The sequence below is a fragment of the Acinetobacter sp. AOR43_HL genome (assembly GCF_027854635.1).
Taxonomy (GTDB): domain Bacteria; phylum Pseudomonadota; class Gammaproteobacteria; order Pseudomonadales; family Moraxellaceae; genus Acinetobacter; species Acinetobacter pittii.
Genome location: NZ_JAKTHX010000029.1, coordinates 403,701 through 461,371, shown reverse-complemented (window position 1 = coordinate 461,371; position 57,671 = coordinate 403,701). Strand labels below are relative to the sequence as shown.

The 57,671-nt window shown below is 36.1% G+C and carries 58 protein-coding genes (2 of these 58 cut by a window edge); 32 read left to right on the top strand and 26 right to left on the bottom strand.

Annotation, left to right across the window (positions count from 1 at the left end):
• The 5 genes from MKL33_RS14065 to MKL33_RS14045 all read left to right on the top strand — a co-directional run.
• On the top strand, positions 1-1,362 hold the 3' portion of the coding sequence (locus tag MKL33_RS14065; protein ID WP_270907179.1) for an APC family permease. Its footprint begins 6 nt before the window's first position; only the last 1,362 of its 1,368 coding nucleotides appear in the window; its start codon lies off the left edge, out of view; its stop codon occupies positions 1,360-1,362.
• Positions 1,363-1,374: 12 nt separating this feature from the next.
• Complete coding sequence (locus MKL33_RS14060; RefSeq protein ID WP_270907178.1) at positions 1,375-2,676, top strand: NAD(P)/FAD-dependent oxidoreductase; 1,302 nt, start codon at positions 1,375-1,377, stop codon at positions 2,674-2,676.
• Positions 2,677-2,679: 3 nt separating this feature from the next.
• Entirely contained in the window at positions 2,680-3,057 is a 378-nt protein-coding gene (locus tag MKL33_RS14055; protein WP_270907177.1) for a hypothetical protein, read from the top strand.
• A 63-nt stretch (positions 3,058-3,120) separates the two neighbouring features.
• Positions 3,121-3,441, top strand: coding sequence for a DMT family transporter (locus MKL33_RS14050; RefSeq protein WP_394899610.1), 321 nt, complete (start codon positions 3,121-3,123; stop codon positions 3,439-3,441).
• Between the two features lie 268 nt (positions 3,442-3,709).
• Entirely contained in the window at positions 3,710-4,405 is a 696-nt protein-coding gene (locus MKL33_RS14045) for a helix-turn-helix domain-containing protein (protein ID WP_270907176.1), read from the top strand.
• A gap of 43 nt (positions 4,406-4,448) precedes the next feature.
• Here the strand turns inward: MKL33_RS14045 and MKL33_RS14040 are convergent, their stop codons facing one another.
• Complete coding sequence (locus MKL33_RS14040) at positions 4,449-5,750, bottom strand: NAD(P)/FAD-dependent oxidoreductase (protein WP_270907175.1); 1,302 nt, start codon at positions 5,748-5,750, stop codon at positions 4,449-4,451.
• A 289-nt stretch (positions 5,751-6,039) separates the two neighbouring features.
• Here MKL33_RS14040 and MKL33_RS14035 point away from each other — a divergent pair, with 289 nt between their 5' ends.
• Positions 6,040-6,849 (top strand): helix-turn-helix domain-containing protein, encoded by an 810-nt coding sequence (locus MKL33_RS14035; RefSeq protein ID WP_270907174.1) that lies wholly within the window; start codon positions 6,040-6,042, stop codon positions 6,847-6,849.
• Positions 6,850-6,938: 89 nt separating this feature from the next.
• Here MKL33_RS14035 and MKL33_RS14030 read toward each other — a convergent pair whose 3' ends face one another.
• Genes MKL33_RS14030 through MKL33_RS14020 form a run of 3 tightly spaced genes read right to left on the bottom strand, consistent with a single transcriptional unit; the run spans position 6,939 to position 10,451 of the window.
• Positions 6,939-8,267, bottom strand: coding sequence for an MFS transporter (locus MKL33_RS14030; RefSeq protein ID WP_270907173.1), 1,329 nt, complete (start codon positions 8,265-8,267; stop codon positions 6,939-6,941).
• 50 nt (positions 8,268-8,317) lie between these two features.
• Positions 8,318-9,511: a CaiB/BaiF CoA transferase family protein gene (locus tag MKL33_RS14025; protein WP_270907172.1), complete on the bottom strand. Its 1,194-nt coding sequence runs from the start codon at positions 9,509-9,511 to the stop codon at positions 8,318-8,320.
• Between the two features lies 1 nt (position 9,512).
• Positions 9,513-10,451, bottom strand: a complete 939-nt coding sequence (locus tag MKL33_RS14020; RefSeq protein WP_270907171.1) for a hydroxymethylglutaryl-CoA lyase — start codon at positions 10,449-10,451, stop codon at positions 9,513-9,515.
• Between the two features lie 218 nt (positions 10,452-10,669).
• On the opposite strand from MKL33_RS14020, the gene MKL33_RS14015 reads away from it, so the two are divergent.
• From MKL33_RS14015 to MKL33_RS14000, 4 genes are all read left to right on the top strand, one after another.
• A complete protein-coding gene (locus MKL33_RS14015; RefSeq protein WP_270907170.1) occupies positions 10,670-11,593 on the top strand; it encodes an SMP-30/gluconolactonase/LRE family protein in 924 nt (307 codons plus the stop codon).
• 44 nt (positions 11,594-11,637) lie between these two features.
• Entirely contained in the window at positions 11,638-12,909 is a 1,272-nt protein-coding gene (locus MKL33_RS14010; RefSeq protein ID WP_270907169.1) for a CitMHS family transporter, read from the top strand.
• Positions 12,910-13,074: 165 nt separating this feature from the next.
• Positions 13,075-13,845, top strand: a complete 771-nt coding sequence (locus MKL33_RS14005) for an IclR family transcriptional regulator (protein ID WP_005110673.1) — start codon at positions 13,075-13,077, stop codon at positions 13,843-13,845.
• Positions 13,846-14,728: 883 nt separating this feature from the next.
• Positions 14,729-14,980, top strand: coding sequence for a hypothetical protein (locus tag MKL33_RS14000; protein ID WP_270907168.1), 252 nt, complete (start codon positions 14,729-14,731; stop codon positions 14,978-14,980).
• A gap of 107 nt (positions 14,981-15,087) precedes the next feature.
• On the opposite strand, the gene MKL33_RS13995 is transcribed toward MKL33_RS14000, so the two are convergent.
• On the bottom strand, positions 15,088-15,579 hold the full coding sequence (locus MKL33_RS13995; protein WP_270907167.1) for a hypothetical protein: 492 nt from the start codon (positions 15,577-15,579) through the stop codon (positions 15,088-15,090).
• A gap of 121 nt (positions 15,580-15,700) precedes the next feature.
• A complete protein-coding gene (locus MKL33_RS13990; protein WP_270907166.1) occupies positions 15,701-16,420 on the bottom strand; it encodes a hypothetical protein in 720 nt (239 codons plus the stop codon).
• A 96-nt stretch (positions 16,421-16,516) separates the two neighbouring features.
• Between MKL33_RS13990 and MKL33_RS13985 the strand changes: the two genes are divergently transcribed.
• Positions 16,517-16,729, top strand: a complete 213-nt coding sequence (locus tag MKL33_RS13985) for a helix-turn-helix domain-containing protein (protein ID WP_270907165.1) — start codon at positions 16,517-16,519, stop codon at positions 16,727-16,729.
• Positions 16,730-16,763: 34 nt separating this feature from the next.
• On the opposite strand, the gene MKL33_RS13980 is transcribed toward MKL33_RS13985, so the two are convergent.
• Positions 16,764-17,021: a helix-turn-helix domain-containing protein gene (locus MKL33_RS13980; RefSeq protein ID WP_270907164.1), complete on the bottom strand. Its 258-nt coding sequence runs from the start codon at positions 17,019-17,021 to the stop codon at positions 16,764-16,766.
• Between the two features lie 195 nt (positions 17,022-17,216).
• On the opposite strand from MKL33_RS13980, the gene MKL33_RS13975 reads away from it, so the two are divergent.
• Complete coding sequence (locus MKL33_RS13975) at positions 17,217-17,891, top strand: metallophosphoesterase (RefSeq protein WP_270907163.1); 675 nt, start codon at positions 17,217-17,219, stop codon at positions 17,889-17,891.
• A gap of 290 nt (positions 17,892-18,181) precedes the next feature.
• Here MKL33_RS13975 and MKL33_RS13970 read toward each other — a convergent pair whose 3' ends face one another.
• Both MKL33_RS13970 and MKL33_RS13965 read right to left on the bottom strand, forming a co-directional pair.
• Positions 18,182-18,772, bottom strand: coding sequence for a YidB family protein (locus MKL33_RS13970; RefSeq protein WP_005069392.1), 591 nt, complete (start codon positions 18,770-18,772; stop codon positions 18,182-18,184).
• Positions 18,773-18,871: 99 nt separating this feature from the next.
• Positions 18,872-19,333 (bottom strand): DUF6231 family protein, encoded by a 462-nt coding sequence (locus MKL33_RS13965; RefSeq protein WP_005069394.1) that lies wholly within the window; start codon positions 19,331-19,333, stop codon positions 18,872-18,874.
• Positions 19,334-19,372: 39 nt separating this feature from the next.
• Between MKL33_RS13965 and MKL33_RS13960 the strand changes: the two genes are divergently transcribed.
• Entirely contained in the window at positions 19,373-20,242 is an 870-nt protein-coding gene (locus MKL33_RS13960; RefSeq protein WP_004708933.1) for a DUF2797 domain-containing protein, read from the top strand.
• 33 nt (positions 20,243-20,275) lie between these two features.
• On the opposite strand, the gene lpxB is transcribed toward MKL33_RS13960, so the two are convergent.
• Positions 20,276-21,451 (bottom strand): lipid-A-disaccharide synthase, encoded by a 1,176-nt coding sequence (gene lpxB, locus MKL33_RS13955; protein WP_270907162.1) that lies wholly within the window; start codon positions 21,449-21,451, stop codon positions 20,276-20,278.
• Positions 21,452-21,671: 220 nt separating this feature from the next.
• Between lpxB and MKL33_RS13950 the strand changes: the two genes are divergently transcribed.
• From MKL33_RS13950 to MKL33_RS13935, 4 genes are all read left to right on the top strand, one after another.
• Entirely contained in the window at positions 21,672-23,807 is a 2,136-nt protein-coding gene (locus MKL33_RS13950; protein ID WP_270907161.1) for a TonB-dependent siderophore receptor, read from the top strand.
• Positions 23,808-23,873: 66 nt separating this feature from the next.
• Positions 23,874-24,173, top strand: a complete 300-nt coding sequence (locus tag MKL33_RS13945; protein ID WP_039761356.1) for a hypothetical protein — start codon at positions 23,874-23,876, stop codon at positions 24,171-24,173.
• A complete protein-coding gene (locus tag MKL33_RS13940) occupies positions 24,166-25,722 on the top strand; it encodes a PepSY-associated TM helix domain-containing protein (RefSeq protein WP_270907160.1) in 1,557 nt (518 codons plus the stop codon). Before MKL33_RS13945 ends, MKL33_RS13940 begins: the two co-directional genes overlap by 8 nt.
• On the top strand, positions 25,719-26,000 hold the full coding sequence (locus tag MKL33_RS13935) for a DUF1634 domain-containing protein (RefSeq protein ID WP_069035696.1): 282 nt from the start codon (positions 25,719-25,721) through the stop codon (positions 25,998-26,000). Before MKL33_RS13940 ends, MKL33_RS13935 begins: the two co-directional genes overlap by 4 nt.
• Here MKL33_RS13935 and MKL33_RS13930 read toward each other — a convergent pair.
• Positions 25,975-26,091, bottom strand: a complete 117-nt coding sequence (locus tag MKL33_RS13930) for a hypothetical protein (RefSeq protein WP_002122212.1) — start codon at positions 26,089-26,091, stop codon at positions 25,975-25,977. The two genes, MKL33_RS13935 and MKL33_RS13930, sit on opposite strands and share 26 nt — an antisense overlap.
• A gap of 61 nt (positions 26,092-26,152) precedes the next feature.
• Between MKL33_RS13930 and MKL33_RS13925 the strand changes: the two genes are divergently transcribed.
• Positions 26,153-27,040 carry a sulfite exporter TauE/SafE family protein gene (locus MKL33_RS13925; protein WP_032052162.1) on the top strand — a complete coding sequence of 296 codons (888 nt, stop codon included), beginning with the start codon at positions 26,153-26,155 and terminating at the stop codon, positions 27,038-27,040.
• A 96-nt stretch (positions 27,041-27,136) separates the two neighbouring features.
• Positions 27,137-28,246: a 3-deoxy-7-phosphoheptulonate synthase gene (locus MKL33_RS13920; protein WP_078220773.1), complete on the top strand. Its 1,110-nt coding sequence runs from the start codon at positions 27,137-27,139 to the stop codon at positions 28,244-28,246.
• Positions 28,247-28,317: 71 nt separating this feature from the next.
• Here MKL33_RS13920 and MKL33_RS13915 read toward each other — a convergent pair whose 3' ends face one another.
• The 9 genes from MKL33_RS13915 to ybaK all read right to left on the bottom strand — a co-directional run bounded on the left by MKL33_RS13915 (position 28,318) and on the right by ybaK (position 39,311).
• Entirely contained in the window at positions 28,318-29,061 is a 744-nt protein-coding gene (locus MKL33_RS13915; RefSeq protein WP_060465704.1) for an adenosylcobinamide-GDP ribazoletransferase, read from the bottom strand.
• Between the two features lie 106 nt (positions 29,062-29,167).
• Positions 29,168-30,736, bottom strand: a complete 1,569-nt coding sequence (locus MKL33_RS13910) for a histidine-type phosphatase (protein ID WP_060465705.1) — start codon at positions 30,734-30,736, stop codon at positions 29,168-29,170.
• Between the two features lie 124 nt (positions 30,737-30,860).
• Complete coding sequence (locus tag MKL33_RS13905; RefSeq protein WP_060465706.1) at positions 30,861-31,460, bottom strand: histidine phosphatase family protein; 600 nt, start codon at positions 31,458-31,460, stop codon at positions 30,861-30,863.
• Positions 31,453-32,508 carry a nicotinate-nucleotide--dimethylbenzimidazole phosphoribosyltransferase gene (cobT, locus tag MKL33_RS13900; protein WP_270907159.1) on the bottom strand — a complete coding sequence of 352 codons (1,056 nt, stop codon included), beginning with the start codon at positions 32,506-32,508 and terminating at the stop codon, positions 31,453-31,455. The genes MKL33_RS13905 and cobT overlap by 8 nt, the downstream gene beginning before the upstream one ends.
• A 1-nt stretch (position 32,509) precedes the next feature.
• A complete protein-coding gene (gene cobU / locus MKL33_RS13895; protein WP_060465708.1) occupies positions 32,510-33,028 on the bottom strand; it encodes a bifunctional adenosylcobinamide kinase/adenosylcobinamide-phosphate guanylyltransferase in 519 nt (172 codons plus the stop codon).
• Positions 33,016-33,642, bottom strand: a complete 627-nt coding sequence (locus MKL33_RS13890; protein WP_060465709.1) for a 2'-5' RNA ligase family protein — start codon at positions 33,640-33,642, stop codon at positions 33,016-33,018. Before MKL33_RS13890 ends, cobU begins: the two co-directional genes overlap by 13 nt.
• 100 nt (positions 33,643-33,742) lie before the next feature.
• A complete protein-coding gene (gene mtlD, locus MKL33_RS13885) occupies positions 33,743-35,890 on the bottom strand; it encodes a bifunctional mannitol-1-phosphate dehydrogenase/phosphatase (protein ID WP_060465796.1) in 2,148 nt (715 codons plus the stop codon).
• 563 nt (positions 35,891-36,453) lie between these two features.
• Positions 36,454-38,685 (bottom strand): TonB-dependent receptor, encoded by a 2,232-nt coding sequence (locus MKL33_RS13880; RefSeq protein ID WP_270907158.1) that lies wholly within the window; start codon positions 38,683-38,685, stop codon positions 36,454-36,456.
• A 158-nt stretch (positions 38,686-38,843) separates the two neighbouring features.
• The gene (gene ybaK / locus MKL33_RS13875) at positions 38,844-39,311 is read right to left on the bottom strand and encodes a Cys-tRNA(Pro) deacylase (protein WP_270907285.1); all 468 of its coding nucleotides are present in this window, start codon (positions 39,309-39,311) and stop codon (positions 38,844-38,846) included.
• A gap of 189 nt (positions 39,312-39,500) precedes the next feature.
• On the opposite strand from ybaK, the gene MKL33_RS13870 reads away from it, so the two are divergent.
• The 4 genes from MKL33_RS13870 (at position 39,501) to MKL33_RS13855 (ending at position 44,152) form a co-directional block, all read left to right on the top strand.
• The gene (locus MKL33_RS13870; RefSeq protein ID WP_060465712.1) at positions 39,501-39,803 is read left to right on the top strand and encodes a hypothetical protein; all 303 of its coding nucleotides are present in this window, start codon (positions 39,501-39,503) and stop codon (positions 39,801-39,803) included.
• 234 nt (positions 39,804-40,037) lie between these two features.
• Positions 40,038-41,411: an ABC1 kinase family protein gene (locus MKL33_RS13865; RefSeq protein WP_199984319.1), complete on the top strand. Its 1,374-nt coding sequence runs from the start codon at positions 40,038-40,040 to the stop codon at positions 41,409-41,411.
• A 228-nt stretch (positions 41,412-41,639) separates the two neighbouring features.
• The gene (locus MKL33_RS13860; RefSeq protein ID WP_171254249.1) at positions 41,640-42,923 is read left to right on the top strand and encodes an acyl-CoA dehydrogenase family protein; all 1,284 of its coding nucleotides are present in this window, start codon (positions 41,640-41,642) and stop codon (positions 42,921-42,923) included.
• Positions 42,924-42,946: 23 nt separating this feature from the next.
• Positions 42,947-44,152: an acyl-CoA dehydrogenase family protein gene (locus tag MKL33_RS13855; RefSeq protein WP_014206631.1), complete on the top strand. Its 1,206-nt coding sequence runs from the start codon at positions 42,947-42,949 to the stop codon at positions 44,150-44,152.
• 122 nt (positions 44,153-44,274) lie between these two features.
• Here MKL33_RS13855 and MKL33_RS13850 read toward each other — a convergent pair whose 3' ends face one another.
• A complete protein-coding gene (locus MKL33_RS13850; protein ID WP_069119302.1) occupies positions 44,275-45,486 on the bottom strand; it encodes an alkane 1-monooxygenase in 1,212 nt (403 codons plus the stop codon).
• Between the two features lie 189 nt (positions 45,487-45,675).
• Here MKL33_RS13850 and MKL33_RS13845 point away from each other — a divergent pair, with 189 nt between their 5' ends.
• Positions 45,676-46,620, top strand: a complete 945-nt coding sequence (locus tag MKL33_RS13845) for an AraC family transcriptional regulator (protein ID WP_016803370.1) — start codon at positions 45,676-45,678, stop codon at positions 46,618-46,620.
• A gap of 48 nt (positions 46,621-46,668) precedes the next feature.
• On the opposite strand, the gene MKL33_RS13840 is transcribed toward MKL33_RS13845, so the two are convergent.
• The 3 genes from MKL33_RS13840 to MKL33_RS13830 form a co-directional block, all read right to left on the bottom strand.
• A complete protein-coding gene (locus MKL33_RS13840) occupies positions 46,669-48,534 on the bottom strand; it encodes a SurA N-terminal domain-containing protein (protein ID WP_270907157.1) in 1,866 nt (621 codons plus the stop codon).
• Positions 48,535-48,665: 131 nt separating this feature from the next.
• Complete coding sequence (locus MKL33_RS13835) at positions 48,666-48,938, bottom strand: HU family DNA-binding protein (RefSeq protein ID WP_001043034.1); 273 nt, start codon at positions 48,936-48,938, stop codon at positions 48,666-48,668.
• Positions 48,939-49,107: 169 nt separating this feature from the next.
• Positions 49,108-49,563, bottom strand: coding sequence for a phasin family protein (locus MKL33_RS13830; RefSeq protein WP_005069443.1), 456 nt, complete (start codon positions 49,561-49,563; stop codon positions 49,108-49,110).
• A 208-nt stretch (positions 49,564-49,771) separates the two neighbouring features.
• Between MKL33_RS13830 and MKL33_RS13825 the strand changes: the two genes are divergently transcribed.
• The 8 genes from MKL33_RS13825 (at position 49,772) to fdx (ending at position 55,887) form a co-directional block, all read left to right on the top strand.
• A complete protein-coding gene (locus MKL33_RS13825) occupies positions 49,772-50,419 on the top strand; it encodes a hypothetical protein (RefSeq protein WP_270907156.1) in 648 nt (215 codons plus the stop codon).
• Between the two features lie 109 nt (positions 50,420-50,528).
• Positions 50,529-51,002: an Rrf2 family transcriptional regulator gene (locus MKL33_RS13820; RefSeq protein WP_002117915.1), complete on the top strand. Its 474-nt coding sequence runs from the start codon at positions 50,529-50,531 to the stop codon at positions 51,000-51,002.
• 1 nt (position 51,003) lies between these two features.
• Complete coding sequence (locus MKL33_RS13815) at positions 51,004-52,221, top strand: IscS subfamily cysteine desulfurase (protein WP_002117998.1); 1,218 nt, start codon at positions 51,004-51,006, stop codon at positions 52,219-52,221.
• Between the two features lie 66 nt (positions 52,222-52,287).
• A complete protein-coding gene (iscU, locus tag MKL33_RS13810; RefSeq protein WP_002117907.1) occupies positions 52,288-52,674 on the top strand; it encodes a Fe-S cluster assembly scaffold IscU in 387 nt (128 codons plus the stop codon).
• Between the two features lie 30 nt (positions 52,675-52,704).
• Positions 52,705-53,025 carry an iron-sulfur cluster assembly protein IscA gene (gene iscA, locus MKL33_RS13805; protein WP_002117986.1) on the top strand — a complete coding sequence of 107 codons (321 nt, stop codon included), beginning with the start codon at positions 52,705-52,707 and terminating at the stop codon, positions 53,023-53,025.
• 90 nt (positions 53,026-53,115) lie between these two features.
• Positions 53,116-53,634 carry a Fe-S protein assembly co-chaperone HscB gene (hscB, locus tag MKL33_RS13800; RefSeq protein ID WP_005076214.1) on the top strand — a complete coding sequence of 173 codons (519 nt, stop codon included), beginning with the start codon at positions 53,116-53,118 and terminating at the stop codon, positions 53,632-53,634.
• A gap of 37 nt (positions 53,635-53,671) precedes the next feature.
• Entirely contained in the window at positions 53,672-55,531 is a 1,860-nt protein-coding gene (gene hscA / locus MKL33_RS13795; RefSeq protein WP_270907155.1) for a Fe-S protein assembly chaperone HscA, read from the top strand.
• A 17-nt stretch (positions 55,532-55,548) separates the two neighbouring features.
• Entirely contained in the window at positions 55,549-55,887 is a 339-nt protein-coding gene (gene fdx / locus MKL33_RS13790; RefSeq protein WP_009387062.1) for an ISC system 2Fe-2S type ferredoxin, read from the top strand.
• A 55-nt stretch (positions 55,888-55,942) separates the two neighbouring features.
• Here fdx and MKL33_RS13785 read toward each other — a convergent pair whose 3' ends face one another.
• Positions 55,943-57,409 (bottom strand): adenylate/guanylate cyclase domain-containing protein, encoded by a 1,467-nt coding sequence (locus tag MKL33_RS13785; RefSeq protein WP_005069459.1) that lies wholly within the window; start codon positions 57,407-57,409, stop codon positions 55,943-55,945.
• A 56-nt stretch (positions 57,410-57,465) separates the two neighbouring features.
• Positions 57,466-57,671, bottom strand: the end of a protein-coding gene (locus tag MKL33_RS13780; RefSeq protein ID WP_002117900.1) for an HIT domain-containing protein. 229 nt of this gene lie beyond the right edge of the window; the window shows 206 of its 435 coding nt (coding positions 230-435); the start codon falls outside the window, past its right edge; its stop codon occupies positions 57,466-57,468.

Here is a 57,671-nt window from a genome sequence, read left to right as displayed (position 1 = left end):
TTAGATAAAACTTTAAAGTGGACAGATGCTTTTGCCCTATCGATGAGTGTCTCTGGAGCAATTTTTGCATCTTTCGGCTTTGCTCTAGGATATTTAGGCGCATTTTCGGCAATCTTTGTATGGGTTTTTGCAGCTCTAATTGGTAGTTTGCAAAATTGGTTTTTCTTAGAAGCCGCCACAATTTTTCCCGATAAATCCGGAGGCATTGCACTTATTGCTACTGAAGGTTGGAAAGATAAATTTTCATTAGCTGGTCCAATTGCATCATTTGGTTATTGGATGGGATGGTCTGCTGTTCTATCGATTGTCGGTGTAAGTTCTGGTTCAATTATCAAAGAACAATGGTTCCCTAATAGCCATTTTGTTTTGCAATTAGGCTTTTCTAGTCTGGAATTACCACAAATATTTGCAATTGTAATCATCATTCTATTCTGGTTGTTGAACCGCCGAGGCATTGATCTTGCAGCTAAAGTCTCAAAGATTATGGGGCTTTTCCTTTTAATCCCAGTTTCTATACTAGCTTTAGCCCCTTTTAGTAATGATTGGCACTTTGCGCGGTTATGGCAAAACTTTCATTTGGAGCACTTCACAACACTTAGTGGATTTAAAATCTTAGCAATATGGTTATTTTTAGTCTGTTGGAGTTCATACGGTACAGAGATGTGTGCAAGTTTTGCACCTGAATATAGAACAACACGTGATATGAAACTGTCACTCATTAGCTCGGGTTTTTACACAGTGCTAGTCTTTCTATTCGTTGGAATCGGTATATCAGGACTAGTTGATGCCAAAACAGCATTAGCAAATCCGAATGGTTTTTATATTGATATGTTTGTACAACTAACAGGTGAACGTTGGGCACCTCTGTTTACTATTACGCTCTTATTTGCCTTATTTATGGGTGTTAATGCTGGTATAGCAGATGGATCACGTGCTTTGTATGGTATGGCCCAAGAAGGCTTAACGCTAAAACAATTTAGTAAATTGAATAAACATAACATTCCTGAAAGATGCATTATTGTTGCGGTCTTCATCAATGTTCTCATGATTATTTTTCTTAAATCACCACTCGCAATTTTAGTTGCCGCAAACCTTGGTTATGTACTCTCTATCTTCTTTGCTTTAACGGGTTATTGCTTCCTTAAAACTAAATATGCACATCAAGAGCGTGAAATTAAACTTAGCCAGAAGTGGGTTCCATCGGCTTATTTTCTTTCATTTTATACACTCATTATCTTGTTTGTTGGTCTGCTATTCACTGAAGAGGCCGGCTATGGCTCTGTTAAAGAATTGCTGATAGGCGTTCTAATTCTACTCACATCTTTCATCTTTTACTGGTTTAGAAAAACCTTTCAGAAATAAGGATATTTATTCATGTTATCAGTTGAAATGCCAACAACATATTACACCACCACAAAAAAATATGACTTACATTTCCCCAATTTGGAGAACGATATTGATGTCGATGTTGTCATCATTGGCGGTGGATTTTCTGGCGTAAATACAGGCCTTGAATTAATTGAAAGAGGTGTAAAAAGTATAGCCATTCTTGAAACTAATTACATTGGATTTGGTGGTTCGGGCCGTAATGGCGGGCATATTATGGCCGGTATTGGTCATGATTTAGATCGTATTAAAAAATTTGTTGGTGAAGATGGTTTAAACACAATTTTTGAAATCAGTGATTCTGGCTCTCGCATTATTAAGGAGCGTATCCAAAAATATAACATTGATGCAGATGTGGTTTGGGGATATGGCTACCTCGGATTTAATAATCGTCAAGCGAAACTATTAAGACAATGGGAAAAAGAATATAGAAGTATTAACAATGATGTTGAAATTGAGTTTTTAGAAGGAGAAGCTGTAAAGAAAATAGTAGGTTCCGATGTCTACACCTGCGCTTTAAAACATATGGGTAACGGACATTTCCACTCATTGAATATGTTGTTAGGTTCAGCGAAGGCTTTTACCGAACAAGGTGGAAAAATTTTTGAATATTCTCCTGCTGTTGAAGTCACTTATGGTGAAACAATTAAGGTTAGAACACCGAAAGGTTCAGTTAAGGCAAAAAAATTATTGTGGTCCTGTGGAGCTTTTTTAAATCGATTAGAACCTTATCTTGATAAAAAAACTATTAATACTTATGCGTTTCAGCTAATGACCGAACCTTTAAGTGATGAACTTATTCATCGTATTAGCCCCATCCGTGGTGCTTTTAGTGATGTTCGCCCAGTAATTGATTATTACCGTGTCACTAATGAGAATCGCTTGCTGTTCGGTTCAGCAACAGCACTTACTGAATACATTCCATCTGACTTAAAGAAATGGAATCGAGACTTAATGCTGAAAGTATTTCCTTATTTAAAAGATGCTCATATCGATTTAGCGTGGGGTGGCCCTATGGAATGTTCAGCGACTCTCTTTCCACAAATTGGAAACCATCCTGACCATAAAAATGTTTTCTTTGTACAAGGATATTCTGGTTTTGGTGTAACACCGAGTCATGTCATCAGCCAGGTAGTTGCCGATGGAATGATGGAAGGCTCTAAATACTGGGATGTTATTAGCATGATCCCTAAAGCAAGTGTTTGGGGTAAGGAACATTTCAAATCACTATTACTTACAACTGCTAAATTCATTCACCAACTGGAAGGCTATGCCAACGGGAGACGTTAATTCATGTCTAAAATAATTTTGAATACAAAATTGGAGACTCTGCAAACGCTTTGGAAGCAAAAAGATGTACAAGGGATCTTTGACCATCTTTATGTAGATAAAACCGAGATTAGTGGGCAAGGTACGACTGATTTATATACAGGTAAAAATAAACTAATCGCTCTACTTGGAGATCTTGTAGAGGGTTCTTGTGAGGTTAATCTTCGTATTTTTAAAAGTACTGAATTAAGCAAGCAATTAATACTCACATGGGTAAATTGGACAGTTTATACCAATGATAGAAATGATCATTTTACAATGAAAAGCCTCTTTTTATGGCAAGAAATTGATCAAGACTGGAAGATTATCGCTGATATGTATGCTGATGAAGCAATAAATTAATGAATCACAAACAATCTCTCGTATTAGAGAGATTGTTAAATTTATGATTATCTGGATAATTTTATGATGCTTAAATTCCTATTATGTGTAGCTATAATTACCGAAACAACTGCAACAATTTCTTTAAAGCTTTCCGATGGCTTTACCAAACCTCTATTTAGCTTCATTACTATCCTTGGATATATAGTTTCATTTTATTTGCTCTCTATTATCGTAAAAGAGTTACCAATTGGAATTGTTTACGCAATTTGGTCTGGAATGGGTATCATCTTGGTAAGTATCATTGGCTATTTTTTGTTTGAGCAAAGTCTAAATATTACAAGTCTAATTGGTATAATCTTTATCATTATAGGGGTAGTTTTGGTTAATTTTTATTCAGCATAATTTTAAATAAAATCATATAGATAAAATAAAAAATTAAAATTAAACTTAAATAAGTTCAAACGAATATAGACAAAATTAGTTAACATGTTAATATTTATTTATTGCTAAAGGACTTAGCAAGTGGATGGATATAGGGACATACCAGTATTTCTTTAAGCAATTAATTCTTGCGTTTGGAAAAATTCCAATTTTAATAAGAAGTTAATTCAAGAGATATAATAATGGCTCTGAATTCATCAAGTAATTTAATATTACAGGATGACTGATTATGTTGAGTCGCTCAAACTATATGAAAGTTTTTAATGAGCTTGATGAGATTTATAGTTCTAAATCTTATGAGCATCTTAATCTTTTATCTTTTTTAAAAGAAAATGTATATGAATCCCCGATGATTTATTGGGATATCAGTGAAAAAAATGAAATTACTTTTGACTGTTCACTCGGTATTGATAATAATTTTATAGAGCAATATGATTTATATTATAAAGATTTAGATAACTTACATCCTAAACGGATAGGAAATTACTTTTTAAATCATAGCAATATAATATGCGAATTTGACTATATAAGTAAATCTGATTATGAGAAATCGTCTTTTTATAATGATTTTTTAAAAAAACAAGATGCTTACAATATTATACAATTACACTTAACTCATAAAAACAAAGCCTTTGGGATAATTAATTTTCTAACAAATAAAAATAAAAATAATGACTACCTAGCTCTAAGTTTTTTAACTAAAATTATCTCCAATCATGAGTTTTACAAGAACAAAGCTAAAATAATTAATCATTATGATCTTACAAAAAGAGAATATGATGTTTTTAAACTTTTAAAAGATGGTAAATCTTATAATGATATATCATCAGAACTTTTTATTAGTTTAAACACAACAAAAACGCATACGAAAAATATTTTTTCTAAACTTAATATCCAGTCCCGTTATGATTTAAAAGACTTTTAAAAGGAATATCACATGATATTCCTTTCTTAATATTTAATTTCTTCTATCTGCGGCCTTGCCCATAGCCTTTAATTTGATGCAAAACTTTACCTAGCGTACACATTGTTGCTCTCATTGAGTCTTTAAAAGGTATTTCTGGTTTAGAGACTGAACTAAGTAACTTAAAGTGCTCACTTCCCCCCAATATTCCTTGAGCAAGAATTTTGCAAATAATCTGACTTGGAGTGACACCAAAACCACAGTAACCTTGAACAAAAAAAACATTATCGTGGTCTTTTAAAGTTCCAATTTGTGGAAATAAATTTTTAGTTGATGCCATTGGACCACCCCAAGCAAGATCAATTTTTACATGCTCTAGATAAGGGAATACTTTGAGCATTAATTGGCGGTTCCACTCTTTCAAATCCTGAGGAATGTAATCTACTAGCGGTGTTGCAGCACCAAACAACAACCTGTTTTCTTTAGTTACACGGTAATAATCAATTACTGGGCGAATATCGCTATATGCCCCACGAATTGGACTTATTTTATTTATTAATTCATCACTTAAAGGCTCAGTCATTAGCTGAAATGCATATGTATTAATGGTTGTTTTATGTAATTCTGGTTCTAACTTATTTAAAAAACTATCACAAGCCCAAACCATTTTATTTGCAGTTATACAACCTTTAGCTGTTCTAACAGTAACTTTCTTACCATATTTAATTTCAACCGCAGGAGTATGTTCAAAGATTTTTACTCCATAAATTTCACTACATGCTTTAGCTTCACCTAAAAGTAAATTTAATGAATGAACATGTCCTCCACCCATATGAACGAGCGCACTACCATAAACTTCAGATCCAATTACCTTTTGAACATCTTTCCCTTCAAGATAGTAAATCTCGTCCCGATTGTTCATGGTCTTAAATTGCTTCTCCCAGCTTTTTAAAGTTCTAGCTTGACGAGAGTTAAAGCCTAAATATGTGTAGCCATTAGTAAAGTCAGCATCAATATTATATTTTTGAATGCGCTCTCGCATAATTTGTGGACCAAGCTCGCTAAGTTCAAATATTGTTTTTAGCCCTTCTTCACCTACTTCATGTTTAATATTATCGAGATCATGTCCAATACCAGCCATAACCTGCCCGCCATTACGACCCGAGCCACCAAATCCTAAATATCGTGCTTCAAGAACTACGATATTTTTAACGCCTTGCTCAGCTAGCTCTAAAGCTGTATGGATACCAGAAAATCCTCCACCGATGATAACAACATCGGCGTCTATGTCTTGCTCAAGCTGTGGGAAATTTAGGAAATACTTTTTTGTAGCCGTATAATAAGTTGCAGTTTCATCGACATGCATAGCTCTTCATCCATAAACACTCTATTTGTTTTCATTATTAGTAAAATATTTTCTTTAAGATTGTAAAAAAGCGACATAAGTTAGTTTTTGATTTCATTGAAAATAAAATAACTAACCAATTTTTTTGCACCATTTGTTATTAATATTGATCTAATTTAAAACAAGAATTGGATAACTGGTATTGTAAATTACTCAGATATAGTTAACATATTAACTAATACAAGGATTTTAACTTTATTGGCACATTACTTGCTCTATAAAGTTTAATATAGTGTTTAAGAGGACTTCAATGGATATGAATGCTTGCGTTCGAGGAAGAGATCAACTCGCTCAATTTTACTGTGATCAACCCTTTTTCAAAAAGAGAATACATAGTTATCAACGTTGTGATGCTTTTTCCAATATTATTTCCGAATTCTATAGACTGGATATACCACAGATTGAATCACCAGTTTTAGCTATTCCTGACGGCTGTATAGATATTTTATTTGAATGTAGCCCCCTACAACCTCAAGCACGTATTTGCGGTTCTACTTTAGATTCCCAAATAGTACCGCTCAAAGAAAATACACCTTACTTTGGAATAAGATTTCTACCTGGGATTATTCCTAATTTTATTGAAGCTTCAGGAGAAGAAATATTAAATCAATGTGTTAGCTTCAATGATCTAGTAACAAATAAATCATGGATTATTGAAAAGATTTCTTCTGAAAAATCTATTAATCAGCAAATTGATCTATTTTTAAATGTTTTTTCTGATGGGCTCAGTAGAAAGTTTTCGATAATGACCCAAGAAATTATACATCTGATAATTAATCAAAATAATGAAGTCAGAATTAAAGATCTTGAGAGATTGACAGGCTACTGTAGTCGACATATTCAAAGAGTTTTTAAACATGACGTTGGAATGAGTATAAAAACATTTGCCTGTATTATCCGTTTTCAATCAGCAATACAAGCTTTAAATAACTCAAAAGGATTGAAACTATCGGACTTAACTTATGATTTAGGCTATAACGATCAAGCACATTTTCATAAAGAATTTAAAAAGTTTAGTCAAATGTCACCAACAGACTTTATAAAATATTTGAAGAACTAAATTTATTTATATTTTAAATAGGTTAAGTTAATTGCCTATTGTATTCGGTAGTCTTTAAATTGAATCAAAGACTACCTTTCACTAGTTGATTAAACAGTTTTGGCGGTGGCTTCTTTATTCCTCATTGTCATATAAAGAAGTATTGTCATAAACGCTGCTAAAAAGAGAATACAACCCATAATCATAAATCCACTTGTGAAGGAACCGGTCGCTGTTTTCAAATAACCCATTAGATAAGGTCCAACAAAACCTCCAAAAGCGCCAATTGAATTGATTAAAGCAATCCCACCTGCTGCTGCCTCTCCAGATAAAAATTTACCGGGTAATGTATAGAAGATTGTTTTCGCTGAAATTGTACCAACTAAAGCGAAAGTAATTCCAATCAATGCGGGAATTAAACCCGACAAGTTCAAAGCAATAATCAGTGCGATCCCAGCTAACACTAGTGCAACCACAAGATTACGAATAGGTTTACCTGTTCGATCTACATGTTTAGCCCAGATTAATAAACCAACTGTTGAGAAGAAATACGGAATAGCGGCAATCCAACCAATTAAGTTTAATTCAACACCTTGGGCTTTTAACATCTGAGGTAGCCAAATACCAATTCCATAAGTGCCTAGCGTAAAACTAAAAGTAATAGATCCTAATATCCACACTCTAATATCTTTCAGTGCATCTTTAAAATGATGATTACCTGCTGCTTTTTGCTTTTCATTTGCTAACACGCTTGTTAAAGCGTTACGCTCATCATTGGTTAACCAATGTGCATCTTTAGGGCTATTCTTTAGTACTTTATAAGTGATAACACCTAAAATACATGCAGGTAATCCTTCAATTAAGAACATCCATTGCCAACCGTCTAGGCCCATATGGCCATGCAAACCTAATAGCCATATAGATAAAGGCCCACCTACTAAGAATGAAATAGGAGTAGCAATCGTAAATAAAGCCAGAATATGGGTTCTATATTGAGCTGGAAACCAGATAGTTAAAAAGAAAATAACACCAGGGAAAAATCCGGCTTCTGCTATACCTAATAAGAAGCGAATAAAATAAAAACTATATGGTCCAACCACAAATGCTGTAGCAGCAGCTGCGATTCCCCATGTAATCATGATTCGAGCCATCCAGACTCGTGCACCGAATTTATACATTGCCAAGTTACTTGGAACTTCACATAAACAATAACCTACAAACATGATCCCTGCTCCTAACCCGAATTGAGCTGCAGTTAAACCAAGGGAATCTGTCATTTGTAATGCCGCATATCCCACACTTGTGCGATCTAAATAATTAAAGAAATATGCAAGGGCTAGCAGTGGAATAAAACGCCAAGTTGCCTTTTTGATTGCGCTATCACATGCCACTTGTTGCAAATTGATAGTATCATTTGAAAAGTTGTTTGAAGAGTTCATATATGCAGTCCTTGCATAAAACACGAATTAAAGAACTAATGCTCAAAGCATTAGTTCGATTTAATAATTTGCGAATCAGTTAGTTCTTTGATTTTCGCTTGGTCATAGCCTAAAGATGTAAGCACTTCAACGGTATCTTCACCTACTTCTGGCACATTCTCACGGACACCGAAGCGTTGACCATTCATCGTAAATGGCAATAAAGGAACCTTTACTTGCTTACCATTTTCTAGAACCACTTTCCCCATCCCTCCTGACTGATTTAAGTGAATATCTTCAAATAAATCTTCTGGACGTTGAATTGGAGAAAAAGGTAAACCCGCCTGTTCACATAGTTCCATTACTTTTGTTTTGTCTAATTGACTAAGCGTCTCACGAATAATGGGATGGATTTGCTCACGTGCTTTTACACGTTGGTTATTTTGAGCAAAATCCGGATTATTTTTTAGAGTTTCCAAGCCAAAAGCATCACAGAATGCGATCCACTGTGAGTCCGTAACAACACCAATAAATACTTGTTCATTATTTTTAGTGTTGAAAACATCATATACAGCCCAAGCCGAAACACGATTTGGCATTGGAGCTACAGGCTTATCTGTAACCGCTCTTTGCATCATGTGCTGCGCAACTAAAAATGCAGAGTTCTCAAATAAACCTGTTTCAACAAGTTGACCTTGGCCAGTTAATTGACGTTGGTATAAAGCTGCAACAATTGAATAAGCACAGAACATGCCGCCCATCACATCATTAACAGATGCTCCAGCACGTAATGGACGTCCCACGGGACCCGTCATATACGCAAGCCCAGTCATCATTTGTACGACCTCATCCAAAGCAGTTCGATGCTCATAAGGACCGGGTAAAAAACCTTTCATTGAACCATAGATAATATCGGGCTTAATTAATTTAACCCCTTCATAATCGAGTCCTAGTTTTTTCATCGCTCCAGGTCTAAAGTTTTCAATTACTACATCAGCAGTTTTGATTAAGTCCTTGATAAGCGACATCCCTTTTTCGCTTTTAATATCAACTGACAAACTTTTTTTATTGCGGTTATATGTCATCCAGTAACCAGCACCAGACCCCATAAGTCTGCGTGTGTTGTCACCTTGGGGTAATGGCTCAATCTTAATAACTTCAGCGCCAAGATCAGCCAGTAGTAAACCACAAGCAGGCCCCATAACCATATGTACGAATTCTAAAACTCGAATCCCAGCCAATGGAAGTTTCTTTTCATCGTTCATGTTACAGGTCCTTTGCATATTTAAAATTTTTACCTACGCCTGCATCTGGAATAAATCCGTATAGTGGCTCTCCCGGTATTCCTTGCTTTAACCACTCTCGCGCTTCAACAAGTCGATCTATATCAATACCAGTTCGTAGTCCGATGCTTTCTAATAGGTAAACTAAATCTTCAGTGACAATATTGCCTGATGCACCAGGGGCATATGGACATCCACCAATGCCGCCTTGCGATGCGTCAAAAGTCGTAACACCCACTTCAATCGCGGCTAAAACATTTGCCAGACCTTGCCCACGCGTATTATGGAAATGTGCACTGCCTGCTAAATTCCCGACTTCCTGTTTTAATTTTTTAAAAAGGCTGCGGACCTGGACAGGATTTGCATATCCGACCGTATCTGCTAGACCAATCTCATCTACACCTAACTTTGCCATTCGATGAGCCATCGATAGGACTTCATTTTCCGTAACTACACCTTGAATCGTGCAACCAAAGACTGTTGATAGACCTGCTTCTATTAATATTTCCGGATATTTTTCATTTCTAAGCTGAATGATTGAATTCACTTCTTCATAAACTTCAGCATGAGTTTTACGGATATTTGAGAGTGAATGAGGTTCACTTACTGAGACAGGGATCGTAATTTTTTGAACCCCTGCCCTAAATGCATTTTCGGCACCCTTTAAGTTTGGGACTAAAGCGGTAACGAATACATCTTTTAAAGTCAAAGTGTGTTTAACCAACTCTCCGCAATCCGCCATTTGTGGCAGCAATTTTGGAGATACAAAAGATCCAACTTCTATTTCAGTTAATCCTGCTTGAGCTAAAGCTGAAATCCATTTTTTCTTCATATCAGTTGGCATGGTTTGTTTAATACTTTGCAAACCATCGCGAGGTCCAACCTCGCTCACCAATATATCGATGTCCTTTGAATGGCTCATAAGCTGACATTTCCTATTGCACAAGAATAATTTCACATATAACGCCAATAGCGTTCTACCTAATAGAACACAGTTCTATTTTTAATGCAAATTAAAATTTTTATAGCTCAACCACAAAATTCGAAAAATTTAAAAATACTTGACAGGACTAAAAATAAGCTAAAAAATAAATATAAATAGAACATTGTTCTGTAGAATAGAACAGTAAGGATGCTTGTATGAGTCTTTTCGCACCACCGAAAGAGTTACAAACTCAGGTTTTTAGTCAAATTCCTGAAGTTTTTTTAAAGCATGATGAATCAGACTGGGTTCGTGCTAATAAACCGGGTCAAAAAGTAACGAGCTTTTTAGAAGGACCCTCTTTCGATAAAAATGGAAATTTATTTGTTACCGACATTCCGTTTGGACGAATTTTTAAAATATCTCCAGAAGGTCAATGGGACCTTTTAGCGGAATATGACGGCTGGCCAAATGGTCTAAAAATACATAATGATGGTCGAATTTTTATTGCTGATTATAAAAATGGAATCATGCAATTAGACCCCAATACAGGTGTGGTTAGCCCGTTTTTAACGCATCGCAAAAGTGAAAGTTTTAAAGGGGTAAATGATTTATTTTTTTCTCAAGATGGAAAACTTTATTTTACAGATCAAGGCCAGACAGGAATGCATGACCCTACAGGACGTGTATTCAGCTATGACATGAATACAGAACATCTTGAATGTCTTATTAATAATGCTCCAAGTCCAAATGGTTTGGTCATGGACTATGAAGAAAAAGCTTTATTTGTCGCAATGACCCGTGGAAATTCTGTATGGCGTTTACCAATCCAAAAAGATGGCTCTACTACAAAAGTGGGCATTTTTACTACACTCGCTGGAGGTTTAAGCGGTGCTGACGGACTTGCTTTAGATGCTGATAAAAATCTATATGTTTGTGATGCTGGCCAAGCATGTGTATGGGTATTTAACCAATATGCAGAACCCCTTTATCGCATTAAATCGTGTGCTGGTAGAACGATTACCAATCTAGCCTTTGGTGGTCATGAAAATAAGCAATTATTTATGATCGATTCATCTACTGGTTCTATCTTAACTACCTATTTAGAACATTCGGGTAAGCCAATGTTTTCTCATCATTAATTTCTACTTAAAATTTATTTCTTAAGTAAATCAAGGATTGATTTATGTTAGTTTTTTTAAGTTACAGCATGATCGCTGTATTTATGTATGCGGTAATGTCGAAACGCTTATCCGCCCTTACAGCTTTAGTACTTATTCCAGTAATTTTTGCGCTTTTGACTGGTCATGTCGCAGACATGAGTAGCATGATGATTGATGGAATTAAGCTACTTGCTCCCACTGGCATCATGATTACCTTTGCAATTTTGTATTTTTGCATGATGACAGATGCTGGCCTCTTTAATCCGCTGATTCAATTCATCATTAAAATTGTTAAAGGCGACCCGTTAAAAATTGTTGTAGGTACAGCTATTCTTGGAATTTGTGTCGGGCTAGATGGTGATGGCGCAACGACTTATATTATTGTCGCAACAGCCTTGTTGCCTTTGTACAAAAAAATTGGAATCCGCCCACAAGTCATGGCAACTGTTCTATTACTGTCAATTGGGGTAATGAATATTTTACCTTGGGCTGGTCCATTTTCTAGAGCTGCGAGCGCACTTAAAGTCGACCCAACTGGACTTTTCTTACAAATGTTGCCCGTGATGTGTGCGGGTCTTATTTGGGTCATATTTGTCGCTTGTTACTTGGGTTTAAAAGAAAGAAAGCGTTTAGGTATTCATGAAATTAAGCCAGATGACGATCTTATCCATCATGAGCAAAATACGAAAAGCTGGAAATCATGGTTCAATCTAATACTTACTATTCTTCTCGTTTTTTCAATGATTAAAGGTTATTTACCTTTAGCACCTCTATTCATTTTGGCATTCTGTATCGGTTTAGTGGTTAACTTCCCAGAACTTTCTGAACAGAAAAAATTAGTCGCGAAATATGCAGATAGTGTTTTAGCAGTTTCTTCTCTGATCTTTGCTGCGGGTATTTTTGTAGGAATCATGACAGGTACAGGAATGATTGAAGCTATTGCTCAGCATCTCATCTCAATTATTCCTGAAACATCCGGATCTTATCTATCATCGATTACTGCTTTTATCAGTATGCCATTTACCTACATTTTGACGAATGATGCTTTCTATTTTGGAATTTTACCTATTCTTGCTGAAACTGCCTCACATTATGGTATCAGCGCAAATGAAATGGCTATCGCAAGTTTAATCGGTCAACCTATTCACTTGTTAAGCCCAATGGTTGCCTCTACTTATCTATTATGTTCTTTAACCAATGTAGATTATGGTGAGAATCAAAAAGCATCTTTACTCTGGTGTACTGGAACTTGCATAGTGATGTATATTGCCGCTATAGCTATCGGCCTTATCTAAATTATAAAAAGTGCTTTCAATATTTGAAGGCACTTTTTATATTCTTCTATGTTTTATCTCGCCACGTACTGACATTCACTAAAAAATCTATTTCATCTTTTAAATTACAGCTATACTTACTTATTCCTGAAACACTTAAAATTAATTGAGTTTTTATATTTTTGTATGACGAAATCAACACAAGATCCTGATAGCCAAATGGATAAGCAAAATTCAGGTGTAGCTGCCGTAGATAGAGCATTACTTATTTTAGATGCTTTTGATATAGATAGCCCCGTCTTATCTCTCGCAGAAATTTCACGCCGTACAAAGCTATATAAAAGTACTATTCTTAGATTATTGAGTTCATTAGAACGTCATGGTTATGTTGTTAGAAATGAAGATGGCCAATTTTCTTTAGGCATTACACCGTTAAAACTATCAAGAATTTATCAAAATTCTTTTAAGCTTAAAGATGTGCTTTACCCGGTATTAGAACGAATTACTAAAGAAACAGGTGAAACGTCTTCATTTTATATTTTAGACAATGATAAACGCGTTGTTCTGTTTCGCATTGAGCCCGCTCGATCTGTAAAGGTTTCTATCTCTGAAGGAGATACTTTCCCAGTCAGTGTTGGTGCTTCGGGTAAAATTCTTCGCGCATTTTCTCAAACAGATGTAGATGAGAATCTACAACAAATCCAAAATCAATTTTGGGCAAGTTCCTTTGGAGAACGTGATCCAGAAACGTCCTCTTTGTCTGTCCCTGTATTTAGCAATGGTAGACAGTTACAAGGGGCGCTTACCATTTCAGGCCCTTCTGAACGTTTAACACAAGAAAAAATTGCCGAAAATACTTCGCTTTTACTTGAATGCAGTATCCAAGTTTCAAAGTATTTAGCAGGAAGTATTTATGGTTTAGAAGATGCTATTAAACGATTATCAATTTCTAGTTGATGTATAAAAATAATCATAATAGCGCTTCATATCTCTAAAGAGCTATTATGATTGTTATCATTATTTTGGTAATTTTTAACTAAATTACAAAGAAACCATGTGCCCATCTATATTTAATTGGGCAACTAATCCATATTCTCACTCTAAATAGTCTTGCATAGCCTGAACAGAATTATCCGTTCCTTCATAAAGGCGTTTATACCGATCTATAAGTGGTGACAAGTACACATGTTTATCAGTTTCCAAAACAAAAGTTTTTGTCCAAGCCTGCTTACCGCCTTCCAAGATATAAACATTTTCTGAAATTTTAGCTTGAAGAGCAGATACAGCATATTGTGCTAACAGACTAGTACAATACTGGCTCCTGATGTCTTATTAAGTTGATTAGCCTTTTCCTTGATTGGCTCAGCTATTGCAGTAAAGTTTATACAAATTACTATATCATCATTTTGTGTAAGAGAATTAAGTCCTGTAATTTCATAAAAAGCATCGACAATATTTTCATGTGGCCATAACCAACTACTACTTATGCATGTGATATTAATTATGCAAAGAGTTTAAAACAATTTTAAAAAGAAGTAGATAGATTGGTTACGCTCTACGCCACAATTTGACGTAGTAATTTTATTAGACCTAATTTATCTATTTCTGCCCTATCTAACTCTTATTTTTTAATTATCTCTCCCAGGCTAAAGATGCTGTTTTCAATTATTTTCTCTAACTCAATTAAAAAAATCTAAATTATGAACTACCTATAACTTTTATGAGATTAAAAGTTAATATTGGAATCATGAAAAATTAATATTATGCTTATAAATATTTATGGCTATCTATAACAGGATTTGTCATAACTTAGAAAATATCATTTTTGTGAGTTTCAGATATGTCAACTACTATGTTTATAGGTGAACGTGCTATTGCTCAAGCAGCTGCCAAAGTACTTCGAGATACCTTCGTCAAAGCTGCAAGTAATGGAAAAGTACTTTACGTAGAGAATGATATTCTTTGGAGTAAGACTCCAGAAGATGATCAACCAGTTTTTATTAAAAAATTAACTGGAAGAAATCCTAATCTTTCCAAAAAAATTACTAATCGCAGAAAATTTAAGATTAAAAAACGACATGATAAACGATAACCTATTAATCAACAACTTAAGTTTATTTTATACCACTAGTTTAGTTAAAGATTCCAAAGCTCAGAATAAACCCATAGCCCTACAATAATTATTTTAAAAACAAATAATTAAAAACATTCTATATCATTAATAATTTCTCGTATAAATATGACTTTAGTTTCCAGTTCTATTATTTTTTTAGAAATATACACCTCATACTTTTTTAAGAATTTTTCAAAATCAGGATGTTTATTGGTAATATCTTGAAGAAGAATTTGCTCTACTTTGATTCTCTGTAATGATTTCTCGATAATATCTTGCTCGATAGCTAGTACTTCTTTTATTCTCTCTTGCTGGATATTTTCCTTATGTAACTTAAGTCGTGGAGCCTCACTATATCTATATATCCTATTGTTCTCGACTTTCTTTTCACGATTTAAATATTTACACTCCACTAAAATAGCTAGTCCTCTGTAGACTAACTGGCGGTCCTTGTCTCCTATATTTTTCCTTTTACTAAAAATGGCTTGGACAAAGTCATTTGCTCTCCAATCCAATATTTCATTACTCTCAAGGATTTCAAAAAATTCATGGTAAAAGGGTAAGGTCAGTTTAGACATACAGATATAAGATCAACAATTGAAATAGAAAATGAACAATAGGCTACTTAGCTAAAGTATAGATAAGCATAGGAAAGTATTGGTCTTCCCTACGCTTTATTAAGGTCTAAATCGAAGCAAATTAGCGATATGTCCGAATTAAATTATTTTCCAAATAACGGTTGGTATAATTATTTTCAAACCAACGCATCATATCTGCACCAAAGTAAATATTGGTATATATACGGCTATCGACTCCAATTGCCGAGATGGTTTGCCAAGAACGAGTCATAATCGCAATTGGACTGCCTTTTTTATCAAATTCAATTAAAGCTGGATCTATATCATAACGATTAGATGCCCCATTAAAGGCTGTAATCGCTTGTCTTAAATTATTGTTAAGTGATGCATTTACATCTTTCTTATATAAACGAACTTCATTACCTCTAGCTAATGCCTGCTCAATAAAAAGTTGTGCAGCCAAGTCCTTTTCTGAAACATAAATACCATTATTAATTCTACGGTTTGCTTCTGAAAAATTAGCTTGGTGAGTAATATATTTTTCCAGAAATATAGCATCGAAAGTTCTTTTCTCTAGTTTGTACTTATCCTTTAATAAAGCTGAGTTTAGAGTGATGACTTTATTATTACCTTCTGAAGAAAGTACCAAGAACTTATTGCGGATATTTTCATCCCGCATATCGTTCCAAACCTTGACCGTACCATTACTCACCCACCCATCATAAGCTTGAACACCCTTAGAAATTGTTTTTACGGTTGAATTTGCAGCTTCCTGCATTTGTTGGCAACCGACTAAAGTCAAACTGAAAAAGGTAATTATACTTAGTGGAATCTTGCTCATTTTTAATTCACTTAAAACATTAGAAATGAGGATTATAATCCGTGGACTATTAAACCGCAAAAAATAATAGTTCTATTCTTTATGTGAATAGAATTTATGCGAGATTTATCTATAAAAATTGGACAATTAATTCGTCAAAAACGTAAAGAGAAACAAATCAGTCAGGAAAAATTGGCACTACTCTGTAACATAGATCGTAGTTATCTTGGTCGAATTGAAAGAGGTGAAGTCAATATTACGATATTAAAATTGTATGAGATTTCTGAAGTCCTAGATACTAATGCAAAAGAGTTACTACCTGACACCTAATGGAAAATTTTTAATTTATTTATCATGATATTCATTAATCTTTCTCTGCAAATAATGCTTCGATTTCATCCCAATCAGGTAAAATATGCTTCTTTTGCACAACTTCAAACTGTAATCCAACCTCATCCAATATACGCTCAAAGATATCAAAAGATCCTGTAAAACGGCCATTTTCAATTTCAGATATGGTTGTTTTATTAATTTTCGTCAATTCAGAGACCTTCTGTTGCGTATAACCTTTGTTTTTTCTTGCTTCTTTTACTTTTTCACCTATCTGACCTCTATGTACCATCGTAATCTTCCCATACAAAGTTAGCTATATGGCTAACATACTATAAAAAATGACTAAAGTTAGCTATATAGCTAACTTTAAAAGATCTAATGATCTAGATTGATATACTAGAAAACACAAATTAAATTTTCAAAATAATAGTTTTTAAAAAAGATGATAGTTACACTCTTCAATTGCTGTAATAAAGTATTGGCTATGTTTACACGCTACTTATCCCATACCCAAGGACATATTTTTGTCGTAGGTGATATACACGGTTGTTATTCTCTTCTAATGCAGAAATTAGGTGAACACAATTTTGACTTTGATAATGATCTACTCATATCAGTGGGCGACCTAATAGATAAAGGTCCCGAAAATATCGATTGTCTAACTCTTATCAACCAACCGTGGTTCACTATGGTTCGAGGAAATCATGAGGAAATGTGTATTTTAGGGCAATCTGATCTTAGAATTAGAGATATACATTTAAGAAATGGTGGTGAATGGTTTTACTCATTATCACAGAATAAACAGTTAGAAATTTCTTCCATCTTCTCTCAACTTCCTATTCTTATCGAATTGAAAACTTGTAATAAAAAGATTGGTTTTGTTCATGCAGATATAGATAGCAATGACTGGGAATTATTCAAGAAAGATGTTGAGCAAGGTAATTATCATATCTCTGGCTTACAGTCTTCTTATCGAAGAGCATTATGGGGAAGAGAGCGTATCCGCCACTATTGTGAAGATTTTGAAACTATACAGAATATAGATGAGGTCTACTTAGGGCATACCATTGTAAAAGCACCCGTCCAATTAGATAACTGTTTTTATATCGATATTGGTTCTTTCTGGAGTAAAGATCTATATATAAAAAAATTAATTTGAGTTAATTGCAAACAATAGAGCCGGCTTTTAACTTGGAAAACTATACTCAATGAGAATTTTTTATAAAATAAAGTTTTAATAATATTAAATAATTAATAAAATGCTCACTTCGGTTTTTATACATTAAATTTCATATATATAAATGCAATTTAGCAGCTATGTTGTTGATAATTAGATATATAAAAATATTTTATATAATTTCAACTAGAAAGAATATGAAGCCCTTTTATTTTTTGTCCTGAGTAAAAAAAGCCGATATAAAGCTTATCGGCTTTTTTAAGATTTATATCTTATTTTAAAAAACCACTTACAAGATTCATGACATTTTGAATATCTTGGTTTGCTTCTTGATGATCGGTACTGTCACCTTGAGGGGTTAAAGAGTCAATGACCTGAGGTAAGACGGATGCGATTGCACCATAAACTTGTTCTTTGGGCGCTTGAGCTTGCTCGGCAACTTGTTCAATGTCAGCTGGGTTAAATAGACTCTGTAACTGTTGGGTCGGAACTTCGCTATTACTTTGATTTGGATCAACCCAACTTTGAACCTGACTTCCTAAACCCGCACCTTTCAACTTTTCTAATGCAGCTTGTAAACCACCTTGTTGCTGTACCCAACCTAAAATTAAAGGCACAACTGCAATTAATAAACTTTGTACGCCGCCACCTGTTTGAGGTGTACTGTTATTGCCAGTCACTTGCCCTAATACAGAACCTAATACTCCTCCAAGGCCACCTTGAGCGCCCGAAGAAGTATTGCCCCCCATTTGTCCTAGTACTGAACCTAAAATTCCACCTAAACCACCTTGACCTGACGCTTGCTGATTTCCACCTAAAGCCTGCTTAGCCAAAACTTCTACAATATTGCTTAAATTAGTCATGTGTAACTCTTATGTATGGTTTATACATGAGCATACGCGGATTCTTGTTAAGACAGCAAAAACCAAATTGTTAAATTTTGAAAGAGATTTAAGGCCCTTTTACCAGCGGAATTTATTCCAGTTTTCCGGGTTCGCCCAGAACTTTGAATTAAACCAGTCTGGAACATGTTTATAAGTCAATATATTAAATTGCCATAAAGCAAAATCACTATCATGTGAAGTTTTATCAATAAGTTGAGTAAAACCTAAAGAACGTAATAACTGCTCATCACTGCGTTTACTTACCACTACAATTCGTTTCGCTAATAAATCTCTTAGCTTTACTAATAATTGTGATTTTTGTACATCGCTGATGTTCTGCATTTCATCAGTATCAAACAATACAAAACCCAAGTCATAACGCTGAGTAAAAGGCAGACTTAAAAGCTCAGTTACGGTAAAATAGTGCCATTGAATTGCGTTATTCTGGTCAATTTTCTGGCCAATACAAAGTGCAGTATGAATGGGCTGTTCATTTGATAAATCGTCTAGCATAGAAGTGATGACATTTTGTTCAGCCATAACTGCAACCCTTAATTGAAAGATGTGAGTTTAAACTTTATGGAACTACAAGGCATTTGCCATAAAATGCATGCAGGCCTAAAAGATGCTAGTGTAACTGATCAACAGACAACCAAGGCAAATGTTGAATACAAATTTGTATTAGACCGTTCAGAAATTGATCTTCCTTTTAATTTAGGACAAGAACTAGAAATCGAATGGACAGGTAATATTTATTGCACTTCTTGTGGCACTAAAACACCGAAGTCTTATTCTCAAGGTCACTGCTTTAAATGTTTTAAAACTAAAGCGGAATGTGACTTGTGTATTATGAAACCTGAAACATGTCACTATCACTTAGGTACATGTCGTGAAGATGACTTTGCCCATAGCGTTTGTTTCCAACCACATATTGTATATTTGGCAAACTCTAGTGCTTTAAAAGTGGGTATTACTCGTGTTAGCCATATGCCAGGTCGTTGGTTAGATCAAGGTGCAACTCAAGCCTTACCTATTTTAAAAGTTGGATCGCGCCGTTTATCTGGTCAGCTTGAAACCATGTTTGGTTCTTTAATTGCTGATAAAACAGATTGGCGCAAACTCCTCAAGGGTGAAGCTGAACCTTTAAATATGGTTGAACAACGTGATCAATTAATCGAAGAGTTCGCCCCTAAAATTCAAACTATTCGTGAAGAATTTAGTCAAAACCTTGAATTTAACGAAACGGTTGAACTACTAGAAAATGAATTGCCACGTGAGTTTGTTTACCCAGTTGAACAATATCCTGAAAAAATTAAGTCTCTAAACTTAGATAAAACACCAAAAATTCGTGGTGTCTTACAAGGGATTAAAGGCCAATATTTAATTTTTGATATCGGTGTTATCAACATTCGTAAATATACAGGGTACGAGCTGATTGTACGTGCATAAATAGAAAAGGCATTCTTATATGAATGCCTTTTTTTACTTCTCTAGTACATTTAGGATGACTTGAACTGGGTCTTCCGTATTTCCAGAAATAAGCTGTTTATGCATGGTTAAGTGCTGCATCACCTGAATTTGAGCGGTTTCAACATTCATTAGTTTTTCTATTTCTGCTGCTAAATTTTCAGATGTTGCATCGGCTTGAATCAGCTCTTCAATTACTTTTTTACCGGCAATAATATTAGGCAAAGAGTAATAAGGAATTTTCACCAAGAATTTAGCAATTAAATAAGTTAACCAATGCAATTTATAGAATGTGACCATTGGTCGATGCATCAGCATGGCTTCTAATGTCGCCGTTCCTGATGCTAAAGCAATAATGTCACTCGCGTTCATGACCATACGACCAATTTTCGATTCACTACCCGTATTTTCTAAAATATGAATTTTTGCTTTTAATTGAGGCGCTAATTTTTCAACACCCTGCTCAATCTGCTGTTTACGAGCATCATTAATTGCCGGAATTAAAAATTGAATGTCTGGATGTTTGGTATGCAAAATATTGGCAGCCCCCAGTAACATAGGAAGAAGACGCTCTACTTCACCTTTGCGGCTACCTGGTAACAAAGCAATATGCTTCTGATTTTCATCAATACCCAATTGCTGTTTGGCAATTTGAATTGGATTCTCAAGTGGCAATTGTTTAGCTAGCGGATGTCCGACAAATGCTGCTGGAACTTCATATCGTTCATAAAAAACTTTTTCAAAAGGAAATAAACAAAGTACTAAATCTATACTCTGTTTAATGCCATGAACACGCCCTTGGCGCCACGCCCAAACTGATGGGCTCACATATTGAACTGTTTTTATTGGAAGATTCTTTTCTTTAATACTTTTCGAAAGTCTAAGGTTAAAGTCTGGTGCATCAATACCAATAAAAATATCAACCGGATGTTGAGTCCATTGATTGATTAGACCATCACGCACGGCGAATAATTTTTTTAAATCTTTTAAGACCTCAACAATCCCCATCACAGATAGAGTTTCCATTGGGTAATAACTGTTAAAACCTTCAGCAATCATTTGGGGACCACCGATTCCCTCAAATTCAGCATCGATTCCCTGTTCTCGAAAACTACGCATAAGTTTCACACCAAGCGTATCTCCAGAAACTTCCCCAACTACAATACCTATTTTAAGTTTTCGGTTTGCCAAGGTGATTTACCCAAGAATTTGAAATAATGCATTCTAGCATAGAGGTTTATCAAACTTGAACTTGATCTATATGTACTTACCAAGAGCGGCCACAGCACAAGCTATCTAAAATTACACTCATTCACCATCTTTTAATCTAAATTAACAATGCAATTTGAATTGTAGCTTACATTTACAAACAATAAAATAAATGAGAATTATTTACATTATCTTTAATCTTATGAATATCCCACCTCGACCATTTAAGCTTACCGTAATCGCCTGCGCGATTTGTTATGCAAACCTCACCTATGCCCAAGATGCACAGGTACAAGCTTTACAGACGATTCAAGTTAAAGCATCAAATGCTGAACAGTCTTCTGAACAAACCAAAGCATATAATGTTAAGAACTCGAGTAGCGCAACCAAGCTTAATATTGAGGCTAAAGAAACTCCTCAAACCATTAACGTCGTTACTCGTCAGCAAATTGAAGATTTCGGACTTAATAGTACCCGAGATGTTTTAAAAAATACCCCAGGTGTAACCGTATCTAATCAAGAAACTGAGCGAACTACTTATATGGCTCGCGGCTTTGAGATTTCAAATATATTAACTGACGGCGTGGGTTTTCCCCTCTCAGGTTATAACTATAACAATACGAATCCTGATACTTATTTCTATGATCGTGTAGAAGTTGTTAAAGGTGCTGATTCTTTAACTAACGCCTTCGGTGATCCAAGTGCAACAATCAATAATATTCGAAAACGCCCGACTCAGGAATTCCAAGCAAGTGGCGGTGTAAGTTATGGCTCTTGGGATACGCAGCGTTATGAAGCTGATGTTTCTGGCGCAATTATACCGAGTGGAAAAGTACGTGGCCGTATTATGGGCTATGAACAAACTGGTGATTCTTACCTTGATCGGTATTCTTCTGAGAAAAATGGTTTCGCAGGTATTATTGAAGCTGATCTGACAGATAGTACTTTACTTACCGCAGGTTATAGCCAAGAACAAAATAAACCTAATGCAAATAACTGGGGTTCTCTGCCTTTATTAGATGCCAATGGTAAACAAATTTCATATGATCGCTCATATAATCCAAACCCTGACTGGGCACACTGGGATAATGAGACACAAAATGCTTTTGTTGAATTAAAACAAAAAATTAATGATCTATGGACGGCTAAGCTAACTTACAACTATCTTGATACGAAGCATAATAGCCGTCTTCTCTATTACTATGGTTATCCAAAAGCTGATGGATCAGGTGTTTCTTTAACCCCTTGGGGCGGTCAAGAGCACCAAGAAAAACATGCTGTCGATTTTAATCTCGAAGGAACATATAAACTTTTCAATCGAGAACATGAGGCATCTTTAGGCTACAGCTATGTACGTAATCGTCAACAAGATAAACAATCTACAGGAACGATTAATGATAGTAATGTTATAAAGTCAACCACTACCGATTGGTCAAGTTGGACACCGCAATCTATAACTTGGTCAGATTTCACAGAAGCTGCAAACTATAAGCAGAATATTAATTCCATCTATGCTGCGACACGCTTACATCTTAATGAAGATTTAAAACTTTTACTTGGTGCAAACTATGTCCAAGCTGAAAGTAAAGGTGAAAGTTATGGTTCACCAATGTCATATAGTGAAAGTAAAGTCTCACCATATGTTGGACTAACTTATAACTTTACACCTGAATATACAGGTTATATGAGTTACACCTCAATTTTCCGTCCTCAAACTGGTATTGATAAAGATACCAATCAAGCTTTAAAACCTATTGATGGTAAAAGCTATGAAATGGGCGTAAAAAGTTCATGGCTAGATGACCGTTTAACAGGAACACTTTCAGTATTTAAAACTGAACAAAATAATTACCCTCTACGCAGCTCTGATGGAAATCCACTTAATCGAAAAGTACCAACGAGTGATTTAGAGTCACAAGGTGTAGAGGTCGGTCTATCAGGTCAAATTACTGATAACGTAAATCTTTCTTTCGGCTATGCTCAATTTAGTATTAAAGATACTAAAAATGGTGGCGAGGCAAGAACCTACAATCCAAACCAGACACTTAATTTGCTAACCACCTATACTCCGCCAGTTTTACCTAAGCTGAAAGTTGGTGCAGGTTTACAATGGCAAGATGGGATAAAGTTATATGATTCAAATGTAAACAATACGATCAAACAAGATGCATATGCTTTAGTCAATTTAATGGCAAGCTATGAAGTCAATGATCATATTACGCTTCAAGCAAATGGTAATAATATTTTTGACAAGAAATATTTAAATAGTTTCCCCGATGGGCAAGCTTTTTATGGCGCTCCAGCCAACTATACAGTTGCTGTAAAGTTTAAATATTAATACCGTAGCCAATCCCAATTTAGGGATTGGCTTTACTTATTATTCTTTGTTTATGTGTCAGTAAAGATGTCCAAAACTGTAAATCTCCCTGTGTCATATCGTATAAAAGTTTTCTATCGATTCTTGCTAGTTTTCGGTATGGGCTTTGCCTGTATGGTGTGTTTAAGTCTTGGACTCACTGGAATCTTCCTTTTGAATCTGGACAAAGCTGAGGCTATCTATCTCTCAGCATTTATAGCGATTTTATTTTACGTAGTCTTTGTGATTGTTGGGTTCTGCATTCAATCATTAGTACGACTGACCATTTTATCAATCGCACTATTTGCCCTTTTCTTTATTGTGACACGGACGGTGGGTTATGCATAAAGGTATACGTCAATCTATGGCATGGCTACACTCATGGACTGGCTTAATTTTTGGATGGCTCGTATTTGCCATTTTCTTAATGGGTAGCCTATCTTATTACCGCCACGAAATTAATTTATGGATGCAGCCTGCACTTGCACAATATGAAGTAAAGCAAGATATTGCTATTAAAACAGCATATCAATATTTACAAGAAAACGCTCCAGACGCCAAATCTTGGTATTTAACTGTTGCAACACCAGAAAGTCCCGTCAACACTATATATTGGGAAAAAGCTGACGGCGGTTATGGTAATGCCACACTTGATGCTAACACGGGAAAAGAACTTCAACTTTCGGCAACCCTAGGCGGAGATTTTTTTTACCGTTTCCATTACCAACTTTTTGGCATTCCAATAATAGTTGGGCGATTAGTCGTGTGTCTTGCAGCATTTATTATGCTGATTGCTTTGGTTTCAGGCATTATTACCCATAAAAAAATATTCACTGACTTTTTTACTTTACGTACATTTAAGTCTCAGCGTTCATGGCTAGACTTTCATAATATTTCTTCAGTCGTTGCTCTGCCCTTCTTTTTAACCATTACATTTACAGGCTTAGCTATTTTCTTTTATTTATATCTACCTTGGGGAATGCAAAAACTTTACCCTAAAAACCCTTATCAATATTTTACCGAAATACGTACAAAGACTGTACTTGAGAACCAATCAATTCAGCCTGCTCAAAACTTAGCTATTGAGAAGCTGTTGAGCCAAGTTCAACAAAGTTGGGGCAACCAACCTTTATCAACAATGAGTGTAAAAAATCCAAATACCAATCAAGCTCAAATTACATTTATTCAAAAAGAAGACCGCACTATTACTCGAAATCAGCCTCAAATTACCTTAAATGCTTCAACTGGCAAAGTCTTGGCAGATACACGTAATAATAGTCCTATTGCCACGCTAAATGCGGGTGTTTATGGCCTGCACATGGCAACATTTGCTCAGCCTTTACTTCGTTTAGGATTCTTTTTCTCAGGCATTTTAGGCTGTGTAATGATTGCCTCTGGTTTGTTACTTTGGAGTCTTAAACGCCAAATTCAAAATAAAAGTAGTCAGTTTCATTTCGGACACTATTTAGTTGACCGTTTAAATGTTGCAGCATTTGTAGGATTGCCGTGTGCAACTGTCGCCTACTTAAGCGCTAATCGATTATTTACAGTTACTTCAACCACGATCAATTATGAAATTTATAGCTTTTTCTTGGTTTGGTTAATCAGCTTAATCATTGCTTTCATCACTAAAAAGCAGCATTTGTGGCGAACTCAACTTAGCGTTTTTATTATGCTGTGTCTTGCACTTCCAATCTTAAATCTAATTTATTTACTTAAACATGAGTATGTTCAAAGCCTCAGTGATTATTGGACCTTTGCACGTGTAGATGTATTTTTGTGGATCTTTGCAGCATTAGCTATTTTTATATTCTTCAAAATTCAACCTATTCAGCATAAAGCTGTCGCAAAAATTCAAAAAAAGCTGAATAAATTAAATACTGAGGTGAGCTCATGATTCTTATAGCTTTCATCTTAATTTTATTAGGGATGTATTTGTTGTTTATAGCGAGCGAGAAATATCGATCGCCGAAATCAACAGGTCATTTCAAATCATTAGCTCAAAAATATTACCGATATTTCAAAATAGCTGCATTCATGCTATTTGGTTTATGTGCATTTATTCTTATTCAACAATATAAATTTTCAATTGGTTTTGTCAGTTGGTGGATCTTTGCAACGCCATTAACTTTTATTCTTATACTTTTAATTAACCCACTAAAGTCATTAAAATAATCATTTTCTTTAAAAAATGATGAAAAATAGTACAAGCTAAGCAAAATTTTCGTTGCTTAGCTTTTTTTTGCATAAGTAAATCATTATTCATGACAACTGTTTATCTCTAAAAGGAATAAGATATCTGCGTTTCGTGATAAGTGGCGATAAAGATGTCTGGTGCTTTTGAATTTATCTTAGCGGGTATGTTAGTTGGTTTCTGTGTAGGGATTACAGGAGTTGGTGGTGGATCATTAATGACACCAATTTTAATTAGCCTTTTTAGAATTGAACCTCATATCGCAATTGGTACCGATTTACTTTATGCTGCAATCTCAAAATTTTGTGGATCAATGGTTCACGCTAGAAAACTCAATATTGTCTGGCCAATTGTTTTATGGTTAGCAGTAGGTAGTATTCCTGCATCTTTCGGTACTTCATGGGTACTTGAGCATTATTTAAGCCAGTCAACACACTATAAAGCTGTACTCACCATGGTGTTAGGTTTTATGCTGACCTTAACTGGTGTTTCCATCATTTTCCGTACGCGTATTGAGAAATTCTTTAATAAATTCAGAACTAAAGAAGTCACTCAAACTGAAAATGAGCAGTTGGCAATCCATAAAAAACGTAGCTTTATCGTGATTATGGGCATCATTTTAGGTGTATTCGTAACACTTTCATCAGTTGGTGCGGGTGCATTTGGGATCATGGCACTTGTGATTATGTTCCCGAACTTGCCAATGATCCGAATTATCGGGTCGGATGTTGTACATGCGGTATTACTTACCTTAGTGGCTGGCCTTGGACACATGAGTGCTGGTAACGTCGACTTTACACTTCTGATGTGGTTATTGGTGGGTTCAATTCCAGCAATTATTATTGGAACATTAATTAGCTCTCGTATGCCTGAACGTTTAATCCGAAAAATTCTAGGGATTACCCTATTTGCCCTCGGTGTTAACTTTATGGTTCATCCAGTCAAAGCAAAACCGAAAGCACCTGTGGTACAACAACAAGCAGTAGTTGCCGAAAAAACAGGCAACTCAACTGAAAGATAGTAAAATCAATAGGATTTTTCCAATCTGAAATACCATGAGATGTAGTATTTTCATAATTATTTCATGGTATATTCAGTACACAAAACAACCTTTAGTATGATCGAACCAGTGACAGCAATGACTACACATTCAAATTCCGTTTCAAAGCCAGATATCGACGACGTTAATATTAAAAGCATTCAAACTCTTGTAACACCAAATGAGCTTAAGTCAGAACTTCCTTTATCTGATGTTGCTTCGCAAACTGTTCTAAAAGGCCGCGAAACTATTCGTAATATTTTAGATGGTTCAGATAAACGTTTGTTTGTTGTTATTGGTCCTTGCTCTATTCACGACCCAAAAGCTGCTCACGAATATGCTGATCGCTTAAAAGCGCTAAGCGAAAAGGTTAAAGATACTCTATATCTAGTTATGCGTGTTTATTTTGAAAAACCACGTACAACAATTGGTTGGAAAGGCCTAATCAATGACCCTGATATGAATGACTCATTTAATATCGAAAAAGGTTTACGTATTGGCCGTAAACTCTTGCTTGAGTTGAATGAAAAAGGTTTGCCATGTGCAACTGAAGCACTCGATCCTAACTCTCCACAGTACTACCAAGACTTAATTTCATGGTCTGCAATTGGCGCACGTACAACAGAGAGCCAAACTCACCGTGAAATGTCTTCTGGCTTATCTTCACCAGTTGGTTTTAAAAATGGTACAGACGGTGGCTTAACTGTTGCAACCAATGCGATGCAATCTGTTAAATATGGCCATAGTTTCTTAGGTCTAAATGAAGACGGTCAGGTTTCAATTATTAATACAAATGGTAACCCTTATGCACACGTTGTATTACGTGGTGGTAATGGCAAACCGAACTATGACGCAGGCTCTGTTGCGGAAGCAGAAAATGCTTTAGCAAAAGCAAAAGTGAGCAACAAAATCATGATTGATGCGAGCCATGCTAACTCAAATAAAGACCCGTACTTACAACCGCTTGTTCTTAAAAATATTACTGAACAAATTTTAGATGGTAACAAGTCAATCGTAGGTATTATGGTCGAAAGTCACTTAAAAGGCGGCCGCCAAGATATTCCTGAAAATCTTTGTGACCTTGAATATGGTAAATCAGTAACTGATGGTTGTATCGATTGGGAAACTACTGAAAAGACATTGCTTGAAATGCATGAAGCTTTAAAAAATGTTTTACCAAACCGTTAATTCATCTTTTTACAATTGAAAATTAAGCCCTCATTTTTGAGGGCTTTTTTATTTTTTAATGGAACTCAAAATTAAACTAAATAAAAATAACTCAAAACAAAAGCAAAAAGCAGCACGGTTTCACTAATCTCAATTGCTGCACCAACTGTATCCCCTGTAATACCACCAATGCTTTTTATAAACACATGTCTCAAATAAACGAGACTTATTAAAAAACTAATGATGGCAATAAGCCCTTGCAACTCCCAATACAAAGGTAATAGTAGAACGAACCCAGTAATTATCCATGAAGCAGTTTTGGGTAAATGGTCTGTCAAAGAACGCCCTAAACCTTTTTCACGGACATAGGGTGTAGTTAAAAACAAAATAGATGGCACAATACGTCCAAGGCAAGGAACAAAGACTAAAAATAACGTTTGATGCTGTTCAATCAATACATAAACCAGTGCAAATTTGAGCAAACATATGATAACTAAGCTGAGAACTCCAATTGGGCCACAACTTGGATCCTTCATGATTTGTAAAGTACGCAGCTTGTCACCAAAACCGCCTATCCACGCATCTGCAGTATCCGCTAGCCCATCTAAATGCAATCCACCTGTCAGCCAAATCCATAAAGTGAGTATGATTGTCGTAAGTAAAAGAATGGGTAATTTGGCAAGAAGACAGGCAACAATAAAAAGTATGCCACCAATAATCAGCCCGACCAGCGGATAAAATAAAGTAGCTCGACCATTTTGTTGCGCCGTTGGTATAGTCCTTAACTCAATAGGCAGAACAGTTAAAAATTGCAATGCAATCCAAAAAGGTATCATATCCAAGTCTCTAACTGGTCTATATTTAAAAACAAATTGAATTATGAAGAAATAAAAATGGGAATAGCAATCCCTATTCCCATTAAAGACTTCAAAAACTGAAAATCTATTGCATTTGATAGCACTGTTTCAATTTGATGTAGTCATAGTAAAAACTAGTTGGTGTATAACGTGCATAGTTACATGTAGATTTAAACAAAGTTTCTTTTTCATTATAAAGCATTTTAACCAAAGTAGAGCCTTGGCTATTTTGATAAATATCCCACTGTACATTTGCAGCCATAGGTGAAACTACTTCACCGCGCCATGTGTTTGTTGAGTAATTATAAGTCTGGCGAAGCGGTAAAGGCTGCATCATATTATGTAAATCTAGACTGGTTGCTAGAGGAATAATAATTTCAGCATGGGCAAAACGTAAAACTGCTTTGTATGGTTGGGTTTTATTTACAACCGCATCAACTTGTTGGAACAAGTCCTGTTTGAGTCCTTGGGCAATTTCACTTGTGACTTGATTTGACTCTGTGAAACTTGGACCTTTTTCATAAAAATCATTCGCATCATTAAATTCAGCATAAAATTTTGCAGCATCTAACGGCATATATTTATCAAAATTAATACCTTTCAACTCATCTTTCATGCCGCCCGAAATTGAATAGAGCTCATAAATATAAGCTGCTGCATCTACTGCACTAGCAATCGTATTTTTGCCCTTACCTTTTTCTGTAATTTGCTCACCTTTAGGTGAAGTGACTGTAAAAGATCCAGTGTTGCTAAAACTATAACCTGTTGTACCAAGTTTTTTAATAAAGTCTGCTTTAAAAATCGGGCTGAGCACTGTTTGAGCTGTTTTTTCAGCCTCGGTATTTTTCGATAACTCATCTAACTTTTGTGCTAAATCTTTATTATTTTCTTCAAAATCTTGATAGGCCTGACTAGCATCATAAATTTTTTGTTGGCTAGCACTCAAGGGTTGAGCTAAGTCTTCGTCTGCATTCAAACTATGAAAATAGAGTTTGAAACGATCAACGCCACCATCTTCAACACTTGGCACGCTTTCACTCGATAAATTGGTATAAGACAATGGAACAATTTTATCTTTCAGTGGCGGTCGTTGTTTGATGAGTTCAGCAGTGAAGAATTTTGCGCTATCTACCGCACGATCCACTCCAGAACTTTGTACCAATATAGATGCTTGCGAGTTTAAAAGAGTTGGTAAGCGCTGTAATAAGCGATCGGCAATGCCGCGGTGTTCTAAAATACCAGTCATAGTTTCATTCCCATAACCATACTGGCGGATCCCTTCTACACCATAGCCTAATAAGATATTTGCCTTCATCATAGCTTCTAAATCAGCACCTAATTGCTCACCTAATGGTGTTAAGGCATTTTCTGCTTTTGCCTGTTTCCATAAATTATAAAGTGCCAAATCATATTTCAGACTTGAGAGACCTCTTGAACCGTGACGTGCTACTAGCTCTGTAAAAACTGGCTGGAATCCATTCGGTGTTTGTTCATAGTTTTTTATTTCTTGTTGAGGTTGATAAGGTGTTTTCGTTTGATAATATTTTGATTGGTTTGTAGATGGTGTAGTTTGAGCTCCTTGATCATCATTATCGTTACACGCAACGAGTAATAGTGATGCAGCGAGTATAGTTGTTTTAAATAAAATATTCATAAGCCAAATGTGTGATTAATAAGAAATGCCATTAGCTTAGATAGTAGTAATGACAATTCTATTACACAGGCTAAAATAATATTGTAAAAATAATAACTTACAAGTGTATAAAAATATAAAACTACTATCTTAACTTAAAAGTTATTTGACCATCTGTTTCATAAAATTCGAGTGAATATAATTTTCCGAGCTCTGCTGGCATTTTAAGTAAGTCATCTAGAGGTTGTTGTCTGGCTAAACAAGCCAATAGCTTAATTACACCGCCATGAGTAACAACTAAAGCATGCTGTAAGTTTTGCTTTTGCATATGCTTTAGCAAATCTTGAAAGCCTTTAAGAACCCTTATTTGAAACTGGTTTAATGTTTCTGCGCGAGGTGGACAATATTGACTCGGTTTTTGCCAAAAATTTGCAAGTAATTTGGGTGAGGTTTCATAAATTTGCTGAGTTGAGACGCCTTCCCAATCACCAAAATACATTTCCTTTAAGTCATGATTTAGAAGTAAAGGCAGCTGAGTTGTCTTCGCAAGTTGCTCAGCAAAACAAGCACAACGCTTTAATGATGAACTTATAATGACATCCCATGGCTGATTAGCCACTTGCTCAATGGTTGACTGCATTTGCTGCCAACCTTTTGCTGTTAACTCATCATCTAAATGGCCACGTAAAGTATGGCTATATTGACTTTCGCCATGTCTGAGCAAATCAATTCTAAATTTACCCAATTTTATCCCCGCTTACGGCAGCTTGAGCAAAGGTAGCCATTTGGTTGTGTAATACACATGCCATTTTAACCAATGCCAAAGCAGTGCCAGCACCACTACCTTCACCTAAACGTAAATTCATTTTTAAAATCGGCTCAGCATTGAGTTCTTGTAAAATACGTTGGTGGCCATATTCTGCCGATTGATGGCCAAAAAGCATCCAGTCACGCACTTTAGAATTCATTCGTACTGCGCATAAAGCAGCGACCGAACTAATAAAACCATCCACAATGATAGGTAAGCCCACCTGCGCACAGCGGATATAAGCACCTGTAATTGCCGCAATTTCCAAACCACCTACAACACATAGTGTTTTAAATACATCACCAACAACATGTTTATGATGAAGCTCAATGGCTTTTTCAATTACTTCAATTTTATGTCTTAACTGATCGGCACCAATTCCTGTACCAACTCCGGTTAATTGCTCGGCAGTATCATTTAATAAAAGACATGCTAAGGCAGAAGCAGAACAGGTATTTCCTATACCCATTTCACCAGCAATATAAATATCTGTACCTTTAGCTTTGGCCGTGTCTACACTGTTTTTACCTAACTCTAAAGCAGCACGACATTCATCTGCATTCATTGCAGCTTGTTTGGCAAAATTTGCTGTGCCGGCACGAATACAATGACGTTCAACCCCTGCATATTCATATGCTTCACCAACTGTACCGCAATCAATCACTTGTAAATGAGCTTGATGATATTTGGCAATAACACTAATTGCTGCACCACCAGTCGTGAAGTTTTGTAACATTTGACGGGTAACGGCTTGAGGATATGCAGAGATATTTTCTTCAACCACGCCATGATCGCCAGCAAAAACTGTAATCCATGGATGGTTAATGTGTGGATGCGCATTTGATTGCAAACTAGCAAGTTTTACTGCTATCAGTTCTAGATCACCTAAGGCTCCAGTAGGTTTAGTGAGTTGAAGCTGGTGTTGCTCAGCTTGTTGTTTTGCGTCCACATCAGGTTGCTGTACAGATTGTAACCACCAGTTCATTTTATTTCTCACCTTTTAAAATCATTGGAAAACCAGCCACACAAAACACAACCTTATCTGCAATTTGCCCTAGAGCTTGATGTAGTCTGCCTGCTTCATCGACAAACCGACGACTGATCTCACCGAGTGGTACAACACCAAGACCAGTTTCATTACTTACTAAAATAATTTCTGACTGAAGCGTGGGTAAAATTTTTAACAGCTGCTCACATTCAAATTTCTGAACATTTTGATCTTCTAAAAGTAACAAATTGGTTAGCCAAAGTGTTAAACAATCCACAAGAATAATTTGATTAGGTCTATCAATTTTTTGCAGCATTTTTGATAAATATAAAGGTTCTTCAGCCAAGGACCAGTGAGAAGGACGCTGATTTTGATGATGGGTTATTCGACTTTGCATTTCAGAATCTAGCGCTTGCGCCGTTGCAACATAAGTGACAGCTAATTGCCTGTCTATTGCCGTTTGTTCAGCCAGTCGGCTTTTGCCAGAACGGGCTCCACCCAAAATCAGTTGCAACATGCATCACCTAAAAACAAATGCTGATACGGATATAACTTACCTTGTAAAGTTTGAGCTTGATAATAACCAAATGTTAAATGCTCAACTTTAAGGTCAAATTCAGCCTGTTTATATTGTACAGGTAATTCAGAAATTTTTTGTAAAATCAAATCACTACTATAGTCTGTTTTATACAACCCCAAAGTGATGTGTGGGCAATAATCTAAAGCCGCAATTTCATTAGAAACTAAACCTAACTTTTGGCGTATCTGAAATAAGATATTTTCAGTGTCTCCTATTTCTACAAATAGAGCACTACTAAAGCTATCGATTGAACCAATTTTTAAATGAAACGGAGCAAAATCTTCTTTTTTTAAGATTTCTCTTTGCTGCTCAAATTCACTCAAACTAAAGTCATCACTATAAACTCTGGTTTCGTGGTCTAAAAATCCACATATAAACAGCGTGATATGATATTGACGACTATTGGGTTCTAATAAGAATTCTGAAAAATGCGCGCGCAAGTCATCTAAATAATCAACTATTTTTTGATTATTAATTTCTAAATACCATAAAGCATAATTTTGCCGTCCAAGATGCCACTCAGGATAATCTCGTATAGATGTTGGCACCATGAACGTCGAGGGTTTTAGCAACACAGCTTTAATTCAAAATCATTCAATTCTTGTATTAAAGCATGTTTGCCTTTCAGTTGTAGAGCATAATTAAAAGGATTTAGGCATATTGAGTACGCGCTTTTTCTGAGTTGACAATATTCATGTTTAAAGGCTGTTTGCCTTGTTCAGAAAATAAATATTGAACTAATTGCGTTAACTCAACTTCAAGTTGTGCTTTTTGAGCAGCACTCATATCCAGTTTTTTAACTTGCTCGTGTAAATGTTTAATTGCATTAGTCTCTTCAATTTCTAAAAATTGAATCGCATAGGCATAACCCAAAGCAGCACCTTTTAATAGGTTTTTATAAGGTAAATTATGTGCAATATTTACCTCAATTGATGCGATTACTCTTTCATTATGAGTTAACTTGCGAAGTGGATCTCTTGCTACTCGTTGACAAGGGTCTTTAAATGCATATTCACATGAGTCTAGAAAGCTTTGTGCCATGCGGTCCAGATCTTTTGCATAATTAGGTAATACAATTGCAAGCCCTTGCTTTACTTCCCTAATTAAATTCTCTGCAAACGCTTTAACTGAATGATCCCCCATTGCGACGCCAATAGAATCATAACCTAGTAAAGATGCATACCAAGCAAGCATGGCATGCACGCCATTCCATAGTCGGTTTTTGATTAATTGAATGTCTGTAATCTGATTAACCAAGACAACTTGACGCAACTTTTCGAGTAAAGGGCTGCCTTTTTCTACATAAATTGGCATATCCGTTTCGCTATGAAACAGAATTAGATCCATGCTTTGTAATATATGGCCTGGCTGAAAATTACGGCGCATGTTATCAACATATAAAGATGCCTGATTTTGCTGATCTTGAGTCAATTTATTACAGTCTTCAATTTCGATTTGTTCCTCGTTTTCCACATCTTCTAAATGCTGTTCAAGAAAATTATGCTTAATACGAAGTTGGCGATATAAATTTTGATTAGATAGCTTTGAAACCATGCGGTTTACAACGGTGTCGCAAAAGTAATGTTCTTTTAAAATATGCTCAGTCACATCTTCATCGTTGGTCAATTCTAGTAGAGCTTCTCTAAGATGTTTCATAACTAAATATTTCGCACCGACTTTATTTAAAATAATTAGAAAAGTTAACGGCTCAATACATGTTTCAAGTGATGAGTTAAAACGTGCATATAGCCCTTTTGCAATTATTTTTGCCTCAACTTCGATGGCCTGTTCGGGTAAACACAGTGCGATCAAACTTGAATGGGTATACATCTCCAACATTTGTTGTTCGTTGTCAGAATCAACAATGGTCATATTCTCAATACGTTCATCATAAGAAAATTGCCCATAGCGAATGCTATATGTTCCAAATGCATTTACGGCTTCTCGAAAAAGACTATTACGTGTTGAAGCAATAATTCTTTTTGGTTTTGTGTACCCATCCCAATGTGACAAGATTTGCGCTACATAACCACCGCCAATAGCACCGAAACCATGTATTCCCACTGTCAGTTGATTCAGACTTTGCGGAAAAGGTTCCTGCATTTCTGGCATGTCCATAACAGGGATAAATTGGTCGAGATCGGTTAAAAAGTCATACATCTGATCATAATAAAAATGTGCTTTTTCCAGCATTTCGTCATTTGGTTCTTTAATATCTTTTAATAAAATCGTTAAACCTTTTGAAGTATGAGCTGAAGTTAAACCATTTTCAGAATCTTCAAACATAAGACACTGGTTAGCGTCCAAGTGAAGTTGACTAGCAGCTTTTAAAAAGATTTCTGGATGTGGCTTTCCTTGCTCTACTTCATCACCACAGGTAATCACATCAAAAAATTTATAAACATTCGCATTAATTAAATATTCTTCGGCAATTGCCCTACGGCTTGAAGTCGCAACAGCCATTCTTAAACCAGATTTTCGTAAACGTTCTAAAACCTGAACTAAACCCTTTTTGATAGGTACGCCGTGTTTTCGAATATATTCGAGTTCCATCTCATCAGCTTTTTTTCGAATTTCTTTATATGGAACATTTACGCCATATAGACGTTGAGCCAGTTGCTCAGCAGTAGTTGCACTTAAGCCTAAACATTGCATTAAATATTCGTGTGAAAACTCCTGTCCAATGAGTTCTTGAGATGCCTGTTGCAATGTTTGAAACCGTAATCGCTCAGTGTCAAACATTGTCCCATCCATATCGAAGATAGCTCCGTGAACAGGTTTTCCATGAAAAATAAGCACGTTTTTACCTCTTTTTTTGATCATGTTTTATTCAGGGTATACAAAAAAATCGCTAAAAAGGTAGGATGTTAATAAATGAAACATTAGTGGTTATTTTTTAATCAAAAACATACTCGAACTGTTACTGTATAGAGTTAAATGTCCAAAAGAGTTGAAATGTATAAATAACTATGAAATGAACTTTAACTACAAAAGCAGTAGGCCATCCTCGCCTACTGCTTTTGGTTAGTTCTTTTTGTTGCGCTGATAATGTTTATTTTTCTTTGTTCCATTTACCGCTAGTTGAACCTGCCTATTTTTATAATATCCTGCAGGCGCTCACATACCAGAAATCAACTCATCTTTTTCAACATCATTATTATTGGAGTCTCTGGTATAACTTTAAATCGCCTAAAACTTAGCATTAAAGTAGTAGACGTTAAACTTAATTACTAGAATATTCCTCAACTTTCAATATAGATAATGATAATCATTTACATTTAATAATGCAAGTTTATTTTATTATTTTTTTAATTTATTAAGGAATACCTATGATTTATAGATATTCCCTATCTCACTTCATATTAATAATTAAATGTATAACTGAGGCCGTAAGTACGTCCTTCAGCTGGTATACTTTCTACAAGACCATATACTTTTTCTGCTTGTTGACTATAGACAGTTCGATAGTCTCTATTCCAAACATTATATACACCAAAATCTATACGTCCTTTCCAAGCTGGAAAATGAGCCAAAACATCCATCGTGCTATAGCCCGTAATTTTTACAGCTGAAAGTGAACCATCTTTTACTGCTTCATTTGTACCTTTTATAGCAAGAATTTGCATACGAGCACCATATCCTTCATCACTGTTCCACTCGGCAAAAACAGTACCTTTGATTGGTGAAACTTGAAAAGCATTCAACTCTTTCCATTTACCATCCGTATCTTTATATTGACCTCGCGTATAACCCAGTGTTCCCCCAACTTTAAACTCTTCCATAAATGGGTAGGTCGCCGTTAGTTCAGCACCATATACACGTTGGTCTTTGTCCATAACCTCAGCAACAGTTTCTTTATTACTGTTCTTGTAGAATTGAACAACTTTATCTGAGGTATTATAGAAACCCGTTATACCTAGATTTAGGCTTTGCTCCCCTTGTAAACGCCAGCCTAGTTCATAGCTGTTTACACTAATAGGTTGAATATTCGCTGTTGAGATATTAAATGCATCACGCATCATCCGTTGTACATCTGGAAAGCTAAAACCTTGAGAGAAATTAGCAAATATTTGCTGCTCATCTGTTAATTTATATATCGCTCCCAAATTGAATAAAACAGCATCGTCATTTACAGATCCGCTTGGCTGTATGCCATTTTTAGTCGAGTACTGTTCTGTTTCAGCTTTGATATATTGGTAACGAGTACCAGCCTGGACATTCATACGGTCTGTTAAAGCGTAATCACCTTGTATAAAAATGCCAGCACTTTGAATTGTTGTATTTGGACCGGCATCGGAAGTTTTACCTGTAGGTTTATAGGTCAAACCTGTATTAAACGCTGTGAAATGCTCATAATGTTGATGATCTTTTTCATGTTCATAATCTAAACCATAAGTTAGATTAAGATCACGATTCATAATATTTAAATCACTTTGTACTGTTGAACGCAGACCAGCCACTTCGATTTCAGATTGAGATTGCTTTGCTTCTGTACCTTCCCCTCCTAAAAAGACTGGAAAGAAACGAGCATCTTCTTTACGGTAATATCCTTCTAAATTTAAGACCTGACCTAAAATATCTTTATTTTGGTATTGAGTGTTGAATGCATAGCGCTCTGTAAAAGGCTGATTAGATATTTCTAAACCCTTTTTCCCAATATATGAGTTAGGCGCTCCTCCATAAATATAATTTTTCCCATAATCAGGACCATAATTCGTATCTTGTTCATCCTTATAATACTGTGCACCCAAACTTAGTGATTGGTTATCAGTTAAATCTATATTTATACGACTATTAATATCAATTGTATCAGTATCAGGACGGCTACCTTGCATAGGTGCTATAGCAATACGATCACCATGGCTATCGAACTGAGATCCGCGACTAGTGAAATTAGCCCCTAAGAAACCATTTATATTATCTTTATTAAATGAAATAGATTGGCCAATATCATAAGCTAGACTATCACTTCGAAATGTATCGGAAGACGTAATACCAAGTTTAGTTTCAAAACTTACTGGTTTAGTCGAATCAGCACGTTTCGTAATAATATTAATAATCCCGCCGGTAGAACCTGATCCATAAATACTTGTAGCTCCTGAAAGAACTTCAATACGTTCAATCATGCCTGGACTAATACTATTTAGCTGCCGAGCAACATCGCGTGAGCCATTTTGTGATACACCGTCAATCATAATCATGACATCACGACCACGCATTGTTTGCCCATAGTTGGTAGTCGTTCCACTACTCACCCCAAGTGATGGAACCAACTGAGCCAGAATATCGGCAATTTTTCGTCCAGCAGTTGCCTGTTGTTCAATTTGCTGCTTTTCAATCGTTTGAACTGTGCCGGCAATTTCAGCAATATTTTTGGGCGTCCTTGTCGCCGTCACTATAATTTTTTGCAATTGAGCTACAGGCTTTTGTGTCGGTTGATTATTAAGGATTTCCTTTTCAATATTTGTATTTGCATAAACCTGCTGCGCAAATATTGCTGCTAGAGCAATACAACAAGGTTTTAATTTAAAATACCGTGATTCTGCACACATCAGATGATTTGAGTTAGCCCCAACCTTTTTGTATTGATTCATTTTCCCTTTCTCCAAACCCAAAAGTTATTAGATAGTTATAAGGCTCGGGATAATACTAAATATAAATAATAATGAGAATTGTTTTTATTAAAAAAACTTGATTTAATACTACCTATCTTAAAATTAGTTAATTTAATGAGATAAGAAAGAGATTTATTTTACTTATCAAGTACATCAACAAATTGAGCATTTAAGAGTTGTGCTAGATCTTTCGGGTTTAAGCCAATATCTAGTCCCCGTTTCCCTCCACTCACATAGATTTTGCTGAACTCTTGTGCAGATGCATCAATAACGGTTTTTAAGCGTTTCTTTTGACCTAACGGACTAATCCCTCCGACCAAATATCCTGTTAAACGTTCAGCGTCTTTAGGATTAGCCATTTGCAATTTTTTACAGCCAAACGCCATAGCCACTTTTTTTAAATTTAATTGGTGATTAACTGGCAATATTGCAACAAAAAAATTCTTATCATCGCTAACCATCAATGTTTTGAATACTTCCCTTACATCTAAATTTAGTTTTTCTGCTGCTTCTAATCCAAAACTTTTAGCATTTGAATCATGTTCATATTCATGAATAGAAAATTCGATTTTATTACTTTTTAACAGTCTACATGCAGGAGTCATAATAAGTAGTGTTATAGATGAAATTATTTGGATTATAGTTTTTTTAGAAAAATTTTTAAATTCGCTTAGGCTATTTACAAGAATTACATAAAAAATCAAACAGCAACTGAATAAAAAATAATCTCAACTTGATATTCATGGCTCGACTCCATATATTTTATTTAGATTTAAGTCTGAGCTGACAATTTTATGAGTTATAAACACAACAATCTGATGGCTATGCGTCACCGTTTTTGGGATGAATCTTCAGATTATGTCTTAAATGAAAAGCAGTTTTTACAGCAGACGTTAATTGAACAACGCATCTTTAATAACGCAACACTCGAGGATGTTAAGTATTTTTTCTATACCTTACCCAGCATTATTATTGTAAAAGCTCATGCACTTGGTTTTATGCATGATTCAGTCAAACAAATGTTATTACTGCATATTCAGTCCAATCGCCTTCACTTAATGCAAAAGTCTGAATTGAAGATCCAATTTAAAATGTAATTTAAGTTTTTGTGAAAGATCCGTTTTTACCCTAGTTTTACTCACCTGAACGCTGTAAGTTTCTTAAATTTTAAAATTGCTTAGGCTATTTTAAAGTTAATGAAATAAAGATAGCCATTTCGACTGATCATTCAGTCTGAGAGAACTATTTTAATACGCTCAAAACATGTAATATTCGTTACAATTTTAGATCACCAGCGTTTGGCTGCATGATGCGCATAGGATTCTATTTTCATGTCAAATCAGAAAGATAAGCTTAAGAGTTTAAAAACTTCTTCCATGGATCGACGCTTATCAATCGCGAAAGCTTCTTTACTTGCAGGAACACGTTGGGCAACTGCAAGTGCCTCTTCTTTATTTTCTAATGAGGAAGAAAAAGAAAAGAAACGCAAAAAAGCGATGAGCGAGCAAGCTAATTATCTGGTTTCTGAAATAGGTAAACTTAAGGGTTCTATTGTTAAGATTGGCCAAATGATGGCCCTTTATGGTGAGCATTTTTTACCTGAAGAAATTACACAAGCACTAAACACCTTAAATAACCAGACAGTTGCTTTAGATTGGCCTGCAATTAAGCCGCACCTTCAAGAGCAATTGGGCGCTAAATTAAATGATTTAACAATTGATCATGAGCCAATTGGTACGGCCTCTCTCGCACAAGTACACCGTGCAACGCGTAAATCAGATGGTTTAGAGTTAGTTTTAAAGATTCAATATCCGGGCGTTGCAAATGCTATTGACTCCGATATGAGCTTGTTTAAAAACATGCTTAAACTGACGCGTATGGTTCCACAAACCCGTGAATTTGATCAGTGGTTTGATGAAGTACGTGAAATGATGCATCGTGAAGTTGACTATGATGTTGAAGCTTCCACTACTCGTCGCTTTGGTGAACGCTTAAAAGATGATGAGCGCTATATTGTTCCTACAATTGTAGATGAATATTGCACAAATCAAGTGCTCTGCATGACTTTTGAACGTGGTGTACCAATTAATAGCCCTGTGATGTTGTCATTACCTCAGGAACGTCGTAATCAACTCGGTGAAGCGTCATTAGAGATTGCGGTTCGTGAAATTTTTGAATGGGGTGAAATGCAAACTGACCCTAACTTTGGTAATTACCTTGTTCGTTTAGGTAATGGCCAAGACATTCAAGACAAAATTGTATTATTAGATTTTGGTGCTATTCGCCAGTTTGATGAACACTTGCTATCAGTTGCCCGTCAACTCATTCAGGCAGGTTATCAACATAATAAAGATGCAATGGTCAAAGCCATGACTGGTTACGAGTTCTTTGATGCAATGCCTGAAAGTATTAAACCAGGTATGGCTGATGTCTTTTTACTTGCTACAGAAGCATTCAGTACTCCTGCAAATAACCCAGATATGCCCGCTGGTCTTATGGATGAACACGAACGTTATGACTGGAAGAAAAGCCAGCTTCATAGCCGTGTTATGCAACAAGCTAGTAAATCAATGGCTTCACGTTATTTTTCAGTTCCGCCAAAAGAGTTTATGTTTATTAGCCGTAAATTCATTGGAGCCTACACATTTATGACGGTTATTGATGCAAAAACCAATGTGCGACGTATGATTCGTAACTTTGCTTGATTTAATGAAAGACTAGAATGATTCCATGTCATTCTAGTCAATCCTTCTCGGCTCCCCAACATTACAATTATTTTAAATAAATAAAATCAAAAACTTATAATTTTCTTATTTTCTATTTACCATTTATCTACTCATTTTTCGAATGTCAGTAACGACATAGTTTTTTAATATAAGGCGTGTCAGCATAAAACAATAACAATGTGTTAGGACACCATAATCATGACAAGTATGATCAATAAAGCTCAGGGTTTGGGTTTATCGCTGATCACAAGATTGGCTGGAAGCGATGTACTTGATCAACTCAAGTTGCGTAAATTTGTTGAAAAATCTCTTTATCAAGGTTCAAAAGCTGGCTTTAGAGCATTAACGCAGACTCAAAAAGCATTTAAGCCCGAGCAAATCTCTCAACAACGTTTACCTCGCCAACAAAAAAATTTATTTGATTTAAGTTTAACCGAAGAACAACAAATGACTTCTGAAGCAATGTCTCAATTTGCTCAAGAGGTTTTATTGGGGTTAGCTCATAATGCCGATCAGGAAGCTCAGTTTCCTGAAAGTCTTTGGCAATATGTTGAAGATTTAGGACTTAACTACTATGCACTTCCAGAAGCACTCGGTGGAGTAGCGGCCGAACAAAATATCGTTAGTAACTTATTAATTGCTGAAAAACTAGCTGAAGGTGATTTCAGTCTTACAGCAGGATTACTCAGTACATTTAGCGTTATTAATGCAATCACACGTTGGGGTTCTGCTGAAGTTCAGTCGATGTACCTACCATGTTTTGCAGAAGACTCAGACATTACAGCAACTTTTGCTGTTCAAGAAACAACTCCAGCATTTAACCCTTATGTTTTAAAAACAAAAGCATCACTTGAAAATGATCAGTTTTTTATTGATGGTGAAAAAACATTAGTGATTTTAGGCGATTTAGCTGATGTATTTTTAGTAAGTGCAGACTTTAACGGCAAGCCAGACGTATTCGTCGTGCAGTGTAATGAAACAATTTCAATAAAAAACACTCCGGCCATGGGTCTTAAAGCGACAGAAACAGCAACTCTTCGCTTTAATCACACTCCTGCTCTACGTTTAGGTGCAACAGATTTTGATTACACAGCCTTTGTAGATTTAGGCAACTTAATGTGGTGTGCAATGGCTGTAGGTACATGTGAAGCTGTAAAAGCTTACTGTATTAAATATGCCAATGAACGAACCGCGTTCGGTGAACCTATTTCACATCGTCAAAGTGTCGCTTTCATGATTGCAGATATGGCAATTGAAATTGATGCAATGCGTATGTTGATTTTAAATGCAGCAAGCCTTGCAGAGTCAGGCAAGCCATTTCACCGCGAAGCTTACTTAGCCCATCTACTTTGTGCTGAAAAATCCATGAAAATTGGCACAGACGGTGTGCAAATTCTTGGTGGACATGGTTTCACAAAAGAACATCCTGTTGAACGTTGGTACCGCGATTTACGGGCTACTGCAATTTTACAATCTGGCTTACATGCTTAAAAGATCAATCAGAGGATACTTTAATGAATTTACAAAATCCTAAAAAATTCAAAATGATGATTGATCAGGCACATGATGTTGCGATCAATGTTTTACGCCCTATTTCTCGTAAATATGATAAAGCTGAACATGCATATCCAAAAGAACTTGATATGCTCGCCTCTCTCATCGATGGCATGAATGAAGGTGGTGAAGGAATTAATGCTGGTGCTGCGGGTGCTGGAAAGCGCGGTGATACCGACAATGAAGGTATTCGCAATGGAACCAACATGTCGACCGCTCTTGGAATTATTGAGATGTGTTATGGCGATACAGGCTTATTACTGAGTATGCCTCGTCAGGGTCTTGGAAACTCAGCAATTGCTGCTGTCGCAAATGATGAGCAATTAGAACGGTTCAAAGGAACATGGGCAGCAATGGCCATCACCGAACCGGGTTGTGGCTCCGACTCTGCCGCTATCCGTACCACAGCAACCAAAGATGGCAATGACTACATTCTAAATGGTGAAAAGATTTTTGTAACTTCAGGCGAACGTGCAGATTCTGTCGTTGTTTGGGCTACGCTCGATCGCAAACTTGGACGTGCAGCAATTAAATCATTTGTCGTACCTAAAGGTACGCCCGGTATGAAGGTCGAACGTCTCGAACATAAATTAGGAATTAAAGCATCAGATACAGCAGTCATCAGTTTTATTGACTGCCGTGTACCAGCAGAGAACCTTTTGGGTAATGCCGAAGTGGATGTTGCTAAAGGTTTCGCCGGAGTAATGGAAACTTTTGACAATACACGCCCTCTAGTTGCAGCAATGGCAATCGGTTGTGCGAAAGCTTCACTAGAGCGTATTAAAGAGATTTTTAAAGATCAGCTTGATCCTGACTACTCGACTCCCTATCTGCATGCTTCTAACCTTGCAGCACAAATCTACCGTATGGAGGCTGAATGGGAAGCTGCTCGTCTGCTCATGTTAAAAGCAACATGGATGGCTGATAATAAAAAGCCAAACTCTAAAGAAGCTTCTATTGCAAAAGCAAAAGCAGGTCGTGTTGGTAACGAGATCACTTTAAAATGTGTCGAGTTAGCAGCAAGTGTTGGCTATAACGAAGATGAATTACTTGAGAAATGGGCACGTGATTCAAAAATTCTTGATATTTTTGAAGGTACTCAGCAAATTCAACAATTAATTATTGCACGTCGTGAGCTTGGTAAATCTTCAAGTGAATTAAAATAAAAAAGAAGCAAGAGAATCTAAACTCTCTTGCTTCATAACGCTAAGATTTATCTAAAAAATAAATCCCTCTAATCAAATGATTAGAGGGATTGGTATTTCAGGATATATTATTTATTCAATTTTTATGCTTCTAATGATTTATCTACTGCACCAAATTTTTTGAAGATTTTTGCACGTCGTTTTGGTGAAATATTCGCTTTGTTCAAATCACCTTTATAGTGATTAAAAACTCGCTTATCCATTATTTTGAACCACAACGAAGGAATTAACGCAGGTAATAACATACTTGCATAACCACTTGGTAATTCTGGCGCCTCATCAAAATGACGTAATGCTTGGAATGGACGAGTCGGATAAGCATGATGATCTGAGTGACGCTGCAACTGGTACAAGAATAAGTTTGTTACTACGTTATTGTTGTTCCAGCTATGCTCTGGCATTGTACGTTCATATTGACCATTTTCTTTTTTCTGACGCAGTAAGCCATAATGTTCAATATAGTTAATAATTTCAAAAAGACTAATGCCGTAAAATGCTTGTGTCGCTAAATATGGAATTGTACTTTTACCAAACAGTCCCACCATAGAGGCATGAAAAGCAGCACTCATTCCCCAGCCTTGTAATAATTCATTATCTGCTGACCAGAACTCTTTTCCTTTACGTTTTAAACGATTTTTCTCGATTTCAATTGCAGACTTAAAAGAACCCACAACTGTACGTGGCCAGAACTCATAAAATGTTTCACCCATCCGTGAAGAAGCCGGATCTTCAGGAGTTGCTGCACGTTTATGGTGTCCATAAGGATGTTCGATACGGAAATGGTTATAACCTGTAGGAACCAAAGCAAGATGAGATAAAATATGATCAATACGATCATGCTTATGGCTTAATTCATGGGCTGTATTAATCGCAATACCATTAATCGCCCCCATTGAAACACCGAGCAAAATTTTATCAATGAATGATGTAGTTTTACGACTTGTTAAATAACATGCATAAACATTTGCAGCATATTGCAATGGAATAAAACTTTTCACAAGACGTGAGTAATATGGATCTTTTTCTAAAAGCTTAATTTCTTCATCAGTCGGATTACGTGCATCCTTCCCAATAACAGTATCAATTGCAGGGATCACAACATGTAATAAAAGCGGACCACCTAAAGCGAAAACTTTTTTTAATGGACGTGGACCAAAATGGTAACCAGCTAAAATACCTAAACCAATTACAGGTAGAGCTGGACTAATCATCCATAAATAGCGCTTACGATCTATCTCACGCATAGACGCTGGCACTGGCATAAGTTCTTGCTGAACATTTACTGGTGCATTCATAGTCATATTTCCTTTTTCTATATATCTATATAGTTAAAGAAATAGTACTTACTTAACAGTAGTAACCGTCCAAAAAACCTATTTCAAAGTCTTTGGCATTTTCTTCCACTTTTTTGTCCTAAAAACACATGTTGATCTATTCTCATAGCTCACTATAATTTTATTAAAATAATGATTGATCATTTAAAGATGGATGCACTAAGTAAATTTTTTGATGATATTCACCTTAATAAGTCTGAATACATCTATTTAAAAGCACAAGGAGAATGGGCTTTTAAAACACAAGATCAATCTGCTTTACTTGCCTATATTGTTTTAACTGGTTCAGTATATATTCAACTTAATGCGTCAGAAAAAATAATTGCGACAGCTGGTGATATTATTTTAATTCCTTCTGGAAAAGCACATAATGCCACCGACTCAAAATCAACAGCAACTAAATTAGTAGATTCTCTAGATATTACTTCACTTTTTAATGGCCATAGACAAGACGCGATCGAGTTTGGTACTTCTTCTCCAGATAAAACATTATTACTATGTTTACGCTGTCAGATCGATACTCATATGGCAGGTCCTTTGATTAATGCATTGCCTTCTATCATGCATATTCAGCACGAAAATCAAACCAACCCACCAGAATGGCTACAAATTGGGCTTTATTTTTTAGCAATTGAAACTCAAAAAATCAGGCCGGGACATGACAAAATTATTGATCATTTAGTCAGTATTCTTCTCATTGAGTGCATTCGTGATCATGTTCAACAAATGACTGATCAACAAAACTGGCTAAGTGCGTTAACCCATCCTGAATTGAGTAATGCCCTATCCGCTATTCATAGCCAACCAGAAGTCGCTTGGACAGTTGAATCTTTAGCAGAACGATGCTGTATGTCACGGTCCAAATTCGCAAATCTATTTAATAGTATTATTGGGGAACCACCTCTAACTTATTTGCAACATTACCGTTTTCGTTTAGCAAGTCAGTACTTACGCACAAGTAATTTTTCAATTCAGCAAATATCAAACAAAGTCGGCTATTCATCCGAGACTGCTTTTAGTCAGGCCTTTAAAAGAATTTTTGATTTATCACCTAAACAATATCGACAGCAATATATCGAACATCATCTTGATTAATAGAAAATAAAAAAAGCGCCGAAGCGCTTTTTTTATTTGATCAAATTATTATTTAATTTTTGCATGTGATTTTAAATATTGGCTGTAATCTTCCAATATTTGTTGGCCACGAGATTGACGATAAAGTTGTTTTAGCTGTTGTAATTGATCAGCAGGAATAGCATTAGCGGCTGATGAATTTACATTTGAAACTGCAACGACTACCAGCTCATTTGGTAAGTTTGCTGTTGTAACAGACCACATACCCGGTTTAGGGGTAGCTAAACTAAATGCTGCACGTTCAATTTCACGCTTTAAACCCTGTGAACGACTAAATACGCCTGCTGATTCAAATGCGACTTTATTTTTAGCAACTACTTGTTCTGCTGGTTGAGTTTTAAACTCAGTCAACATGGTAGCAATTTTTGCTTGGGCTGCTTTACGCGCTTTTGCATCGATAACTTTGGCTTTTGCTTCATTCATCGCTTGCGCTAATGGTTTTACACCAGCTGCGTGGTAATCACGTACTTTAACCCATACCGTATCACCATTTGCTAATTGAATATTAGATGATGCATTACGGTCACCATTTTTCACATCATCATTAAATAACTTAATTTTGACACTTGGATCACTTAAATATGGGTTTTGAGTTGCTAAAGTTACACCATTCAATGATTCAACTTTTGCACCTTTTACTTCTTGTACAACAGCTTCTAAAGAATCATTACCAACAATTGTTTCATTCAAACTGTTTACAGCATCTGAATAAACCGTAGCAACTTTATTCTTTTCAACCTCAGCCTTTAAACGCGCTTTCTCAGCTTCAAATGAAGGGATTTGGTTAGCTTGAGTTTCTGCTTCAATAATATGATAACCATATTGTGTTTTTACTGGCTGCGAAACTTGTCCATTTTTCAAACTTAAAACAGTTTTATCAAATGCATCCGAGAAAACACCTGGAGCATATGCTTCAACTAAACCACCTTTTGCTTTTGAACTAGGATCTTCAGAGAACTGCGATGCAGCTTGTGCAAACGATAGACCACCCTGAATTTTTGCATAAACTTCTTTTGCAAGTTTTTGTGCAGTTGCATCATCACGAGCATCAGTAGTAATTAAAATATGCTTTACAGTTCGTTTAGCATCTTTTTTCTGAGTTTCAACAAACTTTGCATAAGCTTGCTGAAGTTCAGCTTCAGTTGCAGGAGCTGGTTTAGCCATCATTGATGGAGATAAGACAACATAATCAACATCAACCGAAGCCTGTTGCTTAAATTCATTTTGATGCTTGTTATAGTAATCTGTAGCTTCTTGATTAGATGCAGTTAAACCTGTTTTGTAAGCATCTAATTTAATACTAGCTAAATGTAACGTACGTTGTTCAGTTTGCAAATTCGCAATTTGCATTAGATCAACTTTACTTACTAAAGAGTAATCAGCAAAGGTTGACGTTAACATTTTCAAAGCATGATCTTGACGTAGGCTTGCTATTAAACCCTGACTCGTCATGCCAATAGAACGTAAGTAATTTTCATAGAGTTTTTGTGAGAATTGACCATTCTCTTGCAAACTAGGCTGCTGAGCTAACATTTGCTCAATTTGAGCATCACTCAAAGAGATACCTAATTTTTCTGCTTGCTGTATTAATAGATTACGTGACACCAAAATATCGAGTGCCTTAGCCTGAATGACAGGCAAATTAAGTAAACTTTCATCCCCTTTAACAGCAGCTAAATATTGTTCTTTGTAAGACTGAGTTAAAGTTTCAAGGTCTTTTTTAGATATTTCTTGGCCGTTTACTGTCTTAGCAACATCAGCCTTGTTTCCCCTATTAAAATATCCTTCAATACCTACAAGTGCTAAAGGGGTCAAAAACAAAATTAGAAGGACTTTGCCGAGCCAACCCTTAATGACTGTACGAAACGATTCCATAAGTATTCCAATATTTTATTTCGAGGAGAATTTTAACTGAAAAACCACAATCAATGAATGAGCAATATTGGTCAATTCAGATATTTAATAAAAAACGCGCCTATATTGGCGCGTTTATTCATCTTAAAAGATTAAGCTACTGAATCTTTAAGACCTTTACCAGCTTTAAAGCTAGGTACTTTTGTTGCTTTAATTTGAAGCTCTTCACCAGTTTTAGGGTTACGACCAGTGCGTGCAGCACGTTCTTTAACACTGAAAGTACCAAAACCAACTAAAGTTACTGTGTCACCTTTTTTAAGTGCTTCAGTAATTGACGCAATTGTCGCATCGAGTGCCTTGCCTGCATCAGTCTTAGATACTCCCCCTTTTTCAGCAATTGCATCGATTAATTCTGATTTATTCATGAATAAAACATCCTCTTAATATCGTTTGTTTAAGGTCCAAGGCTATAGTTTAAAAGGCCATGACGCCTTTATAGCAATGCTTTAGGGGAAAACGCAATACTAGAGCAGGGCTTTTAGCAAAAATAAATGCTAAAAAACTGTTATATATTTGCTAAATCCCAACATTTTTTTACTTTTTATTCAATTTTGCTTTCAACTGTTGATTTTCTTCTATTAAAGCATCCACTTTAATATGCAGTTGTACGAGCAGTTGTTCGATGTGTTGCAAATCCTTCGGTGTCACCAACCCAATACGGTTTAAAGAGTGATTAACACTCGTATCAAGAATCTTTTCTACTCTGTCTTTTGTTTCAGATACAGATTCTTTTGCTTTTTCTGTGACCTTGCCAACAGTATTGTCTGCCAAGTCTCCAGTTTTTGATTCTAGCTCCTCACCCACTTTAACCAAAGAATCAAAGAGCTTATTTCCCTCTTCTTCCGCACGTGAAAAAGCACCAAGTCCTGCTAGCCAAATTTGCTTAGTATACTTCCTAAAATCTAAAGCTGATTTTCTTGAACTTTTTGATTTTAATTTATTTTTTTCTTCCGACTCTTCTATCTGGGTATCTGTATTTGCATTATCCATTAATCTAAACTCCTAATCAGATGAGAGAAATGATGACTGATTTGACCACAAAATATTTCTATAATATCAAAGTAAAGACTTGATCCATTTACAAAACTGTTCTACAAAGCAAATAAGTCATGTAAATATATTTAACACGACATTGTGTTAAGTTTGGGATAGGATGTCCCATTCTTCGGTTAATTGCTATTTCTAAGGATAAACTTTTATGAGTGAAACGCAACAAAGACAAAAACATCCGCGTCTGTTGCTGAATATTGTTCTAATTATTTTAGAAACTTTTTTTTCATTTATTCTCACCCACGATGGTGCCCTTCGCTTGCAAGCGAAAAAGCTTATTTTGAACAAAACAACGATTCGTATTAATAGCTATTTACCTTTCTTTGACTTCTATGTTCAATTTACAGAAAAAGGTTTGTTATTCGATATTCATTCTTTTGATAGACGTATTGATCTTGAGATTAATAGTACGCTTATCGATTTAATTAAAATTTTTGGTTTTTCTAACCAACGCAGTCTTAAAAATATGCGTATTGATGGTGATGAGGAAACGAAAAAGGAACTTCTAGATTTAATTTCTCATTTAACTCTTCCAAAATTGCTAGTTGACTGGAAACAGTGGTTTAACACTCCAGATGATGAAGCTGAAACCCTTGCTTCACGTAAACGGATCGCTCCATTACTTGAGAAAATTGATCAACAAAGATCAGAGATCAACTCCCTTCACGTGGAAATTAAACAGTATCAAAATCGAATTACTCGCTTACAACGACGTCAACGAAATATTAACTTCTCCTTTGGTATAATTAGCCTAATATTTATTGTTTATTTCATATATAATTTGTGGGTTGCCTAATTTATTTTTCTATTTTGTTCCTACACTTGAATTAAAAATAAAAAAACTTGACTATTTTAGTCGGGATTCATAAAATCCTATTATCTAGTCTTAACATGTGTATCGAATCATGCGCCTTACAACTCGCGGTCGCTACGCAGTGACTGCTCTACTTGATTTAGCTTTGCAGCCAACTGAACAAACGATCACGCTCGCCGAAATTGCCGCACGCCAATCCATTTCAGTTGCTTATTTAGAACAGTTATTCGCAAAACTTAAGCGTCATGGGTTAGTTTCTAGTGTTCGTGGTGCAAATGGTGGTTACCATTTGGCTCGAAATGCTGATGAAATTACTGTGTTAGAAATTATTGAAGCTGTAAATGAAACGGTTGATGCAACACGTTGTGACCATAAAGGTAACTGCCAAAATGGTGCAATGTGTCTCACTCATGATTTATGGCAAGAACTCTCTCATCATATTGCCGACTATTTAGCAAAAATCTCTCTTGCCGACCTCATTAGCCGAGACAACGTTCAAACTGTTGCATTACGCCAAAATGTGACTGGCACAGATTCAGCTCTTTTATCGGGTACAGGTATTTGATATGAAACGTCCAATTTATCTTGATTACGCAGCAACCACTCCAGTAGATCCGCAAGTTGCAGAACGTATGATGGAGTGTTTAACTTTCGACGGTACCTTTGGTAATGCTGCGTCTCGTTCCCACGCTTATGGCTGGCAGGCAGAAGAAAAAGTTGAATATGCACGTGAGCAAGTAGCAAATTTAATTAAAGCTGATCCACGTGAAATCGTTTGGACTTCTGGTGCAACTGAATCAGATAACCTTGCCCTTAAAGGTGTAGCTCAATTCTATGCATCTAAAGGCAAACATATCATTACAAGTAAAATTGAACACAAAGCTGTTCTAGATCCTTGTCGTGAATTAGAAGAACAAGGCTTTGAAATTACTTATTTAGAGCCAGAACCACAAACCGGTTTAATCACTCCTGAAATGGTTAAGGCTGCCCTTCGCCCAGATACTATTCTTGTTTCTCTTATGATGGTAAACAATGAAATTGGTACAGTCACAGATGTAGCGGCGATTGGTGAATTAACACGTGCCAACAAAACATTTTTCCACGTAGATGCAGCGCAAGCAGCTGGTAAAGTTGATATCGACTTATCTACGATGAAAATTGACCTTATGAGTTTCTCTGCTCATAAAATTTATGGTCCAAAAGGTATCGGCGCATTATATGTACGTCGTAGCCCGCGTGTTCGTCTAAAAGCACAGATTCATGGTGGTGGTCATGAGCGTGGTATGCGTTCTGGTACTTTGGCTACTCACCAAATCGTTGGTATGGGTGAAGCTTTTGAAATTGCAGGTAAAACAATGCATGCAGAACAAGAGCGTCTCCGTAAACTTCGTGACAAACTTTGGAACGGTTTACAAGACCTTGAACAAGTGTTCTTAAATGGTCACCCAACTCAAAATGTTGCAAACTATTTAAATGTTAGCTTCAACTTTGTTGAAGGTGAATCTTTAATGATGTCTCTTAAAGATGCTGCTGTATCAAGTGGTTCTGCTTGTACTTCTGCAACTTTAGAGCCTTCATATGTTCTTCGCGCATTAGGTTTATCTGATGAGCTAGCACACAGCTCAATCCGCTTTAGTTTTGGTAAATACACAACTGAAGAAGACATTGACCACGTGCTTACAATTACCAAAGCCGCTGTTGAGAAATTACGTGAACTTTCTCCGCTTTGGGATATGTATAAAGAAGGTATCGATCTTTCTACAGTTGAATGGGCAGAACACTAATTATTGAAATTAGTGTTTTAACCCTCATATTAATATTAGGCTGACCCCGAGGTTTGGAGAAGCGAAATGGCTTATAGCGAAAAGGTAATTGATCATTACGAAAACCCACGTAATGTTGGTGTTTTAGATAAAAACTCTGAAAATGTTGGTACAGGCATGGTGGGTGCACCTGCATGTGGCGACGTGATGCGTCTGCAAATTCAGGTAAATGATAGTGGTGTGATTGAAGAAGCACGCTTCAAAACTTATGGTTGTGGTTCTGCAATTGCATCAAGCTCACTTGTAACTGAATGGTTAAAAGGTAAGACTCTTGATGAAGCTCAAGCGATCAAAAATATTGATATCGCAACTGAGCTTGCTCTTCCTCCAGTAAAAGTTCACTGCTCTGTACTAGCTGAAGATGCAATTAAAGCTGCGATTGATGATTACCGCAGTAAAAAATCTAAAGCTTAATTTGTTACCATTGTAAACGTTGGAGTTTTCATGATTCATTTAACTGAAAATGCTGCGACTCATATTAGCAATTACCTTAAAAATCGAGGTAAGGGTGAAGGCATTCGCGTGGGTGTGAAAACTTCTGGTTGTTCTGGGTTGGCTTATGTTCTCGAATTTGTTGATTCTGTCGATGAACATGACCAAGTTTTCGAACAATTTGGCGTTAAGGTTTTTGTAGATCCAAAAAGTCTTGTCTATTTAGAAGGCTTAGAAATGGACTACGTAAAGAATGGCCTTAACGAAGGGTTCGAATTTAACAATCCCAACAAAAAAGGTGAATGTGGTTGCGGTGAGTCTTTCACTGTATAACTCCCTCTTCTCCTTCCATCCTTTTCATTAAAACAGTGACTTTTTATAGCACTGTTTTAATGTATTTAATTAACGTGGACCTCCTTTCTAATGAATCATTTTGAGTTGTTCAATTTACCCGTAGAACTCGATATCGATTTGGCGAGCTTAAAATCTAGTTTCTTAAGTTTGCAACAGCAATATCACCCAGATAAAGCAGAAGATAAAGATCAGGCATTGATCAAATCAAGTGAAATCAATCAAGCTTTTAAAGTACTTTCGCAAGTAGATAGCCGCGCTGCTTATCTATTAGCGTTAAAAAAGCAAGATCATCACCTTGATCAATCCATTAGTGATTTTGAGTTCCTACAATCAGCTCTAGAGCTTCGTGAGCAACTTGATGAAGCAACTTCACAAGAGCATTTGAGTACTCTTAAGCAAGAAGTTTTTCAGTGGATTGAAGGCTTAGTTCGCGAATTTAAAATTGACTACTCAGATGAAGATTGGGGCGAAGCTCGAGATACTGTACGTAAATTACGTTTCTTTCAGCGCGTTCTTAACGATATTGAAAAAGCAGAAGATCAACTGTTGGATGATGAAGACAACTTTGATTTAGACGATGATTTTTAATTTGCTTTTTCCAATTTATATTCAAAGGATTTAACTCATGGCACTTTTGCAAATTGCTGAACCGGGTCAATCCAGTGCCCCACATGAACACCGCATTGCGATTGGTATCGACCTAGGAACAACACATTCTTTAGTTGCGACAGTGTTATCAGGCAAACCAAAAGTCCTTAACGACGAAAAAGAAAGACGACTTCTTCCTTCTATTGTGCATTATGGAAATGATGTCACTCATTATGGTGAAGAAGCAAAACCTTTCATTATTGCTGATCCAAAAAATACAATTGTTTCTGTAAAGCGTTTCATGGGACGCTCAAAAGCAGATATCAAATTTCAACACCCATATGAATTAGTTGGTTCTGAAAATGAGATGCCAGCTTTCGAGACACGTTCTGGTCGTAAAACGCCTGTTGAAATTTCAGCTGAAATTTTAAAACAACTAAAAGAACGTGCTGAATCTAGTTTACAAAACCCAGTAAATGGAGCCGTAATTACTGTTCCAGCTTATTTTGATGAAGCACAACGTCAAGCAACACGCGATGCTGCACAGCTGGCTGGGTTGAATGTACTACGTCTTTTAAATGAGCCAACTGCTGCTGCTGTGGCTTATGGTTTAGATCAAGAAACGAATTTAGCTACAGATCATAACTATGTGATTTATGACTTAGGTGGTGGTACTTTCGACGTATCAATCCTACGTTTTTCACAAGGTGTCTTTGAAGTATTAGCTACAGGTGGTCATACTGCTTTAGGCGGTGATGATTTAGATCGTCTCATTGTTAAGTGGGCTAAAAAACAATTAAATATTGATACGCTAAGTGATGAAAACTATGCAGTATTTATTGTTGCTGCTCGCCAAGCAAAAGAACAGCTCTCTACACAAGAATCTGTTCAGTTAAAACTACTTAAAAATGTACTAACACTTGATCGCTCAACCTTTGAGAGCATTATTCAAGTTGCTTTAGACAAAACAATCAGTGTTTGCAAACGTGTTTTACGTGATGCAAAACTTGAATTATCAGATATCCAAAATGTTGTTTTAGTAGGTGGCTCTACCCGTTCGTATGCTGTTCAGCAAGCAGTTCGCAATGTGTTTAATCAAGAACCACTTTGCACGATTAATCCTGATGAAGTAGTCGCGATTGGTGCTTCTATTACAGCCAATCAATTAATTGGAAACAGCCAAGACGGCTCACTACTTTTAGATGTTACTCCTCTTTCTCTTGGCTTAGAAACCATGGGTGGATTAGTAGAGCGTCTTATTTCTCGTAATACAGCTATTCCAGTTGCTCGCCGCCAAGAGTTTACTACTTATCAAGATGGCCAAACTGCCATGCTGATTCATGTAGTTCAAGGTGAAAGAGATTTAGTCGAACACTGTCGATCGTTAGGAAGATTCGTTCTTCATGGCATTCCTCCAATGACTGCTGGTCAAGCACGTATTGAAGTTACCTTTCAGGTAGATGCAGACGGCTTACTTACTGTTTCAGCTCGTGAAACGACTTCAGGTGTACAAGCTCAAATTGATATTAAACCATCTTATGGTTTATCAGAGTCTGACACTGAACGCTTGTTAATTGAAGGCTTCCAACACGCAGAAGAAGACAAAAATCTGCGTCATTTAAAAGAAACCAAAGTTGAAGCTCAACGTGAGCTTGAAGCATTAGAACAAGCCCTGAAAGTTGATGCTGATTTACTCAATGATGAGCAACTCGAAGCACTTAAAGCCGCTGAAAACTCGCTTAAAGTACAACTTGAAGGCAATGATATTCAAGCAATTGAAAAAGCTGTAGAACAACTTAAAGTACATAGTGATGCTTTTGCTGCACTACGTATGAATCGACATATTGACCACGCCTTAAAAGGTACAAAACTTGAAGATTGGTCAAATTCAAACTAAAGGTATAGGTGATCAATATGCCCCGCATTAAAGTACTTCCTCACGCTCAATTTTGTCCTGAAGGTGCAGAATTTGAAGTTGAACAGAATGCAAATCTTTGCCAAAGTTTGCTTGATCGAGGAATTAAAATCGAACACGCATGTGACATGTCATGTGCTTGCACTACCTGTCACGTAGTAGTTCGCAAAGGTTTTGATAGCCTAGAAGAAATGGATGATGTTGAAGCAGACCTTTTAGATCGCGCTTGGGGTCTTGAACCAGATTCTCGCCTTTCATGCCAAGTAAAAATTGTTGATGAAGATTTAGAAATTGAGATCCCTAAATATACAATCAACCACGCTTCAGAAAATCATTAATCGTGTTAATAAAAAAAGCTGCTTTTAAAGCAGCTTTTTTTATGTTTTATAAACTCTAAACCTGATCTTGCTGGTCTATTTCTAAAGGTTTAACTTCATCTTCAAGTCTTAACTGCGCTATACCTTGAGTATTCACTAAAGTTTGTTGAACTTTAATTCGTTGAATCATTTTTTCAAGCACTTCTACTAGTTCAGGATATTCATAGTTTTGTACTTCCTCTAAATTAAGTACCAAGTGAAAGCCTTTATACTCATAATCAAACCATTGCTGATGATCTGACTTATTCCCTGTATATTTCTCCATCACTTGCCATGTCTTTACGGCACCTTGAATACCTTTTAGATAAATCGGTGTTTTAGGTGCGCACAGGAAATCACTTTTGATTAATTGATAAGTATCATCTGAAATTAAGATTTCATCTATTTCAGCAGCATATTGCAGACGTGCCGCTAAATTCACATCACGCCCCACAATCGTATAAGCCATACGATGGGTTGCCCCATAATTTCCTACGTGGCAATAACCAGTACTAATACCCATTCGGATATGCAATGCTGAGTAACCCATTTTTTTCCAGCGCTCGCGCAACAATTTCATTTGCTGACGCATAGCGATTGCCATTTCTACACAGGCTTTGGCATCTTGCTCCACACCTTGTGAATTCGGATCACCAAAAAATATGAGAATGGCATCCCCCATAAATTTATCAACTGTAGCTTCATACTGTTTAGCAATTTCAGTCATATGGCTTAAATAATCATTAAGCAAAAATGCCAAATCATCTGGAATCAAAGTTTCTGATAACTCTGTAAAACCCTGAATATCAGAAAAAAACACTGTCATTTTTTTACGCTTATATTCAATCTTTGCTTCAGCCTCACCGCGCATAATAGACTGCCACAACTGTAGTGGCGCATAACGGCTTAACTGATTAGCAAAAGCAATATAGCGGGTCATTTGGTCATAGTAATGTTGACGCTGCTGACTGATTTTTTTAACCCAGCGATGCTGGTAGTAGTTTCCGATGGTAATAAACATAACCAAACCAAGAAGTGTAATTACAGTCAACTCTTGGCTAGTAGGCTCAAAATATGTATAAAAACCAAATAAAAAGAAAGTACTTAAATAAAAAATAATCGCGCCTAACAAACTGGTCAAACAAATGACTGCGAAAGAAATACGACTATTAATTGCTGAATAAAATAATGCGAAGAGTGCAATAAATGTAGGCACCAAATTAAGATGCAGACCTGCTAAGGTAACTGCTACAACAATTGCATCGATTGCAAAGAAAACACTTTTTTGAGTTTTTTTATCGAATTGGTACTGAAGCCAGTGTTCTAACTTCGAACTAATAAAAAGCAGAAATAGGAAAAAAGGTGGAACATAGATCTGATAATTAGTATTAGGTGAGGTAAAAGCATAGATCACTAAAATTAATGACAGAATTGAATATCCCATCAAACGATGAAAATATGCAAACTGCTTAGGCTCTCTATCGATAAACCTCTCTAATTGCACCCTATCCTCCACACCTCAATGTAGCCACATTCATATAAATGTGGCATTGCATTGATTTAGTCCATGCGCCAATCAAATGGCATATCACCTTGACCACGTAACGCAAGCATAAGAGTTTGACGCATATGAGCCAGCACATCATTTGTATAAGGAACCGCAGGTGTACCCCATACTGGTTTAGGCCATGCAACATCATTCTGATAACGTACCACATGATGGAAATGCAATTGAGGCACCATATTGCCCAAAGCTGCAACATTCA

Excerpts from the sequence above, each read along its gene's own strand:
- MKL33_RS14060 (WP_270907178.1), top strand. The coding sequence starts at position 1,375 with ATGTTATCAGTTGAAATGCCAACAACATATTACACCACCACAAAAAAA.
- MKL33_RS14055 (WP_270907177.1), top strand. The coding sequence starts at position 2,680 with ATGTCTAAAATAATTTTGAATACAAAATTGGAGACTCTGCAAACGCTT.
- MKL33_RS14050 (WP_394899610.1), top strand. The coding sequence starts at position 3,121 with ATGATGCTTAAATTCCTATTATGTGTAGCTATAATTACCGAAACAACT.
- MKL33_RS14045 (WP_270907176.1), top strand. The coding sequence starts at position 3,710 with ATGTTGAGTCGCTCAAACTATATGAAAGTTTTTAATGAGCTTGATGAG.
- MKL33_RS14040 (WP_270907175.1), bottom strand. The coding sequence starts at position 5,750 with ATGCATGTCGATGAAACTGCAACTTATTATACGGCTACAAAAAAGTAT.
- MKL33_RS14035 (WP_270907174.1), top strand. The coding sequence starts at position 6,040 with ATGGATATGAATGCTTGCGTTCGAGGAAGAGATCAACTCGCTCAATTT.
- MKL33_RS14030 (WP_270907173.1), bottom strand. The coding sequence starts at position 8,267 with ATGAACTCTTCAAACAACTTTTCAAATGATACTATCAATTTGCAACAA.
- MKL33_RS14025 (WP_270907172.1), bottom strand. The coding sequence starts at position 9,511 with ATGAACGATGAAAAGAAACTTCCATTGGCTGGGATTCGAGTTTTAGAA.
- MKL33_RS14020 (WP_270907171.1), bottom strand. The coding sequence starts at position 10,451 with ATGAGCCATTCAAAGGACATCGATATATTGGTGAGCGAGGTTGGACCT.
- MKL33_RS14015 (WP_270907170.1), top strand. The coding sequence starts at position 10,670 with ATGAGTCTTTTCGCACCACCGAAAGAGTTACAAACTCAGGTTTTTAGT.
- MKL33_RS14010 (WP_270907169.1), top strand. The coding sequence starts at position 11,638 with ATGTTAGTTTTTTTAAGTTACAGCATGATCGCTGTATTTATGTATGCG.
- MKL33_RS14005 (WP_005110673.1), top strand. The coding sequence starts at position 13,075 with ATGACGAAATCAACACAAGATCCTGATAGCCAAATGGATAAGCAAAAT.
- MKL33_RS14000 (WP_270907168.1), top strand. The coding sequence starts at position 14,729 with ATGTCAACTACTATGTTTATAGGTGAACGTGCTATTGCTCAAGCAGCT.
- MKL33_RS13995 (WP_270907167.1), bottom strand. The coding sequence starts at position 15,579 with ATGTCTAAACTGACCTTACCCTTTTACCATGAATTTTTTGAAATCCTT.
- MKL33_RS13990 (WP_270907166.1), bottom strand. The coding sequence starts at position 16,420 with ATGAGCAAGATTCCACTAAGTATAATTACCTTTTTCAGTTTGACTTTA.
- MKL33_RS13985 (WP_270907165.1), top strand. The coding sequence starts at position 16,517 with ATGCGAGATTTATCTATAAAAATTGGACAATTAATTCGTCAAAAACGT.
- MKL33_RS13980 (WP_270907164.1), bottom strand. The coding sequence starts at position 17,021 with ATGGTACATAGAGGTCAGATAGGTGAAAAAGTAAAAGAAGCAAGAAAA.
- MKL33_RS13975 (WP_270907163.1), top strand. The coding sequence starts at position 17,217 with ATGTTTACACGCTACTTATCCCATACCCAAGGACATATTTTTGTCGTA.
- MKL33_RS13970 (WP_005069392.1), bottom strand. The coding sequence starts at position 18,772 with ATGACTAATTTAAGCAATATTGTAGAAGTTTTGGCTAAGCAGGCTTTA.
- MKL33_RS13965 (WP_005069394.1), bottom strand. The coding sequence starts at position 19,333 with ATGGCTGAACAAAATGTCATCACTTCTATGCTAGACGATTTATCAAAT.
- MKL33_RS13960 (WP_004708933.1), top strand. The coding sequence starts at position 19,373 with ATGGAACTACAAGGCATTTGCCATAAAATGCATGCAGGCCTAAAAGAT.
- MKL33_RS13950 (WP_270907161.1), top strand. The coding sequence starts at position 21,672 with ATGAATATCCCACCTCGACCATTTAAGCTTACCGTAATCGCCTGCGCG.
- MKL33_RS13945 (WP_039761356.1), top strand. The coding sequence starts at position 23,874 with ATGTCCAAAACTGTAAATCTCCCTGTGTCATATCGTATAAAAGTTTTC.
- MKL33_RS13940 (WP_270907160.1), top strand. The coding sequence starts at position 24,166 with ATGCATAAAGGTATACGTCAATCTATGGCATGGCTACACTCATGGACT.
- MKL33_RS13935 (WP_069035696.1), top strand. The coding sequence starts at position 25,719 with ATGATTCTTATAGCTTTCATCTTAATTTTATTAGGGATGTATTTGTTG.
- MKL33_RS13930 (WP_002122212.1), bottom strand. The coding sequence starts at position 26,091 with ATGAATAATGATTTACTTATGCAAAAAAAAGCTAAGCAACGAAAATTT.
- MKL33_RS13925 (WP_032052162.1), top strand. The coding sequence starts at position 26,153 with ATGTCTGGTGCTTTTGAATTTATCTTAGCGGGTATGTTAGTTGGTTTC.
- MKL33_RS13920 (WP_078220773.1), top strand. The coding sequence starts at position 27,137 with ATGATCGAACCAGTGACAGCAATGACTACACATTCAAATTCCGTTTCA.
- MKL33_RS13915 (WP_060465704.1), bottom strand. The coding sequence starts at position 29,061 with ATGATACCTTTTTGGATTGCATTGCAATTTTTAACTGTTCTGCCTATT.
- MKL33_RS13910 (WP_060465705.1), bottom strand. The coding sequence starts at position 30,736 with ATGAATATTTTATTTAAAACAACTATACTCGCTGCATCACTATTACTC.
- cobT (WP_270907159.1), bottom strand. The coding sequence starts at position 32,508 with ATGAACTGGTGGTTACAATCTGTACAGCAACCTGATGTGGACGCAAAA.
- cobU (WP_060465708.1), bottom strand. The coding sequence starts at position 33,028 with ATGTTGCAACTGATTTTGGGTGGAGCCCGTTCTGGCAAAAGCCGACTG.
- MKL33_RS13890 (WP_060465709.1), bottom strand. The coding sequence starts at position 33,642 with ATGGTGCCAACATCTATACGAGATTATCCTGAGTGGCATCTTGGACGG.
- MKL33_RS13880 (WP_270907158.1), bottom strand. The coding sequence starts at position 38,685 with ATGAATCAATACAAAAAGGTTGGGGCTAACTCAAATCATCTGATGTGT.
- ybaK (WP_270907285.1), bottom strand. The coding sequence starts at position 39,311 with ATGACTCCTGCATGTAGACTGTTAAAAAGTAATAAAATCGAATTTTCT.
- MKL33_RS13870 (WP_060465712.1), top strand. The coding sequence starts at position 39,501 with ATGAGTTATAAACACAACAATCTGATGGCTATGCGTCACCGTTTTTGG.
- MKL33_RS13865 (WP_199984319.1), top strand. The coding sequence starts at position 40,038 with ATGTCAAATCAGAAAGATAAGCTTAAGAGTTTAAAAACTTCTTCCATG.
- MKL33_RS13860 (WP_171254249.1), top strand. The coding sequence starts at position 41,640 with ATGATCAATAAAGCTCAGGGTTTGGGTTTATCGCTGATCACAAGATTG.
- MKL33_RS13855 (WP_014206631.1), top strand. The coding sequence starts at position 42,947 with ATGAATTTACAAAATCCTAAAAAATTCAAAATGATGATTGATCAGGCA.
- MKL33_RS13850 (WP_069119302.1), bottom strand. The coding sequence starts at position 45,486 with ATGAATGCACCAGTAAATGTTCAGCAAGAACTTATGCCAGTGCCAGCG.
- MKL33_RS13845 (WP_016803370.1), top strand. The coding sequence starts at position 45,676 with ATGGATGCACTAAGTAAATTTTTTGATGATATTCACCTTAATAAGTCT.
- MKL33_RS13840 (WP_270907157.1), bottom strand. The coding sequence starts at position 48,534 with ATGGAATCGTTTCGTACAGTCATTAAGGGTTGGCTCGGCAAAGTCCTT.
- MKL33_RS13835 (WP_001043034.1), bottom strand. The coding sequence starts at position 48,938 with ATGAATAAATCAGAATTAATCGATGCAATTGCTGAAAAAGGGGGAGTA.
- MKL33_RS13830 (WP_005069443.1), bottom strand. The coding sequence starts at position 49,563 with ATGGATAATGCAAATACAGATACCCAGATAGAAGAGTCGGAAGAAAAA.
- MKL33_RS13825 (WP_270907156.1), top strand. The coding sequence starts at position 49,772 with ATGAGTGAAACGCAACAAAGACAAAAACATCCGCGTCTGTTGCTGAAT.
- MKL33_RS13820 (WP_002117915.1), top strand. The coding sequence starts at position 50,529 with ATGCGCCTTACAACTCGCGGTCGCTACGCAGTGACTGCTCTACTTGAT.
- MKL33_RS13815 (WP_002117998.1), top strand. The coding sequence starts at position 51,004 with ATGAAACGTCCAATTTATCTTGATTACGCAGCAACCACTCCAGTAGAT.
- iscU (WP_002117907.1), top strand. The coding sequence starts at position 52,288 with ATGGCTTATAGCGAAAAGGTAATTGATCATTACGAAAACCCACGTAAT.
- iscA (WP_002117986.1), top strand. The coding sequence starts at position 52,705 with ATGATTCATTTAACTGAAAATGCTGCGACTCATATTAGCAATTACCTT.
- hscB (WP_005076214.1), top strand. The coding sequence starts at position 53,116 with ATGAATCATTTTGAGTTGTTCAATTTACCCGTAGAACTCGATATCGAT.
- hscA (WP_270907155.1), top strand. The coding sequence starts at position 53,672 with ATGGCACTTTTGCAAATTGCTGAACCGGGTCAATCCAGTGCCCCACAT.
- fdx (WP_009387062.1), top strand. The coding sequence starts at position 55,549 with ATGCCCCGCATTAAAGTACTTCCTCACGCTCAATTTTGTCCTGAAGGT.